The 57,671-nt window shown below is 39.1% G+C and carries 49 protein-coding genes, 1 tRNA gene and 5 pseudogenes (2 of these 55 cut by a window edge); 23 read left to right on the top strand and 32 right to left on the bottom strand.

Features of this window, described 5'->3' with window-relative positions; genetic code table 11:
• The 4 genes and pseudogenes from pdsR to pyrC form a co-directional block, all read left to right on the top strand.
• Positions 1–595 carry the 3' portion of a proteobacterial dedicated sortase system response regulator gene (gene pdsR, locus ACLKL2_RS01370; RefSeq protein ID WP_413693083.1) on the top strand. 113 nt of this gene lie to the left of the window's left edge, so the window shows 595 of its 708 coding nt (coding positions 114–708); its start codon lies off the left edge, out of view; its stop codon occupies positions 593–595.
• Positions 595–2,757 (top strand): proteobacterial dedicated sortase system histidine kinase, encoded by a 2,163-nt coding sequence (gene pdsS, locus ACLKL2_RS01365; protein ID WP_413693082.1) that lies wholly within the window; start codon positions 595–597, stop codon positions 2,755–2,757. The genes pdsR and pdsS overlap by 1 nt, the downstream gene beginning before the upstream one ends.
• A gap of 35 nt (positions 2,758–2,792) precedes the next feature.
• Positions 2,793–3,758: a coproporphyrinogen III oxidase gene (locus tag ACLKL2_RS01360; protein ID WP_413693081.1), complete on the top strand. Its 966-nt coding sequence runs from the start codon at positions 2,793–2,795 to the stop codon at positions 3,756–3,758.
• Between the two features lie 173 nt (positions 3,759–3,931).
• Positions 3,932–4,962 (top strand): annotated as a pseudogene (gene pyrC / locus ACLKL2_RS01355) (dihydroorotase).
• A 113-nt stretch (positions 4,963–5,075) separates the two neighbouring features.
• Here pyrC and ACLKL2_RS01350 read toward each other — a convergent pair.
• Together ACLKL2_RS01350 and ACLKL2_RS01345 are read right to left on the bottom strand one after the other, a co-directional pair.
• Complete coding sequence (locus ACLKL2_RS01350; RefSeq protein ID WP_413693080.1) at positions 5,076–5,675, bottom strand: PhnA domain-containing protein; 600 nt, start codon at positions 5,673–5,675, stop codon at positions 5,076–5,078.
• A 160-nt stretch (positions 5,676–5,835) separates the two neighbouring features.
• A complete protein-coding gene (locus tag ACLKL2_RS01345) occupies positions 5,836–6,837 on the bottom strand; it encodes a glycoside hydrolase family 18 protein (RefSeq protein ID WP_413693079.1) in 1,002 nt (333 codons plus the stop codon).
• Between the two features lie 115 nt (positions 6,838–6,952).
• Here ACLKL2_RS01345 and ACLKL2_RS01340 point away from each other — a divergent pair, with 115 nt between their 5' ends.
• On the top strand, positions 6,953–8,101 hold the full coding sequence (locus tag ACLKL2_RS01340) for a methyltransferase (RefSeq protein WP_413693078.1): 1,149 nt from the start codon (positions 6,953–6,955) through the stop codon (positions 8,099–8,101).
• Between the two features lie 50 nt (positions 8,102–8,151).
• Here ACLKL2_RS01340 and ACLKL2_RS01335 read toward each other — a convergent pair whose 3' ends face one another.
• The 8 genes and pseudogenes from ACLKL2_RS01335 to ACLKL2_RS01300 form a co-directional block, all read right to left on the bottom strand.
• Entirely contained in the window at positions 8,152–8,640 is a 489-nt protein-coding gene (locus ACLKL2_RS01335; protein ID WP_113818347.1) for a hypothetical protein, read from the bottom strand.
• A 189-nt stretch (positions 8,641–8,829) separates the two neighbouring features.
• Positions 8,830–9,330 carry a PEP-CTERM sorting domain-containing protein gene (locus tag ACLKL2_RS01330; RefSeq protein WP_413693077.1) on the bottom strand — a complete coding sequence of 167 codons (501 nt, stop codon included), beginning with the start codon at positions 9,328–9,330 and terminating at the stop codon, positions 8,830–8,832.
• Between the two features lie 757 nt (positions 9,331–10,087).
• A pseudogene (locus ACLKL2_RS01325) lies at positions 10,088–10,197 on the bottom strand (hypothetical protein); the annotation flags it as partial.
• Complete coding sequence (locus tag ACLKL2_RS01320) at positions 10,186–10,407, bottom strand: hypothetical protein (protein WP_413693076.1); 222 nt, start codon at positions 10,405–10,407, stop codon at positions 10,186–10,188. The gene ACLKL2_RS01320 and the pseudogene ACLKL2_RS01325, both read right to left, overlap by 12 nt.
• Before the next feature lie 49 nt (positions 10,408–10,456).
• A pseudogene (locus ACLKL2_RS01315) lies at positions 10,457–11,073 on the bottom strand (hypothetical protein).
• 362 nt (positions 11,074–11,435) lie between these two features.
• Positions 11,436–12,218, bottom strand: coding sequence for a TSUP family transporter (locus ACLKL2_RS01310; RefSeq protein WP_113818019.1), 783 nt, complete (start codon positions 12,216–12,218; stop codon positions 11,436–11,438).
• 20 nt (positions 12,219–12,238) lie between these two features.
• Complete coding sequence (locus tag ACLKL2_RS01305) at positions 12,239–13,111, bottom strand: NAD(P)-dependent oxidoreductase (protein WP_413693075.1); 873 nt, start codon at positions 13,109–13,111, stop codon at positions 12,239–12,241.
• 10 nt (positions 13,112–13,121) lie between these two features.
• The gene (locus tag ACLKL2_RS01300) at positions 13,122–13,988 is read right to left on the bottom strand and encodes a TauD/TfdA family dioxygenase (RefSeq protein WP_413693074.1); all 867 of its coding nucleotides are present in this window, start codon (positions 13,986–13,988) and stop codon (positions 13,122–13,124) included.
• A gap of 183 nt (positions 13,989–14,171) precedes the next feature.
• Here ACLKL2_RS01300 and ACLKL2_RS01295 point away from each other — a divergent pair, with 183 nt between their 5' ends.
• Positions 14,172–15,512 carry a PLP-dependent aminotransferase family protein gene (locus ACLKL2_RS01295; protein ID WP_413693073.1) on the top strand — a complete coding sequence of 447 codons (1,341 nt, stop codon included), beginning with the start codon at positions 14,172–14,174 and terminating at the stop codon, positions 15,510–15,512.
• A gap of 4 nt (positions 15,513–15,516) precedes the next feature.
• On the opposite strand, the gene ACLKL2_RS01290 is transcribed toward ACLKL2_RS01295, so the two are convergent.
• The 9 genes and pseudogenes from ACLKL2_RS01290 to sdhC all read right to left on the bottom strand — a co-directional run bounded on the left by ACLKL2_RS01290 (position 15,517) and on the right by sdhC (position 25,537).
• Positions 15,517–15,759, bottom strand: coding sequence for a hypothetical protein (locus ACLKL2_RS01290; protein WP_413693072.1), 243 nt, complete (start codon positions 15,757–15,759; stop codon positions 15,517–15,519).
• Positions 15,760–16,086: 327 nt separating this feature from the next.
• Positions 16,087–16,959 (bottom strand): succinate--CoA ligase subunit alpha, encoded by an 873-nt coding sequence (gene sucD, locus ACLKL2_RS01285; protein WP_113818015.1) that lies wholly within the window; start codon positions 16,957–16,959, stop codon positions 16,087–16,089.
• A pseudogene (gene sucC, locus ACLKL2_RS01280) lies at positions 16,959–18,127 on the bottom strand (ADP-forming succinate--CoA ligase subunit beta). Before sucC ends, sucD begins: the two are co-directional and overlap by 1 nt.
• A gap of 118 nt (positions 18,128–18,245) precedes the next feature.
• Positions 18,246–19,412: a 2-oxoglutarate dehydrogenase complex dihydrolipoyllysine-residue succinyltransferase gene (gene odhB, locus ACLKL2_RS01275; protein WP_413693071.1), complete on the bottom strand. Its 1,167-nt coding sequence runs from the start codon at positions 19,410–19,412 to the stop codon at positions 18,246–18,248.
• Positions 19,413–19,460: 48 nt separating this feature from the next.
• Positions 19,461–22,274, bottom strand: coding sequence for a 2-oxoglutarate dehydrogenase E1 component (gene sucA, locus ACLKL2_RS01270; RefSeq protein ID WP_413693070.1), 2,814 nt, complete (start codon positions 22,272–22,274; stop codon positions 19,461–19,463).
• Positions 22,275–22,327: 53 nt separating this feature from the next.
• Positions 22,328–23,044 (bottom strand): succinate dehydrogenase iron-sulfur subunit, encoded by a 717-nt coding sequence (locus ACLKL2_RS01265; protein ID WP_113818011.1) that lies wholly within the window; start codon positions 23,042–23,044, stop codon positions 22,328–22,330.
• Positions 23,045–23,057: 13 nt separating this feature from the next.
• The gene (gene sdhA / locus ACLKL2_RS01260; protein ID WP_413693069.1) at positions 23,058–24,824 is read right to left on the bottom strand and encodes a succinate dehydrogenase flavoprotein subunit; all 1,767 of its coding nucleotides are present in this window, start codon (positions 24,822–24,824) and stop codon (positions 23,058–23,060) included.
• Positions 24,825–25,169 (bottom strand): succinate dehydrogenase, hydrophobic membrane anchor protein, encoded by a 345-nt coding sequence (gene sdhD / locus ACLKL2_RS01255; protein WP_113818009.1) that lies wholly within the window; start codon positions 25,167–25,169, stop codon positions 24,825–24,827.
• Positions 25,163–25,537 carry a succinate dehydrogenase, cytochrome b556 subunit gene (sdhC, locus tag ACLKL2_RS01250; RefSeq protein ID WP_113818008.1) on the bottom strand — a complete coding sequence of 125 codons (375 nt, stop codon included), beginning with the start codon at positions 25,535–25,537 and terminating at the stop codon, positions 25,163–25,165. Before sdhC ends, sdhD begins: the two co-directional genes overlap by 7 nt.
• Positions 25,538–25,917: 380 nt before the next feature.
• Between sdhC and gltA the strand changes: the two genes are divergently transcribed.
• Together gltA and aat are read left to right on the top strand one after the other, a co-directional pair.
• On the top strand, positions 25,918–27,195 hold the full coding sequence (gltA, locus tag ACLKL2_RS01245) for a citrate synthase (protein ID WP_113818007.1): 1,278 nt from the start codon (positions 25,918–25,920) through the stop codon (positions 27,193–27,195).
• An 84-nt stretch (positions 27,196–27,279) separates the two neighbouring features.
• Positions 27,280–27,987 carry a leucyl/phenylalanyl-tRNA--protein transferase gene (gene aat / locus ACLKL2_RS01240; RefSeq protein ID WP_413693068.1) on the top strand — a complete coding sequence of 236 codons (708 nt, stop codon included), beginning with the start codon at positions 27,280–27,282 and terminating at the stop codon, positions 27,985–27,987.
• Positions 27,988–28,037: 50 nt separating this feature from the next.
• On the opposite strand, the gene ACLKL2_RS01235 is transcribed toward aat, so the two are convergent.
• Positions 28,038–28,313, bottom strand: a complete 276-nt coding sequence (locus ACLKL2_RS01235; RefSeq protein ID WP_413693067.1) for a CBS domain-containing protein — start codon at positions 28,311–28,313, stop codon at positions 28,038–28,040.
• Positions 28,314–28,557: 244 nt separating this feature from the next.
• Here ACLKL2_RS01235 and ACLKL2_RS01230 point away from each other — a divergent pair, with 244 nt between their 5' ends.
• A complete protein-coding gene (locus ACLKL2_RS01230) occupies positions 28,558–29,103 on the top strand; it encodes a DUF2058 domain-containing protein (protein WP_413693066.1) in 546 nt (181 codons plus the stop codon).
• Positions 29,104–29,207: 104 nt separating this feature from the next.
• Positions 29,208–31,529: a PilZ domain-containing protein gene (locus ACLKL2_RS01225; protein ID WP_413693065.1), complete on the top strand. Its 2,322-nt coding sequence runs from the start codon at positions 29,208–29,210 to the stop codon at positions 31,527–31,529.
• A 77-nt stretch (positions 31,530–31,606) separates the two neighbouring features.
• Here ACLKL2_RS01225 and serB read toward each other — a convergent pair whose 3' ends face one another.
• Positions 31,607–32,626, bottom strand: a complete 1,020-nt coding sequence (gene serB / locus ACLKL2_RS01220) for a phosphoserine phosphatase SerB (protein WP_413693064.1) — start codon at positions 32,624–32,626, stop codon at positions 31,607–31,609.
• Positions 32,627–32,753: 127 nt separating this feature from the next.
• Between serB and ACLKL2_RS01215 the strand changes: the two genes are divergently transcribed.
• From ACLKL2_RS01215 to ACLKL2_RS01190, 6 genes and pseudogenes are all read left to right on the top strand, one after another.
• On the top strand, positions 32,754–33,401 hold the full coding sequence (locus ACLKL2_RS01215; protein ID WP_413693063.1) for an AhpA/YtjB family protein: 648 nt from the start codon (positions 32,754–32,756) through the stop codon (positions 33,399–33,401).
• 122 nt (positions 33,402–33,523) lie between these two features.
• Positions 33,524–33,599 (top strand) — tRNA-Val (locus tag ACLKL2_RS01210).
• A 478-nt stretch (positions 33,600–34,077) separates the two neighbouring features.
• Positions 34,078–35,656: pseudogene (locus ACLKL2_RS01205) on the top strand (glucan biosynthesis protein).
• Positions 35,644–37,062, top strand: a complete 1,419-nt coding sequence (mdoH, locus tag ACLKL2_RS01200) for a glucans biosynthesis glucosyltransferase MdoH (RefSeq protein WP_413693062.1) — start codon at positions 35,644–35,646, stop codon at positions 37,060–37,062. The pseudogene ACLKL2_RS01205 and the gene mdoH overlap by 13 nt, the downstream one beginning before the upstream one ends.
• A 67-nt stretch (positions 37,063–37,129) precedes the next feature.
• Complete coding sequence (locus tag ACLKL2_RS01195; protein ID WP_413693061.1) at positions 37,130–37,795, top strand: hypothetical protein; 666 nt, start codon at positions 37,130–37,132, stop codon at positions 37,793–37,795.
• A gap of 127 nt (positions 37,796–37,922) precedes the next feature.
• The gene (locus ACLKL2_RS01190) at positions 37,923–39,461 is read left to right on the top strand and encodes a glucan biosynthesis protein (protein WP_413693060.1); all 1,539 of its coding nucleotides are present in this window, start codon (positions 37,923–37,925) and stop codon (positions 39,459–39,461) included.
• An 87-nt stretch (positions 39,462–39,548) separates the two neighbouring features.
• Here the strand turns inward: ACLKL2_RS01190 and ACLKL2_RS01185 are convergent, their stop codons facing one another.
• From ACLKL2_RS01185 to ACLKL2_RS01155, 7 genes are all read right to left on the bottom strand, one after another.
• The gene (locus ACLKL2_RS01185) at positions 39,549–40,091 is read right to left on the bottom strand and encodes a GNAT family N-acetyltransferase (RefSeq protein ID WP_413693059.1); all 543 of its coding nucleotides are present in this window, start codon (positions 40,089–40,091) and stop codon (positions 39,549–39,551) included.
• A 123-nt stretch (positions 40,092–40,214) separates the two neighbouring features.
• Positions 40,215–41,261, bottom strand: coding sequence for an ArgE/DapE family deacylase (locus ACLKL2_RS01180; protein ID WP_413693058.1), 1,047 nt, complete (start codon positions 41,259–41,261; stop codon positions 40,215–40,217).
• A complete protein-coding gene (locus ACLKL2_RS01175; protein WP_413693057.1) occupies positions 41,251–41,529 on the bottom strand; it encodes a hypothetical protein in 279 nt (92 codons plus the stop codon). The genes ACLKL2_RS01180 and ACLKL2_RS01175 overlap by 11 nt, the downstream gene beginning before the upstream one ends.
• Positions 41,530–41,598: 69 nt before the next feature.
• On the bottom strand, positions 41,599–42,657 hold the full coding sequence (locus ACLKL2_RS01170; protein ID WP_113818605.1) for an extracellular solute-binding protein: 1,059 nt from the start codon (positions 42,655–42,657) through the stop codon (positions 41,599–41,601).
• A gap of 22 nt (positions 42,658–42,679) precedes the next feature.
• On the bottom strand, positions 42,680–43,474 hold the full coding sequence (locus ACLKL2_RS01165; protein WP_413693056.1) for an ABC transporter permease: 795 nt from the start codon (positions 43,472–43,474) through the stop codon (positions 42,680–42,682).
• Complete coding sequence (locus ACLKL2_RS01160; RefSeq protein WP_413693055.1) at positions 43,471–44,367, bottom strand: ABC transporter permease; 897 nt, start codon at positions 44,365–44,367, stop codon at positions 43,471–43,473. The genes ACLKL2_RS01165 and ACLKL2_RS01160 overlap by 4 nt, the downstream gene beginning before the upstream one ends.
• 2 nt (positions 44,368–44,369) lie before the next feature.
• Entirely contained in the window at positions 44,370–45,464 is a 1,095-nt protein-coding gene (locus ACLKL2_RS01155; RefSeq protein WP_413693054.1) for an ABC transporter ATP-binding protein, read from the bottom strand.
• 156 nt (positions 45,465–45,620) lie between these two features.
• On the opposite strand from ACLKL2_RS01155, the gene ACLKL2_RS01150 reads away from it, so the two are divergent.
• A complete protein-coding gene (locus ACLKL2_RS01150; protein ID WP_220149655.1) occupies positions 45,621–46,430 on the top strand; it encodes a helix-turn-helix transcriptional regulator in 810 nt (269 codons plus the stop codon).
• Between the two features lies 1 nt (position 46,431).
• Here ACLKL2_RS01150 and ACLKL2_RS01145 read toward each other — a convergent pair whose 3' ends face one another.
• Positions 46,432–47,358: a LysR family transcriptional regulator gene (locus ACLKL2_RS01145; RefSeq protein WP_413693053.1), complete on the bottom strand. Its 927-nt coding sequence runs from the start codon at positions 47,356–47,358 to the stop codon at positions 46,432–46,434.
• Between the two features lie 155 nt (positions 47,359–47,513).
• Here ACLKL2_RS01145 and ACLKL2_RS01140 point away from each other — a divergent pair, with 155 nt between their 5' ends.
• Positions 47,514–48,971, top strand: coding sequence for an NAD-dependent succinate-semialdehyde dehydrogenase (locus ACLKL2_RS01140; RefSeq protein WP_413693052.1), 1,458 nt, complete (start codon positions 47,514–47,516; stop codon positions 48,969–48,971).
• A 69-nt stretch (positions 48,972–49,040) separates the two neighbouring features.
• A complete protein-coding gene (gene gabT, locus ACLKL2_RS01135; RefSeq protein WP_413693051.1) occupies positions 49,041–50,330 on the top strand; it encodes a 4-aminobutyrate--2-oxoglutarate transaminase in 1,290 nt (429 codons plus the stop codon).
• A 137-nt stretch (positions 50,331–50,467) separates the two neighbouring features.
• Here the strand turns inward: gabT and ACLKL2_RS01130 are convergent, their stop codons facing one another.
• The 3 genes from ACLKL2_RS01130 to ACLKL2_RS01120 all read right to left on the bottom strand — a co-directional run bounded on the left by ACLKL2_RS01130 (position 50,468) and on the right by ACLKL2_RS01120 (position 54,333).
• Positions 50,468–51,958, bottom strand: a complete 1,491-nt coding sequence (locus ACLKL2_RS01130) for an aldehyde dehydrogenase (RefSeq protein WP_413693050.1) — start codon at positions 51,956–51,958, stop codon at positions 50,468–50,470.
• Between the two features lie 267 nt (positions 51,959–52,225).
• Positions 52,226–53,458, bottom strand: a complete 1,233-nt coding sequence (locus ACLKL2_RS01125; RefSeq protein ID WP_413693049.1) for a Zn-dependent hydrolase — start codon at positions 53,456–53,458, stop codon at positions 52,226–52,228.
• Positions 53,459–53,472: 14 nt separating this feature from the next.
• The gene (locus ACLKL2_RS01120) at positions 53,473–54,333 is read right to left on the bottom strand and encodes a helix-turn-helix transcriptional regulator (protein ID WP_413693048.1); all 861 of its coding nucleotides are present in this window, start codon (positions 54,331–54,333) and stop codon (positions 53,473–53,475) included.
• A gap of 143 nt (positions 54,334–54,476) precedes the next feature.
• Between ACLKL2_RS01120 and ACLKL2_RS01115 the strand changes: the two genes are divergently transcribed.
• The 4 genes from ACLKL2_RS01115 to ACLKL2_RS01100 form a co-directional block, all read left to right on the top strand.
• A complete protein-coding gene (locus ACLKL2_RS01115; protein ID WP_413693047.1) occupies positions 54,477–55,862 on the top strand; it encodes an aminotransferase in 1,386 nt (461 codons plus the stop codon).
• A 9-nt stretch (positions 55,863–55,871) separates the two neighbouring features.
• On the top strand, positions 55,872–56,717 hold the full coding sequence (aguA, locus tag ACLKL2_RS01110) for an agmatine deiminase (RefSeq protein WP_413693046.1): 846 nt from the start codon (positions 55,872–55,874) through the stop codon (positions 56,715–56,717).
• Positions 56,690–56,974: an agmatine deiminase family protein gene (locus ACLKL2_RS01105; RefSeq protein ID WP_413694220.1), complete on the top strand. Its 285-nt coding sequence runs from the start codon at positions 56,690–56,692 to the stop codon at positions 56,972–56,974. The genes aguA and ACLKL2_RS01105 overlap by 28 nt, the downstream gene beginning before the upstream one ends.
• Before the next feature lie 125 nt (positions 56,975–57,099).
• Positions 57,100–57,671, top strand: the 5' portion of a protein-coding gene (locus ACLKL2_RS01100; RefSeq protein WP_413693045.1) for a hypothetical protein. It continues 136 nt past the right edge of the window; only the first 572 of its 708 coding nucleotides appear in the window; it begins with the start codon at positions 57,100–57,102; its stop codon lies off the right edge, out of view.

Here is a 57,671-nt window from a genome sequence, read left to right as displayed (position 1 = left end):
ACAAGCTTTACAGCAAAAACTACCAGACTTGGCCATTATTGATGTAGGTTTAGGTCATGAATACGACGGTGGATTTTTGCTATGCCAGCAATTACGCCAACTATCGGCAACTTTACCTATTATTTTTTTAACCGCCAGAGACAATGACTTTGATACTATTTCAGGTTTACGTCTAGGCGCCGATGACTATCTTAGTAAAGAGATTGGTTTAGAGCATTTAATGGTCAGGATCAGTGCTCTGTTTAGGCGCATCGACTTAAGCCAATCCGAATCAAGTACCCCACAACCAGTATTAAACCGCGGTGCATTAATGATTGATAACGACAAAATGCAAGTCAGTTGGAAGAATACTCAATTAGAAGTGACCATCACTGAGTTTTGGATCATTCATGCATTAGCCAATAAACCCAGTATGGTCAAAAGTCGACAACAATTAATGAACGACGCAAACATGTTAGTAGATGACAATACCATCACTTCACACATTAAAAGGATCAGAAAAAAATTCTTACACATAGATCCTAACTTTGATGAAATTAAAGCGATTTATGGCATGGGTTACCGCTGGGATATCAGTACCGAGAGTGGAAAGTAATGCCTATTAAATTGGGGTTACGTGGCAAGCTATTAATATTAAGCAGTCTATTTTTATTACTTCCTTGGTTTGCTTATCAATTTGTTAATGAAATGGAGCGGTTTTTACAAGCGGGGCAACAGCAAACTTTACTCGGCACCACCAGCGGTATTGCGGTTGCATTGCATGAAAGAGCTGCGCTTTTTAACAGCGAGATTGATGACAACACCGATATTGAAAATGGACACGACCTATATGTTTATAACCTAGATAAACCTATCATTTTAGATGGGCGCCAGGATGATTGGCAACAAATTGCTAGCTTTCAAAATACCTATCCAACCACACCATCATTAGATATAAATAACCCTGTAAAATTTGAACAGCTGTTAGGCAAACAAAATGGATATTTATATGCATTTTTTAAGGTGACTAATGCCAATCCATTTATTCGCTCAACTCAAAATCAGGCATTAGCCCAAGGTGATCACTTAACCATCGCACTCACTTCACCACAGGGAGAATTACTTCGTTATATTATTTCCGTTACTGGTGATGGCTGGTTTAATGCTTATCGTTACCCTCAACATAGTCTCTATGTCAATAAAGCCAATAGAGAAAAGTCCATTCAAGGCATTTGGAAAACAACGAATGATGGTTACCAAATAGAGTTGCGCTTGCCATTAACACTACTAGGTAACAAATTAGGTTTTCAACTCAATACTCGCTCCAGTAATAGCAGTAATCAAATTAACCAACATATAGCCACTTCAAACTTATTAGATGTTGAGCGTTTAGGTAGTGTTTTAGTCCCCTCTCCCGCTATTAAAAACATTTTAACGGCGATGAGCCATACCACCTCTCGATTATGGGTGGTCGATAGGTTTCAGCGAGTGATTGCCAATACCGGCGATATTCACCAAGCTAACGGTACATGGCCAACGACATTAAGTAACAGTCAATCTAATCAAAGCGAGTCCTACAACAGCTTGGTTAGCTTTATTCAAGAGCACTTAATATCGCCCATATATACGCTGTTTTTAGACCAACCATACCCTGATTTTATTGATAAGAAAAATAACCCTACCCGTTTAAATGATGCATTGATAGTCAAAGCATTATCAGGCACACCTAGCACTCAATGGCGATCATCTGCAGATAATAAAGCCAGTATATTGAGCGCTGCACAGCCTATATTTGTTGATGGAAAAGTTGTGGGTGCGGTATTAGCTGAAGAAACTAACCACGGCTTGTTAAGTTTACGCAATCAAACCTTACAACGATTATTTAATGTGTTGTTTGCGATATTAATCATTGCCGGTATTGTACTGTTTTGGTTTATTTCTAAGGTGGTTAAACGCATTACTGCTTTACGTAATCAAAGTGAATCCATGCTTGACACTAACGGTCGATTAACCGGCCACTTCGTTGCTAGTTCAGAGCAAGATGAAATCGGCGATCTATCAAGAAGTATGCAAGAGATGGTGCAACGTTTAGCGCAATATCATCATTATGTGGAACAACTAGCATCGCGCTTGTCCCATGAGTTACGCACACCGGTTGCCGTGGTACGTTCATCACTAGAAAATCTATCGTCATTAACCACTAATGACAAACAGCAACAAAAGTACATTGAACGATCTCAACAAGGTATTCACCGTTTGCATAAAATATTAACTAATATGAGTGAAGCAAGCCGCATTGAGCAAAGTTTATCTGATCTTGATAAACAACCAATAGACTTAACTAAACTGGTCAATGGATGTATCCAAGGTTATCAAATGATCTACCCAAGTTCGACACTCATCAGCCCCGAAGCGTCGCCATATATCCAAATAGATGCGGATCCTGACTTTATCGTACAACTATTAGATAAGTTGGTGCATAACGCCGTGGAATTTTCCAACTCAACAGACCCTATTATTTTCACCCTGACAAAACACCAACAAGACGCAACCCTGAGTATTGATAATAAGGGGCCATTATTAGTAGAGGGAACACAGCAAGATCTGTTTCAATCTATGGTTTCCATTAGACCCACAGCTCAACAGCATGATACTCACCTAGGTTTAGGGCTATATATTGCAAAAATGATTGCCGATTACCATAACGCGGATTTAAAGATTGCCAATAATAGTGACTTGACTGGGGTTACAGTAACTATTACCTTTCCTATCATCTAACTTTAACCTCGATGACTGTATTCAATAGGAAGCCCATGCGCGTACTCGCCACATCTGACCAAGCACAATTTGCCTTATCTGAACTTAGCCAAGTACAAAGCTACTTTGTTAATCAATTATCAACCCTTTCTACGGGCACAGATTTTACCCCTGTTGAATGGCTAAGAGATCAAGGTTCTCATGGCGGTGGTCAACGTTTTGAAGCCACCACCAACAGTGTATTCAATCGCGCCTCTGTAAATGTGTCACAAGTACAATATGAAGATAAACCAGAGAAAGCGTTTTTATCTGCTACCGCCCTATCAACCATTATTCACCCTCAACACCCTTTAGCACCCTCGATTCATATTCACGTTAGCTGGACTGAATTAAAAAATGGTCAACGTTATTGGCGACTAATGGCGGATTTAAACCCTGCTATTGAAGATCCGGCGGAAACCTCTTTGTTCAACAAAATGCTACAGCAGGCCAGTGGTGACTATTATGAAAGTGGCATTGAGCAAGGCGAACAATACTTCTATATCCCCTCTTTGAATAAGCACCGAGGCGTTTCGCATTTTTATTTGGAAGGGTTTACAGGTGATGTAAACACGCCGAAACTCTTTGCTATCAACTTTGCAAGGCAAGTGGTCGATTGTTATATTGCGATTTTAACTGATAAGTTTAGCCGTTTACCGCCACCGTCCGATGAAGAATTAAATCAACAATTGGATTATCATACTTTATACTTTTATCAGGTATTAACCTTAGATAAAGGCACCACTGCGGGTTTATTAATTCACAGTCAAAACGATGTCGGCACCTTAGGCTCTTTGCCTGCTTATATTAATCGAGACTTACTCGCAAGTTGGGTAGAAAAATCTGACCAAGCGCAACAACCTCTAGTCCAGGCATTGGTTGATCTATTTCCAGCACAACGCTCTGTTCATGTTACGCCTACCATCAAAGCACAAATCGCAGAAACGATTCGAGTGCACTATAAGCAATTAAGAGTGTCATAACTGGCTTTGTAGCGTCAACTAAGCTGCTTTAATCCTGCTCATGTGAATATATATGAGCAGTTATTCTGTTTAATCACTAAACCACCCGATATTAGCCAGTTTGCCCTTTACTTAACCTATTGTAACTTCTAGAATCATTGCCAATCAATTCCCCCTATCTCACGGAGTATTATATGAGCAGCAAACTAACGATCACTCGACCTGACGATTGGCATGTACATTTACGCGATGGCGATGTGTTAACCGATACTGTTCGCGATACCAGTCGGTATATGGGGAGAGCGATTGTCATGCCTAACTTAGTACCGCCGGTGATGACGACTGACAGTGCATTAGCTTACCGTGATCGTATTTTAGCTGCACAACCAAAAACGACTTTTACACCACTTATGGTGCTCTACCTGACTGACAACACAACACCAGAAGAGATCAAAAAAGCCAAAGCATCTGGCCATGTTTATGCCGCAAAATTATACCCTGCCGGTGCGACGACTAACTCTGATTCAGGCGTTACTGACGCCACTAAATTAAAAGCAACTTTCAAAGCGATGCAAGAAGTCAACATGCCTTTGCTAGTGCATGGTGAAGTGACTTCACATCACGTGGATATTTTCGACCGTGAAGAGGTATTTTTAAAGGAAGTGCTATCACCAATCGTTGAACAAAACCCAGAGCTTAAGATTGTGTTAGAGCATATCACTACAGCTAATGCCGTTGAGTTTGTAAATAACGCGGGTGATAACGTCGGTGCAACTATTACTGCGCATCATTTAATGTTCAACCGTAACCATATGTTAGTGGGTGGCATTAAACCTCACTTCTATTGTTTACCCATTTTAAAAAGAAATACACATCAGGCAGCTTTAGTTAAAGCAGCAACCAGTGGTAGCAAAAGTTCTTTTTAGGTACAGACTCAGCACCACATGCGATTGGCGCAAAAGAGTCTGCTTGTGGCTGTGCTGGTTCATATACCGCGTTTGCTTCATTAGAGCTTTATGCTGAAGTATTTGAAGCTGAAAATGCGTTAGATAAACTAGAAGGATTTGCTAGTTTCAATGGTCCTGACTTCTATGGGGTTCCACGCAATCAAGATACAGTAACATTAGAAAAAACAGAATGGCCGGTGCCAGAGTCATTAGCATTTGGGAATGATATCGTCGTGCCTATTAAAGCAGGTGAAAACATGACTTGGAAAGTGCTTTAATCGTCATTAACTAAAACAGTTATTATTGCTAAAAGGCCCTATCACTATTAAGTGCTAGGGCCTTTATTATTTTTGAATATAGTGCGTTGAATGGTTATTTGATGTCTCTAATATTACTTATCTTCAAACAAAGGCATCTTTTTAAGGTAAGTGGTTAACAATACAATACGCACACCATTAACACGCCCTTCGATATGTTCTGGATTATCAGTCAAAGAGATATTACGAACAGGTGTACCACGTTTTGCTGTAAAGTTTGCCCCTTTTACTTCTAAGTCTTTAATCAGGGTAACATTATCACCAGCCACTAATACTGTACCGTTTGAGTCACGTGTTGGGGCAACTTCTTCAATCTCATCGGCAGCAACACCATAGTCAGCCCATGCTTTCTGCTCATCTTCCATGTACATCATGTCCAATAGATCTTGTGCCCAGCCTTCACCCGCTTTACTCAAACGTGTTAACAGTCGAAAAGCCGTCACTTGTACCGCAGGTACTTGGCTCCACATACTATCGTTTAAACAACGCCAATGGTTATGATCCATTTCTGTGTTTTTTTCAATTTGAGCTAAACAAGTTGAACACACTAAAATAGATTTATCCGAATTAGGCTCTTTAACAGGCGGGACTTCAAAAATAGACAGTTCATCGGTAGATGAACACAATTCACAACATCCGTTGCTACGTTCAGTTAAAGCGGCTTTAATCGGCATAATACGACCTTAATGTGGTTAGAAAAAATAAGGGCGCTATTATGCGCCCTTTTAACCACAAAAAAACCATGGAATTATATTTTATAATTAATCGCAAATATCGTTTGCACTGCCTGCGACTTGCCAATCTACTGCCGCTAAAATAGAGAAGTAATCGCTATCAAAATAATCTTGCTCTAATGACGTGATAATTACTCCCCGCATAAGATTGTGCGTATTCTGTTTTATCGTTGACTGTCGGAATACCATTGTAGTTAATGTCATCGTATTTATTACCATCTTCATCTTCTACATTAGAAGCTTCATCAACACAGGCATTATCATCATCGTCATCAACAATCTCTCTAAAATCCAACACACCATCACCTTTAGAATAAGCTGGAATTGCTAGTACTAGGCGATTTTTAACGACACAACGGTCAGTCCAATATTCAATGGCGTCTTCAGCATCTTCTAATGAAGAGTGTAAATCGTCGTCATCGGTGGTATTTAATGCCATGACATTCATAAAGTCAGCGTAATCTAATACATCGTCTTGAACACCATCATCTGTGTCATCATCATCTTGTCCGGTATCAACGACAAAACTAAATATTTTTCCTTCATCATCTAGTGATTCACTGACCTCTTTGACTAGGTCCTCAAAAAGATCACCTTCATCATCTCCTTCAGGGAATTGCCAATTGATATCAATACCATCGAGATCGTAATCATCAATGAGATCTTCCATATTATCGATGAAGTTATCCATTGCAGTATCGCTTGCCGCAATAGTATTGAATGCCGAATCACTTGAGTTACCAATCGATGCCATCGCATAAATACCTGCGTCATGCGCCTCATCAATCATATCTTCAAAATCATCTGTGTCATCAGGTAATACCAGCTCGCCGCTAGAGGTTACGCCGATTTTGTTATAGATAACATGTGTCAACATAGTAAAGTCGATATCATCTAGAGTATCTTCGTCGTTCTCCCCCCAATAGGCTATCTGTTTGAAGTTAACGGTAGTCGTATCAGTACTACAAACGACTTCATCTTCTCCATCGGCAATATCAGATAAAATATCATCAATTTCGTTATCACAAGCTGTTAAAGTGAATAATGAAGCACTGACTAATAATGCTTTCATTAATGTTTTTTTAGTTATTATTATATTCACAAAGCGTCTCATCCTTATTCATTTTGAGTACAAGCATAATATCACTTACCTTAATCAAGCAAGCAAGTTAAAATGCCTTATTAACTTACACTATTTACATAACTAGGCTAATCCTATGAATGAAGCATTAATCATTGCAGATCAAACATTGATTTTACATCGTCACCCACGCAGAAAAAATGAAACCTTACAAGCATGGGATTCAGCAGATGAATACCTGATCAACTATTTTAACGAAAACGAATTGGGTAAATACATTACCGAAGATGCGCAATTGTTAATTATCAATGATGGCTTCGGTGCACTAAGTTGTTATTTCAAAAACATTGAAAGAACCGTTGTCTCCGATTCATTTCTGTCTGTTGGCTCTATCAAACTCAATATGCAGCGTAATCAATGCCCTACTGAGACACTATTAATTCAAGATAGTTTGCAGCCATTACCAACAAATGCGAAAGTAGTACTGATTAAAGTACCTAAAACCTTATCGTTTTTAGAATATCAATTACAACAATTAAGCGCCGTTATCGATAAAGATACGATCGTTGTTGCTTCAGGCAAAGCCGATGCGATCCACAAATCAACCTTAGCGTTATTTGAAAAATATATTGGTACGACTAAAACGTCTTTAGCGAAAAAGAAATCTCGCTTGATATTTAGCTTGCCAGATCAAGTAAACATTCCAGAAAAAGAAGTGGCAATCACTTGGGATATTGAACGTTTAGGTTGGAAAATTCATAACCATGCCAATGTATTTTCACGTAACCATTTAGATATTGGTGGCCGTTACTTAATGGATAACCTACCTGAAGGTGATTTCACTAAGGTCGTTGACCTGGGTTGCGGTAATGGTGTGGTTGGTATGGCAGCAGCAGAAGCATACCCAGATGCGCAAATTACCTTTATTGATGAGTCATACATGGCCGTTGATTCTGCACGTATCAACATGTTGAAGAACTTTGAAGAAGAACGTTCTGATAACACTCGTTTTGTAGTTAATAATGGCTTGGTAGGCTTTAAATCTCGAAGCTATGATTTAATTTTATGTAACCCACCCTTCCACCAACAACATGCAATTACTGATCATATTGCTTGGAGTATGTTTAACGATGCACATTTCTGTTTAGCAGTGAATGGTGAACTAGTGATTGTTGGTAACCGCCACTTAGATTATCAAGATAAATTAACCCGTATCTTTGGAGATTGTGAATTAATCGCCGAAAACAAAAAATTCGTTATTTTACGTGCCATTAAAAGAGATTAATTAATCTTCAAATAAACTTAATATAATGGTTAGGTCATAACCTAACCATTTTAAGCTTTAACACATTGAATCAATTCGCTATACGCATCCGACTTCACGGTTAATTCATTATTAGTTAACGACAAGATCTTGCCAGACTCATTGATAGTAACTGGTAATATTTTCTTCAAGCTTAAGATCGATTCCAACTCAGGATGACTCACATTATTAAACTCGATGTTTTGAGAGTGCATAGTTAAGTTGTCACCTTGCAATTGCCAAGTTGAACTGTCCTTAATACTATATTTAAGCTTTGGCATGCCCGATAAGGTAAATAACAAAATACCATAACCTTGCGAGGTATTATCTTGTTTATATTGAAGACGATAATTCACATCAATGAGCATTTTAGAATTAGGCTCTTCAATTTTATGCTGACAGAACCAACTACCATAAAGATTACTTTGCTTGATTGGAGTTGCATTTACATTACTTTCTTCTGCCAAATTAGGCAGTGAATAGAACAATAACAGTGCAGGCAATATTTTAACTAAATTCATGGGTAACCTTGTTACAGACTAAATAAAAAATGAACAATACTGGTTCAGCTTAAATGCTATTAAGCATGTCACAGTACTTAGTCAGCAACTTGGACAAATAAATCCCACTATTTAAATAAATAATGATATAAATATTTCTTATAAAAAAGCCCCGTAAAATACGAGGCTTATTAGACAATAACTAGTTTGTTAAGATTGGCGCTTTTTACGTCCTACTGCAATGCCTAATGCAGCAAAACCAAATAATAAAAACATCCCAGGAGCTGGCACTTCAACAGTTAACACAGAATCCCCTACGTAAAAATCACCAAATACTGATGAGACGATAATATCTAAATAACCATCACTATTTAAAGCACCTAGAGCATTTACTTCAAGGTCACCAGAAAAACCATTTCCAAATGTTACTCCCCCGGTATCAAAGTCAAAATCTTCAACGGTAAATAAAATGGTCTCCCATAAATCAAAATAGCCACCATCATCTGCAACACTGACCTCCAAGGTACCACTCAACGCACTCCCAAGCACAAATCCATCATCATTTAGATCATGGGTATAACTATAAGAGTCCCACCAGCCTACATACTCATTTTGATTAACTGTATCCACAATAGTAGTTGCAAATAATTGACTACTAAATAGGAAACCCAATACAAACATCATTTTTTTAAGCTTTAAGATATTTAACATATGACACTCCTTTTATACAACAAAAAACAGCTGCTATATAAACAAAGCATAAAAAATGCCAATTAAATAATCAATAAAATACAGAGACTTACAAATAAATTTCAATATATATGTAAAGTATACCGACTCCTTTTTTATTATAAATTTTAAATAATTTAAAAATAATGCTTAAGTAAGGGAATAATAGTGATAAATATTAACAATAGGCATAAAAAAACCGCCTAGTGGAGTAGACAGTTAAAAACATGTCTATCTGCGAGTGAGTGACAAGGCTTTGCTGGCAATGCTTTTGATGTCGTTTGAAAGCGTACACACTATGTATAATAGTGTGTACGCTTTTTTGTCCCTGAATGCTTGGCAAGGCGATGGCCTCACTGCGTGAAACCATCACCCTGCCAAAAGGGTATTTAAGGGAAATGATGGTAAAGTAAAATAATAAAGCCACTCCTGACGCTCGCACAGCTCACTACTCGCTAGGCATTTATGATTTTTCTTGACCATCGCTCGCAGCAAGTTTGGACAATTTTGAGTTACGAATTTAATTGGCCTATTTAATCCGTGATCTTGCTCTAGCATCCAAGATGGCCCACTTTTACCATGTTGGCTGTTCACTTTAATAATACCAATCATAGTAAGTAACTGATCTATTTTACTTGTTAAAACAACTTATTTTTTCGTTGTAAGTTTCGTAAAGGGAACAACCATTTACATCAACTTACGCCTCAAACTAAGCCATTTTTCCGGCGCAAAATTTAGATCAGTTATTTAATACAATTGGTATAACTTCTGTGTATGAGCAACCAACGTCTTTCGGAGCTAAAGGTAAATATGGAATGTTCCAGGTTTCTGAAGGTTTTAATGTGTTAGCTTCAACCCCTTTTTAATCGCATCTTGATGAGCCCCAGAAAATGCCGTAAATACGAGTTCACCTGCATAAGGATGCCTTAGATGAACTGGAATATTACTACACACCTCAATTATTTTTGCCGTGTTTCTGATGTCGGAAAAATCCAATTTAGGATCGATCCCTTGGTTATATAGGTTCAAGGCTAGTATCGCTAGATGTTCGTTCTCCATTACCGAACATCCCCCTTCGACTCGTGTCGCACCGGCAAGCTGAGCAAGTTCAGCTGCCGCGCGCCCCCGTCCCACGGTCGTTATGAGGATGCATACTAATCGTGATATTTTCCATATCACTGAATAATGAACGAAATTTCTCAATTTGGTCAGCATAAACATTAGGGGTATTTACCTCTACAGTTGCAGGTAAATTTAATATTAAAGGCCGCTCATTACTTGGTTGCCACGCTTTTTTAACCGCCTCACAAATCTCTAGAGAAAATTCAAGCTCCGTAAAACAGAACGTTTCAGCAGAGTATTGTAAAATCCATTGTGTTTGACGTTGTTCATCACATAATCGTTTAATATGTTTAGTACTTAACACAGCCATTTCTATAATTTCAGACTTACTTTTTTAAATACTAAACCTCTAAACAGTGGTGCCGTGGCGTTATACAAATGGACAATAGCTCGTGAAGCGCCTTGTAGCGATACCAGTGTTTTTTCAATCAACTCTGGTCTCGCTTGGGTTATTACTTGTATCCAAACATCATTGGGAATTTTATTCTTTTCAATTAAATATCGAACAAATTTGAAGTCTGTTTGTGAAGCAGATGGAAAAGCCAGTTCTATTTCATTGAATCCACAACTAATCAAGTGGTCGAATAGTAATGCTTTTTTCATGATTCATCGGGGTGCTTAAGGCTTGATTTCCATCTCGTAAATCAGTTGAGCACCAACGAGGTGCTTTTAACAGTTGTTTTGACGGCCAAGTACGTTGCGGATTTTCTATCACTGTAGCTGGATGGTATTCTTTTATTGAGTTATTCCTACTTTACTCCTTTTAGTTTCTTATAGAGTAAAGATATGCGAGAAGCGGAGCAAATCTGTTAGAGTTTCTACTTAATTTAGGAAAATACGGATTAAGTCAGGTATGGATAACCATAGTTCGGCTGACAGTGTGGTTGTTCAGATAACTTAGTTTAATACTAGAACTCTCATCCGTATTGAATGAGAGTTCTATCCTATAAATTTTGTGGCTAGTTTTAGAGCAGGAATTTATAACCCAGCGAAATCATCAGTAGACTGAGTGATACTGAAATGGTTCGTTGAATCAATTTGGCGCCATATTTCATTGCTGATGAGCTACCAACATGGTTCCCAAGTAAGTTCATTGCTACTAAAGGCATTGCCAGCATATATAAGACGTTACCTGCAATCATGAAAGCGAATAACGCGCCGATGTTAGAGGAAAAGTTAAACACCTTTGACGTCGCTGATGCTGAAACTAAATCGAACCGAAGTAAGTAATGTAAAGCCAGAATTAGAAAACTACCGGTACCAGGACCAAAGAATCCGTCATAAAAACCAATTACAAATACAGCAGTTGGAACGCCAAGTAAAATGACTGTTTTATTAATTGGGGCAGAGTTATCTTCATTGCGATTCTTCTTCGGAATAAACGATAAAATTATTCCGAAAGGGAGCATAAAGAGAATGATTTTACCGATAGTATCGGGAGCAAAGTAGAGAATAGCCTGTGCACCCGCGTACGCACCGATTAGGCCTGCTGGGATACCTGTTGCCGCAGCAGTCCAAATTACTTTTTTATTTCGTATAAAATTACGTATTGCTGCGATAGTACCTAAAGTGCTGACAATTTTTTCTTGTCCAAGAGCTAATTGAGGTGGCAATCCAGCAAGGATAAAAGACGGTACTAAGATTAATCCTCCACCGCCTGCTACTGAGTCAATGAAACCGGCCGCAAAGGCCGATACCATTAATGCTATTAGTATTAAAAGTGTAATGTCGTTACCGAAGAGTTCCATACTGAAAATTCCTACCTAAGTTATCGATCGTAGATTTTGAAAAGCACAGAAGTATCCATGCGACCAAAACCTTGTTGCTGTAGGGACTGATATTCACTGTCTACTTTTTCTGTTAACGAAAGCTCGACACCCATCTTATTTGCTTCATTTAGGCAAATGCTGAGATCTTTGTGCATCCAGTCAATTGCAAAACCAAAATCGAACTTATCTTGCGACATAGTTACGGTTCTGTTCTCCATTTGCCATGACCCCGCCGCACCATGCTTTAACACGTCAACTAACTGGTTTATATTTAGACCTGCTTTTTTTGCCAGAAGGAGGCCTTCGCTTAACCCTTTCAATACACCTGCAATACAGATTTGATTGACCATCTTACAACGCTGCCCCTGGCCATTTTTGCCCATTAAAGTCGATTGCTTAGCAAAGCTTTTCATCACGGGCTCTACGCGATCAAAAACCGTTTGTTCACCACCACACATAATTGTGAGAGCTGCATTTTCCGCTCCCGCTTGACCACCTGATACTGGAGCATCAATAAAAGAAATGCCCTTTTCTATACATACTTTGGCTAACTCCTCTGCAAGCTCTGCAGATGTTGTTGTGTGGTCAACCAAAACAGAACCAGGGACCATGCTCGCGAGTACTCCGTCTTCGCCATATACAACACTTCTTACATCGTCATCATTCCCCACGCATAAAAACACAATGTCACAGTTTATCGCAGCCAACCGAGGGGTTGGCTGGCATTCACCGTAAAACTCTTGAGACCATAGTTTTGCTTTGTTTTCTGTACGATTAAACACTTTTGTCTTGTACCCTGCTTTTGCAAGATGACCCGCCATTGGAAAACCCATTACACCTAAACCAATAAAAGCGACGTTGTTTGATTTCATTTTATTTTCCTTAATTTTTTCCAATATGTTGAAATTCTGGGGTGGCTGGAACGATACGCTCTAACGTACTCACCCCAAACATGCGAGCTAACCAGCGGCCTGCGCCATCTGATCTAGATTTAAAACCTTCGCGACTATGTAGAAGCCGTTGATTTTTAATTATCAATAAATTACCTGGTTGATATACCACGTGTTGTTTTAACGATTCGTTTTGTAGATGAGCTTCCAGCATAACTAATGCTGCTGTACTCTCGGTAAGAGGAATGGTGTTTTCCTTGTCATAACGACATAGCATCACACCGTCTTCGCCTATGACTAAAATGGGTAGACGGCTTGAAGGAGATTGACCGAATGAATCTGGCCGGGTAATTCGAAAATTAGGTTGGCATAATTCGTTGACTACGCCGCGGCTCAGTTGAGCAATCAAATTATCCAATAGAATAAAATTCGATCGAACCTTGAGTGCAGGTACCACATGCCTAAATAATAATCCTTTATTTTCATTTTGGCATGATACAGCTTGAACTTGGGTGCATTGACATACGCCAATACAGATAGCGCTAGCTAAAGGAACTTTTGATGGTGGAACATAACCGTTGTAAGGTGTCGCACACAAATTGCTATCAATAGATAAACCGCGGATAAACAGGGCGCATTGATCATCATCTGACTTAAAATCCTGAATAGTGTTGATTACCTCATCATTAAGGCTGTATTTGACTACGTTACCAAGCAACTCTCTTATGTTAAGGCACTCATTGTCCTTTCTAAACCGTAAGTTGCTGAAGGCATTTTTTAGCTTGTTTGCAGCTTCATATGATACATGTACTTCTTGAACACTTTGCTTTTTAAGTGTCTCTACCATTTCTTTTAGCATTTCTTAAGCCTGATTTAATGTTCTCACAGATCACATTGAGTTAGCTCAATGTCATTTCAATGTAGGTTACAATTACAATTGAACTATGTCAATAATGGTTCATGTATTTATTTGAAAGAGTCAAAACCCAAAAGACATATGTTATAATCTATTAAAAATTAGGATTGTCCCAGGAGGTTCCTTGTGAGTAATAGTAAGTTCATTCGTATAGCAGAAGTTATAGAGCAGAAAATTGAAACAGGTGAGTTCCCACCAGGTTCAAAGCTACCCACCCATCGTTTACTCGCTGAGGAGCTTGGAACGACACCTGCAACCGTTGCAAAAGCTTATAAGTTGCTTAATGACAGAGGATGTTTGGAGTCATTTATTGGTCGTGGTACGTTTGTTAGAGCAAACTCGGAACTTGACAAAGCCATCCAAGCTCCCGATGAAGAAACAAACTTTAACTTCTCTATCCTTCAACCTTGTCTGGAGAGAAATGTACCTGCATTGAAGAATGCCTACCGACAATCTGCGGAGTTACTGACCCCTTCTGTCATTGGATATGTTGAGCATTCTGGGCATGAAGTCCATAGGGCTGCTGGTGTTAAATGGGCTAAAAAGTACGGCTTAGAGGGGGCAAACAGCGATAATATGTTACTGACAAATGGGGCTCAGCACGCTTTGTCTTTACTCGTTGATATTTTGACTAAGCCAGGTGACAGTATTCTAGTCGAACGACTCACCTACCCAGGTATTTTAGCGATTGTAAATATGCCTGACCGTCATGTAATTGGTGTAGATCTTGATGAATATGGTTTATGTCCAGAAGCGTTGGCAAGTGCAATTGATGCACATCAAGCCGCAATGGTGATAACGATTCCTAGTCATCAGAACCCAACAGGAATCTCAATGCCGGAATCCCGAAAAAAGGAAATAGCACGAGTTATCAACGATAAGAGAGTCTGGTTGGTTGAAGATGATATTTATTGCTTTTTAGATGATGAACCAGTGCCTCCAATCGCTAACTTTGCTCCAGATTATACGTTCCACATTTCTGCGTTATCTAAGGCAATTAGCCCTGCGATGCGTTGTGGTTACTTAAAAGCCCCTGAAAGTCAGATAACGGCTCTCAATGCAAATATTCGAACTAATATTTGGCTCGCATCTCCCATTAATTTTATTGCAGCGACATTGTTAATTGAATCCGGTGATGCTTTTCGGTTAGCGGACCAACAAAGAGAAGTTGCGAATGAAAGACAGAAAATGGTCAGAGAGATTTTTACTTCCATAGAGTTCACGGCTTCTGGATACCATATTTGGCTACCATTACCTGCCCATTGGCAACCAGATCGATTTGCAATGGAAGCAAAAAATCGTGGATTAATCGTTACCAGTGGCAGCTACTTTTGTGCCAATAATAAAAGTACACCACATGTCAGGTTGTCTTTGATGTCAATCGGGAATGAGACTCGATTGAGAGATGGTTTGGATCAGCTCCAACGATTATTGGATTCTGACATTAATAGTTTTTTTCCATACTAAAGGTTCAAGCGAATGATTTTGAAGTAACTAAGGTGTGGATGATCTTATTCACGTTACTGGCTGAATTTGGAACCCAATACAAACCAGAGGGGTCAAGTCCATCCTCACCAATGGCTCCTGTATAGAACCGCTTAGCAAAGGTCTGAAAAAGCAATTTCGGATCGTCAAACAATCCTCTATTGGCTTCCATGTAATCCAGCAACAAGGACACGGCTTGAATAAATCCATTCATAACGGAGTTACTCACACCGTTCGCCTCTAGCTTGAGTAGGTAGTCCGTGACCGTACTTAACTCGCCCTGCTCAGTTAGCAAGATCGGCAGTTGGCTTTGATGCCCGTATTGTCCTCTACAATCATTGCTCTAACTTTTACTGATGACAAACTATGGCTCTAACTTTTACTGATGACAAACTATGCTTTCCCCATACACAATGTACATACTATTTACCTAAAGCGTTAGTTGTGCAATAAAAAGGCAGATTTCTCTGCCTTAATACACAATATACACCCTTTAAGTTACTATATATAACTAATGCGAGGTTTTTATCTCTCAGTAGGTATTAAATTTAATTAATTACCAACCTGTAATTTCACGTAACGCTTTGCCAATATCCGCTAGTGATTTAGTGGTTTTAACACCAGCATCTTCTAAGGCTTTAAATTTATCTTCAGCAGTACCTTTACCGCCTGCGATAATCGCCCCCGCATGGCCCATGCGCTTACCAGCAGGTGCCGTGACACCAGCGATGTACGAGACAACAGGTTTAGTTACATTCGCTTTAATGAAAGCCGCAGCTTCTTCTTCAGCTGTACCACCGATTTCACCAATCATTACAATTGCTTCAGTCTCAGGATCTTCTTGGAACAGTGTTAAGATATCAATAAAGCTAGAGCCAGGAATGGGGTCACCACCAATACCAACACAAGTTGATTGACCAAAGCCTTCATCAGTTGTTTGTTTAACAGCTTCATAAGTCAACGTACCAGAGCGTGATACGATCCCAACTTTACCTTTCTTATGAATATGACCCGGCATAATTCCGATCTTACATTCATCAGGAGTAATAACGCCTGGACAGTTAGGACCAACCATCACCACACCCGCTTGATCAAGTTTGATTTTAACCTCAACTAAATCCAAGGTAGGAATACCTTCTGTGATAGTCACAATCAACTTAATGCCTGCGTCAATGGCTTCTAAAATCGCATCTTTACAAAATGGTGCAGGTACATAAATAACAGAAGCCGTAGCGCCTGTTGATTGAACCGCTTCACTTACCGTATTAAATACAGGTAAGCCTAAATGCGTTTGACCACCTTTACCAGGTGATACGCCGCCAACCATTTTTGTGCCATATTCAAGTGCTTGCTCAGAATGGAATGTACCTTGCCCACCAGTGAACCCCTGACAAATTACTTTAGTATCTTTATTAATTAAAATGCTCATTATTTGCCACCTACCGCTTTCACAGATTGCACAGCTGCATCTGTTAATGATGTTGCTGCAATAATATTTAAACCAGACTCCGCTAAAATTTTACGACCTAATTCAGCGTTATTACCTTCTAAACGAACAATAACCGGTACTGATACACCCACTTCTTCAACTGCTCCGATAACACCGTCAGCAATTAAATCACAACGTACAATACCACCAAAAATGTTCACTAATACCGCTTCTACTTTATCGTCAGATAAAATAATTTTAAACGCTTCAGTTACACGCTCTTTTGTTGCACCGCCGCCTACGTCTAAGAAGTTTGCAGGGTTACCGCCGTGCAAATGAACGATATCCATTGTGCCCATTGCTAAACCGGCACCGTTAACCATACAACCGATGTTACCATCCAGGGCAACATAGTTTAGCTCCCACTGCGCAGCATGCATTTCACGTGCATCATCTTGCGTTGTATCATTAATTTCATTTAATGCTTTTTGACGGTACATCGCATTAGAGTCGATAGAAATTTTGCCATCTAAACGAGATCAGATCATCTTCACCTGTCACTACAAGCGGGTTAATTTCTAACAAAGATAAATCTTTTTGTTGGAAGATAGTGGCTAGGCCCAAAAATATTTTTAGTAAATTGACCAATCTGTTTACCAGAAAGACCTAATTTAAACGCTAATTCACGACCTTGGTATGCCTGTGCACCCACTAGTGGGTCAACAGTCACTGTATGAATAAGTTCAGGTGTTTCTTCAGCCACCTTTTCAATTTCAACACCACCTTCAGTAGATGCCATGAACGTAACTCGTTGTGAAGCACGGTCAATAACAGCACCTAAATATAATTCATTAGCAATGTCGCTACAGCTTTCTAATAGCAGTTTGTTTACTGGCTGCCCATTAGCATCTGTTTGATAAGTTACTAAGTTTTTACCTAACCATTTATTAGCAAATTCACGAATAGACTCTTTAGAATCAACTAACTGTACACCGCCCGCTTTACCGCGACCACCAGCATGTACTTGACATTTGATTACCCATTTGTCGCCGCCTAATTTAGACGCGGCATTAACGGCATCTTCTCCACTATCACAGGCAACACCCTGTGGAACTGGTAGACCGTACTCTTTAAATAGCTGTTTTGCCTGATATTCATGCAAATTCATGTTTGATTTCCATTTGTTGAGTTAAACTTAATAGCTCGTAAGCCGTGAGTGTAAAAACAATTTATGAAATTAGCTGCCTACATTTAGGCAGCTAAGGAAGGGATACTGAAGCGTGGAATTAAATGTCTAATAATAGACGAGTTGGATCTTCTAGTAGCTCTTTAATTGTTACCAAGAATCCTACTGATTCTTTGCCATCAATTAAACGATGATCATACGAAAGTGCTAAGTACATCATAGGTAATATCTCAACTTTGCCATCAACAGCCATTGGACGCTCTTGAATTTTGTGCATACCTAAGATTGCAGCTTGTGGTGGGTTGATAATTGGTGTTGAAAGTAACGAACCAAATACACCACCGTTAGTCACAGTGAAGTTTCCGCCCATCATTTCGTCAACCGTTAATTTACCGTCACGGCCTTTGATTGCAAGGTCACGAATACCCTGTTCAATCTCAGCAACACTCAGTGTATCTGTGTCACGTAATACTGGTGTTACCAAACCACGTGGCGTAGATACTGCGATGCTGATATCGAAGAAGTTATGATAAACAATATCATCACCATCAATCGCTGCATTTACTTCTGGGTAACGTTTTAATGCTTCTGTTACCGCCTTAATGTAGAAAGACATGAAGCCTAAACGGATACCATGTTTTTTCTCAAACACTTCTTGATATTGTTTACGAAGATCCATGATAGGTTTCATGTTCACTTCATTGAAAGTGGTTAACATTGCCGTCGAGTTTTTCGCTTCTAACAGACGCTCAGCAACACGTTTACGAAGGCGAGTCATTGGAACACGTTTATCACTACGCGCTGCAACAGCTGCTACGATATCAACCTTAGGTGCAGTTTCGCTTTTGTTCTTATCTGTGCGGAATTTTTCAACGTCTTCACGAGTGATAACACCACCTTTACCAGAACCTTTAATGTCACGCGCATCAATATCTTGCTCTAACATTAAACGACGAACAGATGGGCTTGCATCTGCAGCTTTAGCAGGTGCTTTTTCTTCAACAACTTCATCCTCTTTAGCAGCTGGAGCATCACCTTCTTCAAGTTTTGCTAACAGTTGCTTAGATAAAACCGTTGCGCCTTCATCTTCAATAATTTCTTTTAAAATACCCGTTGCAGTAGCCGGTACTTCAAGCACTACTTTGTCAGTTTCGATTTCAACTAACACTTCATCGCGCTCTACAAAATCGCCAGGATGTTTATGCCAAGTTGCCACTGTTGCATCTGCAACTGATTCGGGCAATTCTGGAACTAATACTTCAATCATAATTAATACTTCCTACTATAAATTTTATATAATTAAATTTAATTTTGATTACTCTTCATCAAAACCAAGTGCTTCATTGACTAATGCTTTTTGCTGCTTAACATGCAGTGACATATAACCTACAGCAGTTGATGCCGATGCTGCACGACCTGCGTATTGCAAGTTAGCACCTTCAGGCAGAACACTTCTAAAGTTATGTTGACTACAGTACCAAGCACCTTGATTTTGTGGTTCTTCTTGACACCAAACAAATTCTTTAACATGCGCGTATTGTTCAATTATGTCGTTTAACTCGTCCATTGGGAAAGGATAAAGCTGCTCAATACGAACGATTGCAACGTTATTCAATTTTTCACTGCGACGTTTTTCTAATAATTCGTAGTAAACTTTACCACTACAAAGTATCACGCGATCTACCGCTTTAGGATCTAATTCATCCACTTCACCAATCGCATTTTGGAATGTACCAGACGATAGTTCATCTAAAGTAGATACCGCCATTGGATGGCGTAATAATGATTTAGGTGACATCACGATTAGTGGACGACGCATAGATCGAATCACTTGGCGACGTAACATGTGATAAACCTGTGCTGGTGTAGAAGGTACACAAACTTGCATATTATGCTCAGCACATAATTGTAAGTAACGCTCCAAACGTGCAGATGAATGCTCAGGACCTTGACCTTCATAACCATGTGGCAGCAACACAGTCAGACCACACATACGGCCCCATTTTTGCTCACCTGATGATAAGAATTGGTCAAATACAACCTGTGCGCCATTTGCAAAATCACCAAACTGTGCTTCCCAGATACATAGACCTTTAGGAGCTGCTGTTGAGTAACCGTATTCAAATGCTAATACCGCTTCTTCTGATAATACTGAATCATGTACATCAAAATGGCCTTGCTCATCTGAGATATTTTGAAGTGGGATATAACGTCCGGCTTCAGATTGCTCATGTAAAACAGCATGGCGATGGAAGAAAGTACCACGACCTGAATCTTGACCGACTAAGCGAATGTTGTAACGTGAATCTAGTAACGTTGCGTATGCTAAGTTTTCAGCAAAACCCCAGTCACATAATTTTTCACCACGAGCCATCATCAAACGATCTTTATAGATTTTTGCAACACGCGAGTGCTGTACTTGATCTTCAGGGTATTGGCTAATAGATTCTGCAAGCTCTCTTAAACGATCTTTTTGGAAAGATGCTTCATAAGGAGACTGCCAAGTATGTTTAAGGTAAGGTGTCCAATCAATAGAGTTTTTACCTTGCATCTCTTGCCATTCTTTAACTACACATTCGCCGTTATCTAACGCATCACGATAAGTAGTGATTAAGCTTTTCGCATCTGCACCGCTAATGACGCCTTCGCTTTCTAACTGTTTAGAGTATATTTCACGTGGTGTAGGATGCTTTTTAATCTTTTTGTACATCAAAGGCTGTGTTGCACTAGGCTCATCAGCTTCATTGTGACCGTGACGGCGGTAACAAACTAAATCAATGACAACATCACGTTTAAACTTGTTGCGGAAATCAATCGCAATTTGTGTTGCATGCATAACCGCTTCAGGATCATCACCATTAACATGAAAAATAGGTGCTTGGACCATTTTTGCAATATCAGTACAGTAACGTGTAGAACGTGTATCTTCACGGTCAGAGGTAGTAAAACCAACTTGGTTATTAATCACGATACGAATAGTACCGCTTACTTTGAAGGCTCTTGCTTGTGACATATTAAATGTCTCTTGCACAACACCTTGACCAGCAATTGCCGAATCACCATGAATAGTAATAGGCAGTACACTTTCACCAATACCATTTAGACGCTCTTGACGCGCACGTACCGACCCAAGTACTACAGGGTTAACGATTTCTAAATGCGATGGGTTAAAGGCTAGCGATAAGTGAACGTTACCTTTAGGCGTTTTAAAGTCACTACTGAAACCTTGGTGATATTTCACATCACTTGAGCCATCAATATTCGCATGTTTACCAGCAAACTCATTGAAAAGATCAGTCGGTTTTTTACCTAAGACATTAACCAGTACATTTAGACGACCACGGTGAGCCATACCAATAACTACCGCTTCAGCACCCTGCTCTCCAGAGCGACGAATCAACTCCTTAAGCATTGGAACAAATGAATCACCACCTTCTAATGAGAATCGTTTTGCACCAGGAAATTTAGAACCAATGTAACGCTCTAAGCCTTCAGCAGCTGTTAACTCTTCAAGGAAACGTTGTTTTGCTTCATTGCTAAAAGAGGGACGACTTTCACTTGATTCGATGCGATTTTGAATCCAACGCTTTTCATCTGTATCCGTGATGTGCATGTATTCCACACCTAACGAACCACAATATGTACGTTTCAAAGAAGCCACTAAATCTTTTAAGATCATCGTTTCATTGCCAGCAGCAAATGAACCTACGTTAAAGTTGGCATCAAAATCAGATCCAGTTAAATCATGGTAAAACGGGTCTAATTCTTTAATCGTTTCGCTTTTAGTTAAACCAAGTGGATCTAGGTTAGCTGCTTCATGGCCACGGTGACGGTATGCACCGATCAATTGCAACACTTTTACTTGTTTAGCATCATTATGAACAGCACCTTGAGGAGGAGTGAAACATTTTGGCGCTTTAGCCGCATGTTTCATCTGTTCGCGGATAATGGAGTGTCGCTCTTCTGGCGTGTCACTCACACTTGGTAATTCATCAAAGACTTCACGCCAATTAGCATCCACTGAACATGGATCATCTAAATAAGACTCATAAAGGTCTTCAATATAAGTGGAATTTGCCCTGGAAAGATGCGATGAGGCTAACCAAGTTTCCATAACATTAGTTGGCATTAACGTTCCTTATATTATTATGATTATTTCACTAATCATGTGTAAATTAGTAATTAAACAGCGCGCTGTAATAACATCGATTTGATTTTACCAATTGCTTTAGTTGGGTTTAATCCTTTAGGACAAACACTAACGCAATTCATGATACTGTGACAACGAAAAACACTAAATGCATCATCTAAATTCGATAAGCGTTCTTCAGTTGCACTATCTCGGCTGTCAATGAGAAAACGATAAGCAGCTAATAAACCAGCTGGACCGATAAACTTATCAGGATTCCACCAGAATGAAGGACAAGATGTTGAACAACATGCACATAAAATACATTCGTACAAACCATCGAGTTTTTCACGTTCTTCTGGAGACTGTTTAAACTCTCCAGCAGGTGGTGTTCGGTCATCGTTAATTAAAAATGGTTTCACTTTTTCATACTGAGTATAAAACTGTGACATATCGATAACTAAATCGCGTATCACAGGTAAACCTGGTAGTGGACGGATAATTACTTTTTTGCCTGTTGATAACACATCAGACAATGGCGTAATACATGCAAGTCCATTTTTACCATTCATATTGACACCATCAGATCCACAAACACCTTCACGGCATGAACGACGGAATGAAAGAGATGCATCTTTTTCTTTTAATAAAATAAGTGCATCTAATACCATCATGTCAGAACCTTCAGGTACATCTAACGATGCATCTTGCATATAAGGTTTAGCATCAACATCAGGGTTGTAACGGTAAATTGAAAAATTAATATTCATATCTATAAACCTTCTAGTAAACACGCGCTTTAGGTGGGAAAGCTTCACGTAGTACTGGCGCCATATTCACGTCACGTTTACACATACTTTCTGTTTCTGCGATATACATACTATGATGTAACCAGTTTGCATCATCACGCTCGGGGAAATCGAAGCGGCTATGTGCACCACGACTTTCTGTACGGTAGTTAGCTGATTTAGCAGTCGCTAAAGCAGTTTCCATTAAATTATCTAACTCTAAACATTCGATACGATCAGTATTAAATTCACTGCTCTTATCACTTAACTTAGCATTTTTAAGACGCTTACGAATATTTTCAAGTTCAGCCAGACCTTCAGCCATCGCCGGACCATCGCGGAATACACCGAAGTTATTCTGCATACACTCTTTTAAGTCTTTGCGTATTTCGTTAGGGCATTCAGTACCGTCACCTTTCTCCCAACGATTGTAGCGTTCTAATGCAGCTTCGATATTCGCTTCAGTTGGTGCTTTAGAAGTGTTTTCAACACTTAATACTTTACCGAGGTGCTTACCTGCAGCACGACCAAATACGACTAAATCTAATAAAGAGTTACCGCCTAAACGGTTAGCACCATGAACAGATACACAGGCAATTTCACCTACTGCAAACAATCCTTTTACTTCAACATCTTTACCGTCTTGATCAAGTTTCAATACTTGCCCATTAACCGTTGTAGGTACACCGCCCATCATATAATGACAAGTAGGAATAATTGGAATTGGCTCATGCACTGGATCTACATGTGCAAAAGTACGTGATAAGTCACATACACCTGGTAGACGACTTTCTAGAACCTCTTTACCCAGATGATCTAATTTCAACTTAATGTGCGTCCCCCAAGGTCCTTCACATCCACGCCCTTCACGGATTTCAATCATAATTGAACGAGCAACCACATCACGACCCGCTAAATCTTTAGCGTTTGGTGCGTAACGCTCCATGAAACGTTCACCATCTTTATTTAAAAGATAACCGCCCTCTCCTCGACAACCTTCTGTTACCAAAGTTCCAGCACCAGCGATCCCTGTTGGGTGAAATTGCCACATTTCCATATCTTGTACGGGTACACCTGCACGCAGAGCCATACCAATACCATCACCTGTATTGATGTGTGCATTGGTTGTTGAAGCGTAAATACGACCAGCACCACCTGTTGCCAGCACAGTAGCTTGTGCTTTAAACATACATACTTCACCGGTTTCTATTTCAATGGCAGTACAACCAACCACATCACCATCATCATTTTTAACTAAATCAAGTGCGTACCATTCAGAAAACACGGTCGTTTTATTTTTAATATTTTGTTGGTATAAGGTATGTAACAAAGCATGGCCAGTTCGGTCAGCAGCAGCAGCAGTACGTGCGGCTTGTTCGCCACCAAACTCTTTAGATTGACCACCGAAAGGACGTTGGTACACAGAGCCATTTTCAAAACGAGAAAATGGTAATCCCATATTTTCAAGTTCACGTACTGCTTCAGGCCCTTCGTTACACATATATTCAATAGCGTCTTGATCACCAATGAAGTCAGAACCTTTAACCGTATCGTACATATGCCACTGCCAATTATCTTCATGTGCATTACCTAACGCAACAGTAATACCACCCTGAGCAGATACAGTGTGAGAGCGCGTTGGGAATACTTTACTGATCAACGCACAGCTTTTTCCTTCTTGCGATATTGATAATGCCGCGCGCATACCTGCACCACCAGCACCAATTACAATCGCATCAAATTCTCTAATTGGTAAACTCACTTAAACACCCCACAAAATTACAAAGCCAAAAATAACATACGCAAATGCCACTGTTGTTAACACAAACTGTAATGTGCCACGAAGTAACGTACATTTAACGTAATCCGTTAGTACTTGCCATAGTCCGATCCATGCATGTACTAACATCGCGACTAAAGCTAATAGGGTCATTACTTTAGTGAATGTTAATGAGAAAAAGCCTGTCCAAACTTGGTAAGTTAGGTCGGCAGTTGCTACAAAGCCCACAAGATATAAAATGTAGGCTAATAGAATAACTGCACTGGCACGTATCAAGATGTAATCATGTACACCACTTCGTCCAAAAGTACCTGCGATTTTTACCATACTAAAATCCCCGCTAAGATTGATAATACAACAGTGATACCGAAGCCCACTTTTGCACTTAATGAAGCACTGTCTAACTCTTCCCAATGACCCAAATCTTGAATCATGTGACGAATACCAAAGACTGCATGGTATGCCAAGCCAGTTAATGCTCCCCAAAAGATAAATTCAACGATAAACATATCAAGGTAACCTTGAACACGTTGGAAATCTTCAGCGGATGATAATGAACAGTTTAGAAGGATGAGGAATATTGCTAAAGCAATAAAAACGATGATCCCAGATACACGATGCAAAATAGAAGCAATGGCGGTAATGGGAAATTTAACCGTGGATAGGTCTAAGTTTTTGGGTCTCTCTTTGCGCACAATTTATCTCTTTATTAATGGCCAAAAGTTAGGGGTTGGTTTACAGACGCTATTGTTATCACAATGTTAACAACTTGTGATGGTCAATTCTATCTTTTGTGAGCTAAGCACGAAAAAAAACAAACTTTGTGACAGATAAAACACAAAAAATAATTAACTCAAACATCAGGATATCAGAGACTTGAACGAACTTGTAGTCCTAATTTTGTTAATGGATTTTAAGGTGTAAAAGTTGCTTAGTATCTCGCAAAGGTTAAATGTTAAATTTGACAATCTGAAATTTAGACTGTAAAAATATGCCATCAAAATACGGACTAATAATAAAGATAATAAGATATAGAAGATAAGAATCATTATAATTTACAGACAAGGGGAAAATAATGTCGGATAAAATCGCAATACTTCAGTTACCAGGGCAAGAGCCTGTTGAACTTCCTATTCATCAAGGATCTGCTGGTAACGATGTAATTGATATCCGTAGCTTAGGTCAGTCAGGCTACTTCACTTACGATCCTGGTTTTCTAGCAACAGCTTCTTGTGAATCTGCAATTACTTACATCGATGGTGAAAAAGGTGTTCTATTACACCGCGGTTACGCAATCGATGAATTAGCTGAAAAATCAGATTACCTAGAAGTATGTTACCTACTCTTAAACGGTAAATTACCGACAGAAGATGAGTTCGCGAAATTCAAACACACTGTATTACATCATACTATGTTGCATGAGCAACTTGTCGCATTCTACCGTGGCTTCCGCCGTGATTCACATCCAATGGCGATCATGGTTGGTGTAGTTGGCGCACTTTCAGCTTTCTACCATGACTCTTTAGATGTTGCTAATGAATCATGTCGTGAAATTGCTGCTTTCCGTCTAATCTCTAAAGTACCAACGCTTGCAGCGATGAGTTACAAATATTCAGTTGGCCAACCATTCATGTACCCTGATAACACATTATCTTATGCGGGTAACTTCTTAAAAATGATGTTTGGTATTCCATGTGAAGAGTATGTTGTTAATCCAGTATTAGAAAGCGCAATGGATAAAATTTTAATCCTTCATGCTGACCATGAGCAAAATGCTTCTACCTCTACAGTACGTTTAGCAGGTTCTTCAGGTGCTAACCCATTTGCTTGTATTGCTGCTGGTATTGCATCTTTATGGGGCCCTGCTCACGGTGGTGCAAACGAAGCTTGTTTAGCAATGTTAGAAGAGATTGGTAGCGTTGACCGCATTCCAGAGTTTGTTGCTAAAGCAAAAGACAAGAATGACCCGTTCCGCCTAATGGGCTTCGGTCATCGCGTATACAAAAACCATGATCCACGTGCTACTGTAATGCGTAAAACTTGCCATGAAGTATTAGAAGAATTAAACATCGATGATCCACTTTTAGATGTAGCAATGGAATTAGAGCGCATTGCGTTAGAAGACCCATACTTCATCGAGAAAAAACTATACCCTAATGTAGATTTCTACTCAGGTATCGTTTTACGTGCAATGGGTATCCCACGTACTATGTTTACAGTTATCTTTGCTGTATCTCGTACTATTGGCTGGATTTCTCATTGGAAAGAGATGCTTGATCAACCAGGTCAAAAAATTGGTCGTCCTCGTCAGTTATACACTGGTGAAACTGACTTAAAATACCCAGAAAAGTAATTAATAGTCACACCACTTAGTGGTAAACTATAATCTTAAGCCAGTCTCTTGACTGGCTTTTTTTATGGAGTTCACTGACCAGCAATGACAAAACGTTTAATTGTACTATCTGAAGATAACTTATCTTTTCCTGACCCAGAAAATGCGTTAGATGATCCCGATGGTTTATTAGCGATTGGGGGAGACTTATCCGTATCCCGCCTTCACAATGCTTATCAACAAGCTGTATTCCCCTGGTTTTCTGAAGGAGAGCCTATTTTATGGTGGAGCCCTAAACAGCGTGCGGTGATCAAGCCTAAAGAGGTTCATATTAGTAAAAGCATGGCTAAATTTATTCGTCAAACTACACTAACGGTCACCATTAATCACGCTTTTGCTGAGGTTATTAAGGCATGTTCTCAGCCACGTAAAACGCAAGCAGAAACCTGGATCAGCTCTGATATCATCCATGCTTACACTGAGTTGCATCAACAAGGCAAAGCACACTCGATTGAAGTCTGGTTGGACAAACAACTTGTTGGTGGTTTATACGGTGTTAATGTCGGTGCTATTTTTTGTGGGGAGTCGATGTTTCATCGCCATACTAATGCCTCAAAATTAGCTTTCATTGCATTATGCCAACATTTTCAACAACATGGCGGACACTTGATCGATTGCCAAATGAGCACGCCGCACCTAGCCAGTTTAGGCGTCAAAGAAGCTTCACGTAGCGAGTTTTTGAATGCGTTATCACAGTTTAAATCGCAGGCTATTACAGAGAGTTGCTGGGATAAACAGTCTCTAACTGTTTAATAATGAATATAAAACAACGCACTACTTCAGTACGCTGTTATATCTCATTCTTAGAGTTGTGATTTAATGGCTTTTAACACCATTTTTCGAGTAATTAACCCTACATAGACATTATCCTCATCCAATACAGGGTACATTTTAGGTTTTTCTTTGATCATCTTTTGCGCTAAATCAACGATACTCAACGTTGAATGAATGCTCAATGGCGCGCTAGACATCACATCTTCAACCAAAGCTGAATGGTCACTGTAATAACTTGCCTCAATTAATTTTGCCATACAATCTTGTTCTGATAGCCAACCAACAACATGTCCCTGTTCATTCACTACTGGCCCCCAATTAGATTTGAATTTAACAACTTGTCCACTGCTGTTTGTAAGTTCATCTCTTTTGTGAAGGCAATGCTTTTACCAGACATGAATTGTTTCACCTGTAAATTATCTAACATATTAAGATCCCTCATTTTTTATGTTGTTTTTTAAATCTAGACCATTTTAATAACAAAGTCGACATTGCAAATTATATAGTGTGATAAACTAACCTTTTCAAATTTCAGCAAAGGGTTTCAATATGGCTTCATTACAGGATCAATTAATGAATTCAGGCTTAGTCAATAAGCAAAAGGCAAAACAAGCACAAACGGAAAAACGCCGTCAAGCAAAGCAAAAGAAGAAAAAAGGCACAGTCGCAGTTTCTGATGTACAAAAAGCTATTCAAGAAAAAGCAGAACTACAAAAGCAGAAAGATTTAGAGAATAATCAGCAAACCCAACAGGAGCTTGCTGTTAGAGCCGCACACGGCAAACTGATTCAAATGATCGCGCAGCATTGTGAAAAAGATTATCAAGGAGAGCTGGATTACCATTTCACCTATGACAATAAAGTGAAACGTATTGCTGTAACACCTAAAATCCAACAAGGTTTGATCAAAGGCAGTTTTGCGATTTGTGTATTAAATGAAGAGTTTTACTTAATTAACAAAGAAGCAGCAGAAAAACTACGCGCTATTGATGAATCAGTCTTAGTGGCTTTGCACGATCAAAGTCAAGTTGAAGAAACCAGCGATGAAGACGATCCGTATGCTGAATTTGCTATTCCAGATGACTTGATGTGGTAAAAATATAAGAGAAATAAACGACTTATTGCTAGTAGTAGATAAATTAACTATTATTTACTACTAGATTACCCATGCACGGCCCACCAAGCGAGATAGCAATATTTATGAACTTCAAGGATTACCAACCTCAAATCAATGCATTAATACCCTATAGAAATAAACCAGATTTCAATAGCATGCTTGATAAAATATTTTTTGGGGAGAGTCAAAGTGATAAATTCCTAGTAAAAATGGAAGTGAATCGCTTAGTAAAACCTTGTACACGTATTATCGACTTACGTGAAAAAGTAATTGATAAAACAGAGCAATACGAACACCTTGATATTACCCATTATTTAACTGTCTCTGCGAATAAAGCCCTAAAAGCAGCGTTAACACTTTATGGTGGTTACACAATCGGCGTTTATGAGCATGTGTTAAATCATGTGCAAAAAGTGAAGCAGATTCAAAATGAAAAAGCATTACAAGCTAATGTGCTAGAAGTTAATGAAAACATTACCGAAAATATCGAGCTCAATAATCATCGCAGGCAAGCCGCTGCGCGGATGTTTTTTGTTTCTGAAGTAAATATCGCGTTAGCCAATGGTGATGTACTTGCTGCCGCTACTTCCAATATTTCCGTGACGGGAATAAAAGTTAAATTACCAGAGCAAGAACAACATTTAGCCGATCAACTCGTTCAGGTCATCTTCACTGGGTTAAGCAATGACTATAAAGACAAAGCGATCAGCAATAAAAAAATCAATTATCGATTAGTAAAACAACAGCAAGAACGTACCGGTTTTTACCTGTATTTGAATATAGAAGATGATAAACCAGATTTTGTAAAATTTATTCAAGGTTTTATTCGTGCAAACCAACACAAGTATAAGTTGGATGTACTCTATTACTTTAGAGTTGCGCGTGAAAAGGCATTAAAAAACAGCACACTGAATGCTTTGAACACCCTACCTGTTTTTTTAAACGCAGAAGCAAACAAACCTATTTTGTTCATGCTACGAAATGCCGTTAATAAAGAGGTTTTAAATCAATGGCGTTGTAATAATTCGAATCAATTGCCCTTTCTATTTAGTACTGCACGTTTAGCTGCATTACTAAACACAACGGACACACTAATAACGACTACGGTTTATAGCTTCACTTACATTAAAGACGGTGAAGAGTACCTGCTCTCGGCCACCGAACAAGAATTACAAGCGCAAGGTTTAAAGCACCTATTTATTGAATATGGTAGAAACCAAACTAACTGGCATTGTTACCATCTCACTTTACAACCTTATACCTATCAAGCCGTTAAAAATTATCAGTTAACTGACGTTCGCCCTAAAATTTTCAGCGGTATTTCACATGTGGCAACATTGACCGAAATAGCAACCGATGAAATCATCTCTGTTAACCCTAAAGCTGATAAAGGTAACCCTAATTTACTTAACCGATTTGTGCATAAAGAGACAGAGCAAGGATTTACGCCTACATATGATCTATTTCCGGATGAGTTGAGAAAAGAGGAACGTTACAGTTATACAAGTAACATAGCGCTTAATATTGCTGGGCAAACGCTTACTGCCAAAATTATTGATTTTTCAGGTTCTGGGCTAAAAATTGCGTTAGCCGCCCCTAAAGCAATAGCAAAACGTAGCCTGATCAAAATTGATTTCACTGATTTACAAAAAGTAACTAAACAACATACGCTCACTAATATCGAATATCGTGTGGTGTCCAGTAGTGCAAAGCATCTCTATCACTTACAAATAGCATCAAGTGAAAGCTATAAAACCATGAAACAGTTCTTTACGCTTTTAGTGAAGAGTAATCCAGCACACTTTAAAGAGATCCCACTTAAGTCACACAAGCAGCCCGTGACTCCGCGTTTACATGAGGCAGCAGAAGCGGCACTTCACCCTGCATTCTTTTATGTAGCAATCACTAATGGTAAGCCGACTATCAGCTTTTCTTCCATTACAGAGTCATCTCGCTCATTAAAGCAACTCTTTAACTTCGACTGTAAGAGCGCGAACCAAAATAACCATATAGCACTTTCTAATAACAAACTATTAGACCGTATTCTCTTTACTCCATTACGTGAAAGCACCATAGGTAATACTCCGTTCACTATCGAACGCAGTATTTACGTTAAAAAAGTCAAAGATGATAATAATAAATGGAAAATTGAAAGTTACTTAGATGAAGATTTTGAATCAGAATTTGCGAAAAGAGAGTTTATTGTAGAACACAAAAAACTTAAACAACTGCAAATACTACATTACCGACTCAGTACCATCGATATGCCTAATTTAACGTTAATTAAGTCAGAAATGGATATTATCTCCTGTCACGCAATACATTTAACTAAACGTTTAGAAGAAGAGTTATTGAATATCAAAGTAATGCTACAAGTCATAGATAGAACAGAACAAGTTTTATAAATGTTTATCAGTCAACTGACTTAATAGCGTAGTCATGAGTAGCCTATTGTAACAATACGCTACTCATTATTAAGCGATTACGCTAAAGGTAAAGAAGCATGTAATAAACCTAACGCCCCTTCTAAATCCAAGTTATTTAAAGCAACAGACGCTTTCTCTTGTACAATTGGCTTAGCATGGATTGCAATGCCTAAAGATGAAGCAGCCATCATCACTAAATCATTAGCACCATCGCCAATTGCAACGGTTTGTGACATAGGAATATCAAACTTCTCCGCTAACTCTTGTAAAGTGCGCGCTTTCACATCCGCATTAACGATTTCACCTGTTACTTGCCCTGTTAAGGTATTATCGACAATCTCTAACGTATTTGCATAAGCCGCATCAAAGCCGTGATCGTCTTTTAATCTGTTAGCAAAATAAGTGAATCCACCCGAGGCAATAGCCACTTTCCAATTTGCTGCTTTTAGGCCGGCAATTAAAGCGACAAGACCAGGCATCAATGGCATATTGTCAGCGACTTCTTTAATTACACTTTCAGGTGCATTTGCTAATTTTCCAACACGGGTACGTAAACTTTCATTAAAGTCTAGTTCTCCACGCATCGCAGCGGCGGTAACAGCAGAAACTTGTTCCCCTACTCCATATAAACGCGCAATTTCATCAATACACTCAATTTGGATTGTAGTTGAATCCATATCCATTAATACCAAACCAGGCTTAGCAAAATCGGGTAAGCTTGCTACTAAGGCATAATCAACAGCCGCTTCCTGAGCAAACTGTTTAATTGCAGTATTTAAGTCCTCTTTACTTTTATCAAGAGATAATCTAACTAAATTAACGCCCTCAACTTGGCTAATATGACTCACTTTAGCCTGACTAATTGCATGCTCAACTAACAAATTAGTTAACGTATTCAACGTATTTGTGTTTAAATCAGTTCCCATTAAGACTAACTCAGATTGAGTAGCTATATCATTTGAGTCATTAATCAAGAATAATGCATGGTGATTTTCAATCATTGATTGTAAATCAGATTTCCATTGCATAATTGAAATAGGGTTTGAAGGGAGTTGAAGTGTTATAGTCGTTTCCACTGTAAGATGCCTATGGGTTAATTAATGTAAGATTCTGTTATAAAAACAGAATAAAAAGATGAGTCACAAGATAACGATTGCTAATTTATAATGCAAGTCTAGATAGTGTAACGAAAGGGTTAAAGATATGGGTAAGAAATTTTTTTGGATAGTACGACTGTCACAAATAGCAGCAATATTATGCCTATTTGCAATCATTGCTTACCAATTTAATAGCCTACAGAATGAATCTAACGGCGTTCGTTACCAACAAACCGAAAAATTTTCGTACTCACTTACCAATTTAGCCGCAGCAGAGGCTTCACGCTATTTAGCGCAAAAAAACCAAGACGACTTAAAATTATTGATTGATGACCTAAGTGATGACCCAATTGTCAGAGACGCCACCATCTACGATGAATTTGGTAAAATTATTTATCAGTCAGAAAAAGTATTACCCTTACCTGAGTTATTACAATTAGATGAAGAAAATACAACAAAAGTTGAAGGGGTTATTCCACATATTGCCGAGCTGTACTCTGACAATACTAAAATTGGTTATATTCGTGTGACACTCGAGCAAGGGAAAATACTAAGCTTAATTGAAAGCTATCAAGAACGTGGTCTATCAATTTTGAGTCTATTAACCCTACTCGCCTTTATTGCAGGTATGTTATTAACCATCGTTTTTTATAAAAGAGTTAATATTATCTACAAACAATCACTAGCAGAAATTCCAAAATTGATTGAACGTACAAAAACCGAAGCGGCTAAATGGCGAGAAAACGGAGCATAAATAAGCACTTAAGCTTGCCAGCGCACAAAAAATACATCAAACAAACTAAACTTCGCAAAGTTTTATTGACAGTCCCCCAGAGATAAAGCAAAATCACTTTGCTTTCAACAGCTTCTTAATAAGCTCGCTTAACTCAGTTGGTAGAGTGCCGCCATGACATGGCGTAGGTCACTGGTTCAAGTCCAGTAGCGAGCACCATTCTTTAGTTTCATCTCATACAAAAATAAATCTCATTCCTTACCCCCTTAAATTTTAGGACCGATCTCATCACAGCTAAATCTTATAGATTTGACTAAACTTATTTAAAGTTAAACTTTCCCCTTCTTTATTAAACAACAGCATTCATCTCCCTTAAAACCTATACAACCTTCTGACAAACAATAATTATCAATTTAATGTGTAATTAAAATGAAACTATTAAAATTAAAGGTTGTCTTTAATCAGAGTCTGTATTTATCACTACTGTAATTGATTGTATTCAATACAAACGATATTTAATTATCACTCAGTCATTATATGGATAGTTTTCTTAATCTTTATCTAACTTATTTCAGGTCAAATAAAACAAGTCCATTGATGAGTGTGATTATTCTTACTAAGTAAAATCTTATTTCAACTGTTAGCCATTTGGGTCATAACTGGAGAGTTAAATTATATGCCATTGTTATCTACAAGCATGCGTCATTTTACTTTAAAAAAATTGATAGTAGTAAGCAGTTTGTTGCCCAGTTTGGCAATCTCTGATACCACTTTTATTAATGAGACTTTACCAAGTGCACAAACGGCAGATACGCCGAATATTATCTATGCAGTAAATGGTGAATTTAATCGTAATACGGTGATTAATTTAGCGCGTGATTTGGCTAAAGAGTCATATCAAGAACCTGACTCTACACTACCTGCTGAATTACAAGACCTGAACTATGACCAGTACCGCGATATCCGCTTTAACCCAAATGCGTCTATTTGGAAAAATCAATCATTACCTTTTCAAATGCAGCTTTTTCATCGTGGTTTTTACTTTAAAGAAACGGTAGAGGTCGCTATCGTTGAAAATGGCCAATCACAGCATTTACGTTATAACCCTGAAATGTTTACCACAGGAGAAGTAATGCAACGTGCCCTGCCTAATGCCGATGTTGGTTTTGCAGGTATTCGCTTACATAACCCGTTAAATTCACCAGATTACTATGATGAAGTCGCAGTATTTCAAGGTGGTAGTTATTTCCGCTCTCTGGGTAAGCACCAAGGTTATGGCTTATCAGCACGTGGTTTGGCACTGAAAACGGCCGATCCTGAAGGGGAAGAGTTTCCCGCTTTTCGCGCATTTTGGATTGAGAAACCGGCCAATGATAGTAGCTCGATCGTTGTTTACGCCTTGTTAGATAGTCCAAGTACCACTGGTGCTTACCGCTTTACGATTCGCCCTGGCGATAACACTGTAATGGATGTTGAAGCGACCCTATTTCCTCGTGAAGATTTAGATAAAGTAGGCCTCGCGCCCGCAACCAGTATGTTTATGTTCTCTTCTTACGACCGAGACCAAGTAGATGACTTTCGTCCGCGGGTTCACGACTCAGACGGATTATTAATGATTAACGGACGTGGAGATAGATTATGGCGCCCTTTACGTAACCCTAATAACTTAGAGATCAGTGCGTTTAGTGATAATGGTCCCCTTGGTTTTGGTTTAATTCAACGAAACCGTAATTTTAATAATTTTCAAGATTTAGAAGCCAAATATGAGCAACGTCCTAGTTTATGGGTTGAACCTTTAGGTGACTGGGCAAGAGGCTCTGTTGTATTAGTTGAAATCCCAACAGACTCTGAAGTTAACGATAATATAGTTGCTTATTGGGCACCTAACGAGGTGATACCTGCAGGCTCGGAATACCATTTTGCTTATCGTTTATTGTGGGGACAAGCACCCTCACCGAATAAAGGTGAAGCAATCGTTGAAGCAACTCGAAATGGTCGAGCAAGTATCAATGGACCAACTGAAAAACGTTTATTTGTTATTGACTACCGTTTTCCAAATCCAACTGACAACACCAACAATCAAAACCCTACTGCGCACATCGAGAATACAGCGGGTGAAATCCATAACGTGGTTGTCGCTAAAAACCACAATAATGGATACCGCGTTACTTTTGAAGCTTGATCCACTTGATGCAGAATTAATTGAATTGAGATTAGACTTACAGTTTACCGATGGCAGAAAAGCGGAAAATTGGATGTATCAATGGACAAAATAATAGATAGAAAAGCAACTCAATCTGTGTGGAAATCCGTTGAACCAGGCATGCCAGATGAACATTTCAAAGAGATGCCCATTCAAACATTAAGTCACTTTGATGCCAGCAGTCAACGCGCTAGCGTTAATCCTAATGGGGTTCGTTCTCAAGCGTTAAGAAGATGGGTCGTGCTAGGGTCATCATTGTTATTGTCTGTTTGGGGCATTAATGAAATGCATGCGGTGTTAGGTGCGAATAACATGACCTTTATTCAATATGTATTTCTGGTTTTATTTGCCCTAACTTTCAGCTGGATAACTATCTCTTTCAGTGCGTCGATTGTTGGCTTCTTTTTAGTATGCAAACAACGCCGAAGAAAACCACAACGCATGGATAATAAATTAGTCGGCCGAACCGCTGTATTAATGCCCACCTACAATGAAGATCCAGATCGTATTTATGCCTCTATTGAAGTGATGGCAACAGCCATCGAACAAGCAGGAGAAAATGCTGCATTTGATTGGTTTGTGATGAGTGACACGACAGATCCCGATGTGGCATTAAAGGAGGAAGCTTGTTTTCATCAATTACGTAAACGTGTAAACAATACTATCAAGGTATATTATCGACGACGTCAAAAAAATACAGCGAGAAAAGTGGGTAATATTACTGACTTTTGTACGCGTTGGGGGTCAAGTTACGACCATTTATTAGTACTAGATGCCGATAGCTTGATGGAAGCAGATACCATGCTTGAGTTAGCTCGGCGTATGGAGGCGGATCCAGATTCAGGCTTAATTCAAACTATTCCTCAATTAATTAATGGCACAACATTAATGGCGAGGTTACAACAATTTGCAGCTTGTGTTTATGGTCCTGTTGTTGGTGGCGGCTTGGCGTGGTGGACTCATAAAGAAGGTAACTTTTGGGGGCACAATGCAATTATCCGCACAGAGGCGCTTATGTCTGCGGCGGGTTTACCCGATATTAAAGGAGCCCCACCATTCGGTGGTCATATTTTAAGCCATGACTTTGTTGAGGCATCATTAATTAGACGAGCAGGCTGGAGTGTCACCATTGCAGCCGACCTCTATGGTTCCTACGAAGAGTGCCCTCCTTCTATCACAGATTTAGCCATTCGAGACCGTCGCTGGTGCCAAGGTAACTTACAACATACCCGTATTATAACGGCAAAGGGTCTGCATTGGGTGAGTCGTTCACATTTGTTAACGGGGATAATGTCTTATATCTCTTCTCCGTTATGGCTGATGTTAATTCTAGTAGGGTTAGCGCTCTCTTTACAGGCTGAATATATTCGTCCTGAATACTTTGGCGATGAGTTTTCGTTATTCCCTACGGCCGCAAATGGATGCTGCTCGTGCCTTGAGCCTCTTCGCCTTTACCATGGTGATACTTTTTGTCCCTAAAACCTTAGGGTTAATTTCATACTTAATTCATAGCCCCTTAAGAAAAAGTTGTGGAGGTGGATTCATATTGATAATTAGCTTTGTTGTCGAGGTTATTTTGTCAGCCATGATCGCCCCTATTATGATGTTGATTCATAGCGGTGCAGTTTTATCTATTTTGATGGGCCAAGACTCAGGTTGGAATCCACAACGACGCGACGACGGCAGTTTACCGATTAAACATCTTATTTATAGACACCGTTGGCACATGATAGCCGGTATATTATTAACGGTTGCTGGTTACCTTAACTCTTTAGCTTTGTTAGCGTGGTTGTCGCCTGCCATTATCGGCATGTTGTTATCCGTTCCTTTATCAATGTTAACAAGCTCTTGGGCACTTGGTAATTTCATTAAAAAATGCAGAATATTGTCCACACAATATGAAAAAGAACAACCATCTATCCTAATTGCAATGAATGAGGCTAAAAGCATTTATGAGCAATCAGTGATCGATGCACCTGATTTAGCGCGAATGGCTTCAGATCCTAAATGGTATGCACGTCACCTCGCTGTCATCGACGCGATCCCAACTAGAAAGGCTGGACAAGTAGATATCATTGAAGCCACAGCCACAATGAAAATATCCGATGCAAAAAATGTAGCTGAGGCAGTTAGTTACCTTAATAAACAGGAACAAGCTTATGTACTTGCAACACCTGATTTATTTAAAGCATTGTCGGCTTTAGCGAGATAAACCTATCAAACATTATCATTATTTAAAAACACATATTTAGTTAAAGCTATTTCTAAAATAGTTCAGAGAGTTAATAAATGAAGTGTGGAAAACACGCACGTTTTAGAGTCAACTTATTGGAGTTTTTATGAAATTAAAATTACTTGCCGCCATCGTTTTTTCTACCTCGCTTTCATCTTACGCTTCAGAAGCAATAGATAGAACGAAGTTTACATTCGAAGATTTAAAAGCACTCGCTAAATCCTCAGCAGCTCAGCCTTATTCCCCACCGGTTAATCCAGCTCCTGAGTTAATCGATAAAATGACTTATGACCAACATTGGAAAATACGTTTCAAAGATGAAAAAACTTTCTACCCAAGTGGGAAGAATGCACCTGTACAATTATTTTATCCTGGCCGATATTTTCCTGACCCAGTAAGCATTTACACTAGAGACAAAAAAAATAGGGTCACAACGGTGCCTTTTGACAATAACATTTTTGATATGCCAGCTGATAGCCCTGCTCATGACCTTCCCAAGGGCTTTGGATTTGCAGGCTTTAGAGTAATGCGACCGGACCTTAAACCAGATTGGATATCTTTTTTAGGCGCATCCTATTTTCGAACCGATGGTCCTGAAGGGCAATATGGGTTATCTGCTAGAGGTGTTGCGATTAATACAGGCATGAACCAACCTGAGGAATTCCCACGTTTTAAAGCCTTTTGGTTAGGCCCAGCAGAAAAAGAAGGTGAAAGCTTGTCGGTTTGGGCATTGCTTGATGGTCCTTCTATAACCGGAGCCTATCGTTTTGGATTGAGCAAAGATAACAAAGAAGCCAAAGGCCATATTACCTCGGTTACCGCTAATTTATATATGCGATCCGATGTTGAACGATTAGGAATCGCGCCCTTAACCAGTATGTTTTGGTACTCAGAAACAGATAAAACCATTGCTAAAGATTGGCGCCCTGAAATCCACGACAGTGACGGTTTAGCGATTCACACCGGATCTGGACTGCAAATTTGGCGTCCACTCAATAATCCCCTGTCGGTATCGACCACTAGTTTTATTGACAACAACCCGAAAGGTTTTGGCCTCATTCAAAGAGATCGTGACTTCCAGCACTACCAAGATGATGGTGTATTCTACAACAAACGTTCATCAGCTTGGATTAAACCACAAGGTGACTGGGGGACAGGCGCTGTTCAGTTAATTGAAATTCCGACAAAGGATGAAACCTTCGATAACATAGTCGCTTATTGGGTACCTGAAAAAGCGGCCCGTAAAGGAGATGAATTTACATTCTCTTATGATATCGAATGGCGACCACTGGATCCAAAATCTAAAGAGTTAGCAAGTGTTGTTAATACACGACAAGGTTTAGGAGGTATCCCTGGGCAACCGATTCCTGAAGATATCAACAAAATGGTGATTGATTTTGAAGGCCCATTATTAACAGGGCTAGACCGTGACAGCGGTATCAAAGCTATTGTTGAAGCCAGTAATGGTGAAATCCTAGAGCCTATTCGAGCCTATCCGATTGTTGGCACAGATCAGTGGCGATTAACCTTTGACTTCAAACAGGCTAATACCAACCCTGTGAATATACGCGCTTATTTAGTCAATAAACAAGGTGAATCTATCACTGAAACTTGGGTCAGTGATGTGAGAGTCAACATTCAATAACGTTAATGTTTAGTTTACGTGGCAGGTTCAACCTTGAACTGCCACGTAAATTTAATTAAAAACGCTGAGAAATAAATCGTTATCTGTTTAACAATCTATTTCAGAATATTGCATGATTTGATTGGTTAAATTATCTTGGAAACTATGATAAATCTTATCTGTTAATTCAGGATAAGACATAATAACTAGCGGATGAGCCTCTGTTTCATTACGATAAGAAGGATGTATATGCTCTTTATCACTGACCACAAAACCCAGGCGCTGATAAAAGGCTTTACGCTTTTTAGAAATGGTATCCACGGGCGGATCTATTTCTAATAAAATGGTCTTATCTGCAACTTTCTTAAGATGTTTTAAAGTGCGTGTGCCTAGGCTTTTGCCTCTTGCTAAAGGTGTGATGGCAAAATGTTCAATATAAATAAAATCATCTTTATTCCACGTTAATAAAATGCCTAACAAATCCCCTTCTAGCTTTTTAATAATAATAAAATGGTAATCGCTGTCAGTTAAAGCAGCAATCTGATCAAACTTAGCCCTTCTTTCAAAAATCGGAAAACTCTTTTCATAAATGGCAAAAGCTTTTTCAAAATCAGGATGATGTTTATCCTCTACTCTTTCGAACACTAACATAATTTCTTACCTTGTTATTGCCAACACCCTAGCTTAAATGTTGACTTTGAATTAATCAGTAATCACAGATTAATTACTTTTATTGCTTGATAGCTTCACATGAATGTTTGCTCGTACCATCATTTATATTTTTTCTAAACCACACCAGTTAGCAATAAAGACAGCTAACACCTGAGCAACTTGTATTGTGCTATTAATGGAAACCCGCTCATTAAAACCATGTATATTTTCAGCGATAGGACCATAACAAGTAGCTGGAGTGTTTCCGTATAATTGGAAGAAACGTGCATCCGTTGTACAAGTTACCGCCAATGTTTCACAATCTTTATTCGCCACAATATGGTGTGCCTCTTTAATTGATTGAATTAACGGTGCTTCCTCTTCAATTTCACAGCCTTCAGCTTGAAAGCCTGTATAACAAAGCTCAACGTCAATATCATTTGCGATGTCCGCTTCATCAATTGTTTGTTGTAATTTTTCTTTCACATATTCCAGCGTCATCCCCGGATAAAACCCTACACGAAAATCAGCTTCACAATAACAGGCAACCGTTGAAGCCCAATCGCCGCCATGTACTTTACCAAGATTAAAATTGATAGGGTGATCATGGCCACTATAGCAATGATGACGATGCTCTTGTTTATTCCACTCTGTTTCTAACTCTTTTAATTTATTGATTACAACGTACAAAGAATCAAATACATTACTACCATTAGAAGTATCGAGTACGTGCGCTGGTTTACCTGTTAATTTTAACTGGAACCACATCACCCCTAATTGGGCAACAAGACAAGACTGTCCAAAAGGCTCTGGAATGACAGCAGCATCAGCTGTATAACCAGCATCTAGACAAGCTAGTGCGCCATTACCTGTGCACTCTTCTTCAACAACACTTTGTAGTATAACGTCAGCCGCGGGTTGATAACCTAAGTCTTTTAAAGCAGCGAAGGCATTACAGTAAGCAACAATACCAGCCTTCATGTCGCCACTACCACGCCCATAGAACCAATCACCCTCTACATGTGGTGAAAAAGGGTCTACTTCCCAAAGATGTCTAGGCCCAGTAGGAACAACATCCATATGACCGTTTAAAATAAGTGATTTACCCACGGTTTTTTTAGGTTTATGAATACCCACTATGTTCACTCGGCCATCAGTATCATAAGTCACAGGAGGTGAAAACCCAGTGTAAACTAGCTAACTTATCAAGGTCGATAGACACCTCTTCGACATTTGTACCTAAACCAATAAACGTTTCTTTAATGATAGATTGAGCATGCTGTTCATTACCTAAGGTACTATCAGAAGCCACTAAATCAGTTAACTCATTAATAATATTATCGCGGCGACCTTCTACTGCGTTAAGAATGTCTTTTAATAATGTTTTATCCATTTTATTTTCTCGATTGGCGGGTAGGTGTTCTTGTAAAAAAATCAATGAAGAACCATTTTCATGAAGTGAGCTAAAGGTGGATTAACTTTCGGTTATTCCACCTTACCAATCAAACTATCTTAATAAGTTAGTCCATAAACGGTCATATAATTTAACTACTTCAGGACTACACGGCGGTACAAATTGCGGTGTTGCAGTACCTTCTGGAAGGTTTAATTCATGTGCGCCTTTAAACTCTTTGACAAGGTAAGCATCTGCACCATTCACGCCTGGTGTATAACCAGTCACATTAGAAATAGCTGCGGCATTTTCAGGCTCTAACATGAAGTTTAAGAACAGTTTTGCATTCTCAATATTTTTAGACCCTTTTAAGACAACTAAGTTATCAGCCCAAGCTGTCATCCCTTCTTTAGGGTAAGCGTACTCTAAGGTTGGTCTCTCTAGGCGAGCTTGTAACGCCATGCCATTCCATGACATAGACGCTGCTGCATCTCCTGAAATCAACATCTCTTTAGCACCATCAGACGCAATACTTAACCAATTTTCTTTAGCTTTGGTTAATAGGTCGTTTACTTCGCTTAACTGTTGACGATTGCTGTTACAAATTTCATAACCTTTATAACGAAGCGCTGCATTAACTACGTTATTTACATCGCGGAAAATGTTAATTTTTCCTTTAAGTTCTTCAGGCGGATTAAATAAAATATCTAAGGTATTAATATCACCATCGTAAACGGCTTTATCAACCACAAATGAAGTCGTGCCAGCTTGGTAAGGTACTGAATACTGGTGGCCAGGATCGTAATACACATCTATTAACTCATCTTTCACATTAGCAAAATTGCTCAGTTTATTTGCTTCAATGTTTTCCAGTAAACCTTCCTCAATCATAATCTTAACCATGTAATCGCCAGGCACAGCTACATCGTAACCAGTCACACCCGATTTAAGTTTAGACAACAATGTTTCATTACTATCGTATGTATCGTAAGTGATCTTGATATCGTATTTCTTAGAGAACTTATCAAGTACCGCCTGATCCATATAATCAGACCAATTATAAATATTTAACTGGCCCGCTGCATTTGCTGTTGTCGCACCTAATAAACTTGCAGTAACAGCAATTGCTAATACCTTTGCTTTAGCGGGGAACATACCTTTTACTTTTAACATAATAGAACTCCTTTCATTTAGTTTATGTAGAACTTTTACTTGAACGATTGCACCACCAAGAGGCAGTCACAAATAAAATTGAAACCAATAATAAAATGGTTGATATCGCGTTAATTTCTGGTGTTAAACCAACACGTAACATGCTGTAAATGGTCATTGGTAAAGTACTTGAACCAGGCCCTGCAACCATATTAGCGATGATAAAATCATCCAGTGATACAACAAAGGCAAGCATCAATCCAGATACAATACCAGGCATGGCCATAGGCAAAGTGACATGTCGGAATGACTGCCAGCGTGACGCGTATAGGTCATAGGCGGCTTCATCAAAACTTTGTTTAATGTCCTTTAACCGTGTAGAAATCGGCAAGTACGCAAAAGGAATACAAAAAACAATATGTGCTAATAAAATGGTGCCTAACCCTAAGGTCATATCGATAGCAATGAAAAAGATTAAACTGGCAACTGCTACTACAATCTCTGGTAATAACAATGGTAAATTGATCACACCCACCACTATTTTTTGCCTTTTTAATGGGGTACCTCTTAACATCCCCATCGCCGCTGCCAAGGCGATTAAAGTGGCAATAGAAGAGGCTAAAACAGCAATTAATAAGGAGTTCATGGTTGCATTTTGAATAGCAGGATTACTAAATGCTTTTATATACCAATCGAATGTAAACTCTCCCCACGTAGTAATAGAACGTAATGAGTTAAAAGAATACAAACTAATCACGATCAGTGGTGTATATAAAATAAATAAACATAATACGGTAATTGGTTTGGTACCTGGGTAATAACTTATGCTGTGTTTCATTGCTGCTCTCCTTTTTTACGTAGAGAGAAAATCAATAAAGTGATGAGTATGATGGTCAGTAAAATAATCGCGATGGCCGCACCAAATGGCCAGTTACGAGAACCTTGGAATTGCAATGCAATCAAGTTACCTATCATTAATTGTTTACCGCCTCCTAATAAATCTGGCGCAATGAATGAACCAATTGAAGGGATAAAGACCAATAAACAACCTGCATAAATACCATTTGAAACACTTGGTATGAGGACATTCTTAAGTGCAGCCCAACGGCTTGCATAGAGATCATGTGCCGCCGTTAGCAATGACATATCAAAGCGAGATAAGGCAGTATAAATAGGTAATACCATAAAAGGTAAGAAGGAATAAAATAGGCCTAGCGATACAGCAAATGGCGTGTAAGCTAATTTTATAGGCGTATCGATCCAATCTAAATACATCAAGAACTCATTAAGCGGACCTTGATCCCTAATAATGAATAACATGGCGATAGTACGCACTAATAAGTTAACCCAATAAGGGATAGTAATAGCGAATAGCCATAAGCTTTGGGTATTTGCCGGTCTTGTAGCAATAAAATAGGCGGTAGGAAAACCAATCATAAAGCACAATAAAGTTGCGATGGCAGCTTGAGAAAATGAACGACCAAAAATCTCTAGGTATGCAGAGGTAAATTGCAACTCTTCAGTTAAAAAGTCTTCTTGAAATAAAAACTGTTTATAAGCATCTAATGAAAATACCCATTCTACACCACCGTATGTACCAGGTTGCAAAAAGGAATAAACAAATACAATGGAGATAGGGATCAGTAGAAAAAATCCAATCATAAACATTGAAGGAGAGATCAGGCCATAACGGACCTTTTCTTCTTTTGATAGGTTAAGTATATTCAACATCCCTACCCCCTGATTAAACGAGCGGTAGATAAATCGAAGCTAATATTTACTTTGTCGCCCTGTTCAAACGTCTTTTTAGAGCTAGTGATATTTTGACTGCGGATTAGCAATTCACACCTGGTATTTAGTATCACAATATATTGTGTATCCGTCCCCATATAAATGCTTTGTTCGACAGTAGCTGTGAGTGGTGTTTCTCCAGTAAAAGGACTAATCGTAATACGTTCAGGTCTAATTGATAATTTTGCTGTTGGACCTAAAAATAGTCGATTAAAATAAGGAACTTCAATGACATCACTGTTCTGATGCTCTGTATCGCTAGCTTGAATAGTGACCTCAGCAGACTGTTCACCTTTACTTAATACATTTACGTTTAATAAATTTGTTTCACCAATAAAATCAGCCACAAACTCATTAACCGGCTCTTCATAAATCTCCGACGGCGTACCTAACTGCTGTAGGTGGCCTGCTGACATGACGGCAATGCGATCCGACATGGTTAATGCTTCTTCTTGGTCATGGGTTACAAAGACAAAGGTGATCCCTGTTTGTTGCTGAATTTTCTTTAATTCAAGTCGCATACTTTGACGTAACTTAAGATCCAATGCTGATAATGGTTCATCTAAAAGCAATAATTTTGGTCTAGGTGCTAAGGCTCTTGCCAAAGCAACGCGCTGCTGTTGACCGCCCGATAACTGATTCGGTTTACGGTCTGCAAACTTTTCAAGTTGCACTAGTGCTAACATTTCATCAGCACGTTTTACTCTTTCAGCCTTGTCAACGCCTTGCATTTTTAAGCCAAACTGCACATTTTCATGCACGGTTAAATGTGGGAAAAGTGAGTAATGCTGAAACACAGTATTAATAGGACGTTTATTAGCTGGTAGGTTCTCTATTTTTTCATCAAACAGTTCAATGACACCTGTACTTGTTTGCTCAAATCCACCTAATAAGCGTAATAAAGTCGTTTTCCCACATCCTGAAGGGCCAAGCAGTGTAAAGAATTCACCCTCTTGAATATCAAAAGATATTTCATTGAGTGCCTGAAAGTCTTTAAACTGTTTGGTCACTGACTTAAGCGATATTGCAGTCGTCATAATAAGTTCCTTTTCAACTTTATTTAGTCATCAAACAAAAACATAACCCGAATATTATGGAATTAATCATAAAACTTGTTACAGGAGGGGTATATAACCCTAGTGTGGTATGGTTTAATAAACGTACTAAATTTAATTATTCGATTAGGTAACTAAATGCAACTAACCAACAACCTTCAAAGCAAGCAAGATAAAGCCTTAGGTGAACTTGTTCGTCATTTAGATACAGCAAACTTTCCTGAAGCTTTAAGTCATTTTGTTAGTAAAATTGTCACTTTCGATAACATGATCATTATCGCTTACCATAAAGATCACAATCCGGAAGAGTTATATCGAGAGAGCAACGATGATAGTGTTTATAATCAAGTAGATAGTTATTATGTCAAAGCAGCGTATTTACTAGATCCTTTCTATGAGGGGGTATTAGGCGGGATACAATCAGGTATTCATAGCATTTTTGATCTTGCACCTGACCAATTCAAACAAACAACTTACTTTAAACAATATTACAGTAACACCACTTTAGTAGATGAATTTGCATTGTTTTATGGCGTTGCTCATGAAACAACCTTAACTGTCTGTTTTGGTAGAGATGAGACAAGTGGCGTTCAATTTAGTAAAGGTGAGTTGAAGAGAATTAAATCCTATGAAACCATTTTATCTAGACTATGTGCTTTCCACTGGCGACAATATCAACCCAAAGAAGGAATAAATATTGTCCTGCAACCGGTCACTCAACGTCTAAGAGCCACCTTAAAAGAACAACACGGTATTGGATTAAGCCCAAGACAAGCGGAGGTGGCACTGTATATATTACAAGGGCATTCGTCTCTGTCGATATCCTTGAACCTAAATATTAGTAAAGAAACTGTTAAAGTATTTCGTAAACAACTTTACGCAAAGTGTAATATAAGTTCACAGGCTGAATTATTTGCGCTATTAATGCCCATTTTATCTTTGTTATAACTTAAAGCTGATTAAAAACTCGGTTAAATACGTCAGTGAGTAATTCGACTTTATTGGCTTCACGGGGTGTTTTTTTGGTCACCAAAGATAAATTAAATTGGTAGGTGATCTCACTGGGACGAATGATACGCATCTCACCTTTATTTAATTCTTCTTGTATATAACTTTGTGGCATAAACCCAATATAACTTCCGGACATGATCATCGCTTTGCGTGTATCAAATTGATATGACTTGGCCATTAGGTTTAACTTTTTCAATTGCTCACTACCAGAAGGCTCAATATCTACCCCAGGATGAATGGCAGCTACCTCAGCCAAATCAGTTTCACTAATCACGGTATCGACTTTATTAAAAAAAGGGTGATGTTTACTGCAACATAAATAAACAGCTTCATTAGTAATATGTTGGTAGGACAAGCCTTCTATTTGTTGATAACCAGGAAATAAACCAATATGCGCTTTATCTTTTAATAATGCCTTTTCGATATTAGCGATGGGTTCACTGTCTAATACTAGGTGTAAGCTAGGTGAATCTTGGTGAATTATTTTAATCACTTCGGATAATTTGTTTTGCGTTGCTTGGTTCAACTGGTCGGCACACAAGATAATTAGCTCACCACTTAATTCCTTGCTCAAGGACCCTACTAACAATGAAAAATCGTTCAACGAATCAAACAGGTTAATCACTGCCCGATAAACCGTATGGCCATCCTCAGTCAAAGCAAACCCGCCACGACCACGTAAACATAGCTTTAGTTTCATGCGCTCTTCAAGGTTAGACATGTGAATGCTAATAGTAGATCGAGTTATTCCCAGCGCAGATTCTGCAGCAGAAAATCCTCCATTCTCCACCACAGAGACAAAGATCCGTAATAAGCGTAAATCATATTCTGCGATAGGTTTAGGAATTATCGACGACTTCTTCATAGTTTTATCCAGTTCAAACTTATTGTTTAAAGTTTTGTATTTAACTCTATTTAAAGTTGTTATTCAATAAGGTCAGAAAGTTAGTCTAATAAATAAAATGAGTTACGAGTTCACACAGTTAAGCATTTTTAAACATAAATAAGCTGGAGATAACCATGAACGCACTACAAGATAAGCAATTACTCAAAACATTTTCCTACATCGATGGTAGCTGGCATAGCAGCGATTCATTCTTTAGCGTAACGAACCCTGCAACAGGTGAAGAAGTTGCCAAGGTATGTAATGCCGGTGTAGCCGATACAAAACTTGCTGTGAAAGCAGCTAAAAAAGCCTTAAAGAAATGGTCTGCAAAATCAGCCAATGAACGTTGCACTTTAATGCGTAATTGGTTCAACTTAATGATCCAACATCAAGATGACTTAGCTCGTATTCTGACCTTAGAACAAGGTAAACCCATTGCTGAGGCAAAAGGTGAAATTGGCTATGGTGCCGCCTTCGTAGAATGGTTTGCTGAAGAAGGCAAACGCGTTTATGGCGATACAATCCCAGCTCCATCAGGTGACAAGCGTATTGTTGTAGTTAAGCAACCAGTGGGAGTTGTAGCGTCTATTACGCCTTGGAACTTCCCTAATGCAATGATTGCACGTAAAGCAGCGGCAGCATTAGCGGCAGGTTGTACTTTTGTGGTGCGCCCTGCTGCATTAACACCACTTTCTGCATTAGCCATGGCTGAATTAGCAGAGCGCGCTGGTATCCCTGCAGGTGTATTCAATGTTGTAGCTGGTGATGACTCAAGAGGCATGGGCAAAGTATTAACGCAACATCCTGATATTGCGAAGTTTACTTTTACCGGTTCAACGGCTGTAGGTAAAACACTCATCGAACAATGTGCTTCGACGATAAAAAAAGTATCCATGGAATTAGGGGGTAACGCACCTTTCATCGTATTTGATGATGCTGATATTGATGCTGCTGTACAAGGTGCACTGGCGTCTAAATACCGTAATGCAGGTCAAACTTGTGTTTGTACTAACCGAATTTTTGTCCAGAGTGCTGTACTTGAAGAGTTTACTGACAAATTCAAAAAAGCCGTTGCTAGTCTAAATATTGGCGATGGTTTAACTGAAGGTGTTGAAATTGGTCCAATGATTTCTGAAGATGCCGTTAATGGCGTGGATAAATTAGTCACTGATTCGGTGGCTTTAGGCGCCAACGTTTTATTAGGTGGTCAACGAGATAACGCAGGGAATAACTTTTACCAACCTACCATTTTAACGAATGTGACCAATCAAATGCCCGTGGCTAGCGAAGAAATTTTCGGTCCTGTATCACCTATCATTACATTTGAAGATGAAGAACAAGTATTAGCCATGGCAAACGACTGTGAAGTCGGATTAGCCGCTTACTTCTATTCTCGTGATATTGGCAGAGTATGGCGCGTATCAGAAGGCTTAGAATACGGCATGGTGGGTATTAATGAAGCCATGATTTCCAATGCTGCAGCACCATTTGGTGGTATTAAACAATCAGGAAGTGGTCGTGAAGGTTCAAAATATGGTTTAGATGATTACCTAGAAATTAAATATTTATGTATGGGTGGATTAGATAAATAAATTAAGACGACTCAGTATCAATACAAGTTTATAAATAAACAAACTATTTTATCTATCAGGAAGATGAACATGACAAACAGCAGTTTACAAAACAGAAAAACAGAAGCCTTTGCGCGTGGCCAAGGTAATATTTATCCAGTATATGTTGAGCATGCAAAAAATGCAGAACTATGGGACGTGGAAGGTAATCGTTACATCGACTTTGGGACCGGCATTGCGGTGTGTAACACCGGCCATAGCCACCCTAAAATTGTGGAAGCAGCGAAACAACAAATAGATAAATTTAGCCACACCTGTGTGATGGTTAATCCATATGAAGTTGCTGTGACTTTAGCAGAAAAATTAACTGCAGCAGCACCTGGTAATTCGCCAAAGAAAGCCATCTTTGTCACCACAGGTGCAGAAGCAGTAGAAAACTGTGTAAAAATTGCACGTGCGCATACTGGTCGTCGCGGTGTGATTGCGTTTAATGGTGGTTTTCATGGCCGTACTAATTTAACCATGGCGTTAACCGGTAAAGTCACACCTTACAAAAACTTATTTGGTCCGTTTCCTTCCGATATTTTCCACGCCCCATTCCCTATGGAACGCCATGATGTATCAGTTAAAGATTCGCTTAAGGCTTTAAATAATTTATTTAAAGCAGATATCTGCCCTACTGACGTAGCAGCTATTATTGTGGAGCCTGTTCAAGGTGAAGGTGGGTTTTACGCTGCACCACCTGAATTCCTTCAAGCATTAAGAGATCTTTGTGATCAACATGGGATCATGCTGATTGCCGATGAAATTCAATCTGGCTTTGGTCGTACTGGTAAAATGTTTGCGTTCGAGTATTCAGGTGTTGAACCTGATTTAATGACCATGGCTAAAGGGATTGCAGGTGGTTTCCCAATTTCAGCGGTTGTTGGTAAAAGCGAGATAATGGATGCACCACTACCTGGTGGTTTAGGTGGCACTTATGGTGGTTCTCCAGTAGCTTGTGCAGCGGCATTAGCAGTTTTAGAAGTAATAGAAGAAGAAAACTTAGTACAACGCGCGGTTGAGATTGGTGATTTATTTAACCAACGTTTAAGCCAATTACAACAACAGTATCCTGAAGTTATCCTAGAGGTTAGAAATCAAGGCGCAATGATAGCCCTTGAGTTTGTTAAAAATGGTGATGCTGAGCAACCAAACACCGCATTAACTCAGGCTATTATTGCTAATGCTGCTGAACACGGTTTAGTACTGCTTACTTGTGGTTTTTACGGCAATGTTATCCGTTTCCTACCTGCATTAACTATTTCCGATGAGATTATTAATGAAGGTTTAGATAACTTTACAACACTATTTAATAGCGTTGTTGATAAGAATAGTTAGTTAAATCATTACCTTTCCTAAACCTATCCGTCAAAATGGCTGATAGGTTTTATAGAAAAGAGTACTTATATAAACAAAAAAATCCCCGCTAATGCAACATTAGCGGGGATTTTTATTAGTAACAGCTTAAATGACTATTAACTTAAATCAATCCAAGTTGTTTTCATTTCAGTATATTTATCAATAGAGTGCAATGATTTATCACGTGCATTACCAGACTGTTTTACGCCACCAAAAGGGGTTGTCGAATCACTGCCTGCCCAGTTGTTTATCCATACCATACCCGCTTGTAACTCACGTGCTGTTTTATGTGCTTTCTTTAAATTATCAGTCCAGATACCAGCTGCTAAACCGTATTTACTGTCATTTGCTAAGTGAATAGCTTCTTCCCATGTTGTAAACGTATTAACAGCAACCACAGGGCCAAATATTTCATTCTCAACAATATTCATATTTTGTTGGGTATCTGTAAAGATAGTCGGTTGTACAAAACAGCCTTGACCATCAACTGTGGTTTGGTTGCCGCCATATAACAAATTAGCCCCTTCACTAACACCTGATTCAATAAAGCTTATAATATTATTGAGGTGTTGTTGATCAACAATCGCGCCCATATTCGTTTCAGGATTAAGCGGGTCACCAGGAATAAAGTTTTTCGCTTGTTCCACTAATAACCCCATAAATTTATCTTTAATGGATTCTTCAATCAATAATCGAGATGTAGCAATACATACTTCGCCTTGATTGGAGAAAATACCAAAGGCCGCAGCAAATGCCGCCGCCTCTAAATCTTCACAATCAGCAAAAATGATACAAGGTGATTTACCACCTGCTTCAAGCCAAGTTCGTTTTAAGTTTGACTCACCAGCATATCCCATTAACTGACCTGCAACCTTAGTCGACCCAGTAAAAGTAATCACATCAACTTCATTATGTAATGCTAGCGCTTTCCCCACCGTATGGCCAAAACCAGGTAGCACGTTAAACACGCCATCTGGAATGCCAGCTTCCTTTGCTAAGGTTGCTAAAAACAACGCACTTAGAGGAGATTTTTCAGAAGGTTTTAGGATCACACTATTACCCGCTGCTAATGCTGGGGCAATTTTCCAACTGGCCATCATAAGAGGATAATTCCAAGGAACAATCGCAGCGACAACACCAATCGGCTCATGAGTCATTAATGCCATACTGTTAGTGTTAGTGGGTGATATTTCGCCATAGACTTTATCAATGGCTTCGGCTGTCCAACGGAATGTTTCTATTGTATTAGGTATATCAAAACCAACACAGTCTGCAATAGGCTTGCCCATATCCAAAGTATCGATTAGTGATAAGGTCTCAGCGTGTTGCTCAATTAAATCGGCAAATTTTAATAATGTCTTTTTACGCTCTAAAGCGGGCTTTCTAGACCATGAACCAGATTCAAATACCTGTTTTGCTACTGCTACCGCTATCTCTGCATCTTCACTATCACAACTTGCAACCTCTGCAAGGACTTCACCCGTTGCAGGATTAATAGAAGAGAATGTTTCCCCAGATTGTGCGGCAACAAAAGTACCATTTATAAAAGCATTAGTATTAAATTCAATTGAGTTGGCCATCTCTTGCCATTGTGAATAACTTTTCATTACATACTCCATGTTAGATGTGTATTTTATTTGGACACCAACTCAAAGCATTGAACTCTTTGCGTTGGTAATAAATAGTTGCTTATTGACTCGAATAAGACGGTGTTATACCAATTGTATTAAATAACTGATCTAAATTTTGCGCCTTAAAAATGGCTTAGTTTGAGGCGTAAGTTGATGTAAATGGTTGTTCCCTATACGAAACTTACAACGAAAAATAAGTTGTTTTAACAAGTAAAATAGATCAGTTACTTACTATGATTGGTATTATTTATTGGCTTCGTTTAAAATCACGTCAAATAAGATCTGACAGCCATCACCCACTTGGTCTGGACTAGAATATTCCGCTTCATTATGGCTAATACCACCGATAGATGGGATGAATATCATTGAAGTTGGTACTACGCTGGCAATATTAACCGCATCATGGCCAGCCCCACTGACTAAACGTTGATAAGTTAACCCTGAATTTTCTACGGCATAGTTAACTGCATTAACACAATCCGCATTGAAGGCAAGTGGTGGACTATCCCAAATATTATCCATCTGGATTTCAACACCGGTGCATTCTGCTACGTTGTTAATAACTTGTTTCGCTTGTGCTTCTAAATCAGATAAACCAGCTAATTCAGCATGGCGTAAATCTAGCGTAAAGGTAACATCACCTGGAATAACATTACGTGATCCTTTGATAATAGCTAACTCACCAACGGTACAACGTGCACCGTTCGCTTCCTCTCTTTCTGCTATTTGATAAAGTTCATTAAATACTTGCGTTGCGGCATACAGGGCATCTTTACGATAGCTCATTGGGGTTGGCCCCGCATGTGCAGCGGTACCAGTAAAAGTGACATCGTACCAACGCATGCCTAACACACCTGTGACAATCCCAACTTGTTTATGCTCTTGCTCTAGTACGGGGCCTTGTTCTATATGCAACTCAAAAAATTTATGTAGGTCGCGTTGTCCGACTTCCTCATCCCCCATGTAGCCTATTGCATGTAATGCTTCTGCAATGCTAATCCCGTCGCTATCGACCTGTTGATGCGCGTATTCTAAATCGAATTTTCCACTGTATACGCCAGAAGAAACCATGGCGGGTGCAAAACGTGAACCTTCTTCATTGGTCCAAACAGACACTTCTATGGGACGACGAGTTGTGATGTTCTGTTCATTTAAACTGCGAATCACTTCTAAACCAGCAAGACAACCATAAATACCGTCAAACTTGCCACCTGTAGGTTGTGTATCTAAATGGCTACCAGTACCAATAGCAGAAACATGTTCAAAGCCTTCACGACGAGCAAATATATTGCCCATTTTATCAATATGAATTGAACAACCAGCTTCAATGCACCACTCAATAAATAGATCACGTCCCTGTTTATCGATATCAGTAAGCGCAAGACGACAACATCCCCCTTTTTCCGTGGCACCAATTTTAGCCATCTCCGTTAGGCTATCCCATAGTCTACTTTGATTAATCGTTAGGTTGTTCATTACACCTCCTTATATCAGTTGTATTGATAATAAGGAGCCAGCAGTGGCAAACCTATACCCCTACAGGTATAAGTTATCTTCGAAAGGATGATAGAGAGGGTTATATTTAAGAGAGTATGTAAGCGATTAATAAATTGTGAAAATAATTCAGACTCTCTACAGATATCTAGCTTCATATAAATGCTTTTTCGGTGTACCTTGATTGTCCCGACACTAATGTTCAATGACTCTGAAATTGATTTTGAGGAATGCCCTTGCAAAATTAAGGCTGTGATTTGTTTTTCACGAGGTGTCAGAACATTGCTGCCAAAAGTGTTAATCGCATGTTCTAAAGAGTAGCGTGATTGCTCATCGTGAACATATTGAGAAGACTGTGCAATCCAAAATTGCTTGCTCATCGCTTGTAAAATAGGTTGAACACTCTTTAATCGATTAAGCTCAACTCGACTAATACCACCTAATTTAGAGGTTCTCCCTAACGAGATGGTAAACACAACACCATTATCCAAACGGGTGACAAAAATTATCTCATCACTTAAATCGAAATCACTGTAACAACTTTTATATTGTTCTGTATTGTTGAATTGATCTGGAGCGAGGTCTCGCAACCGATACAAACCGTCATTCAACCCATTTTCTATGGCATTAAAAAGCGGATCTAATAAATAGGCTTTATTAAGAAAACGATGAATTTTCTTTTGAGATTCAATTTGATATGAAGTGTGAACAACGATCGGTTTGAATTGTTGCTTATAGGTAGCGATTAACCAAGTATCGAAATGCGCCAACGCCTGAAGGCTTTCAATCATGACAACTGGCCAGCTTTGTAGCGACATATGATTAATCATATTTGCTATTGATTTATTCCAGTCCATGATCGTCCTTAACTCAATAAACGATGAGTAAATTCACTATTTACCCCTAGCGGTATATCAAACATCTTAGCACTGATAGTAATTTAAAAAGCATGATAGATATTCAATAACACTTACTTCATAATAAACAATGGGTTATAAATATGCAATATGATGTTAAAACACTATGGCAACAAGATAAAGACCACTTCGTACATCCTTTTACTGATTTCTCAGACTTTCATCAATCTGGGTGCGATATCATCGCTCACAGTGAAGGTGCGTATATCTATGATATCAATGACAATAAGTATTTAGATGGCATTGCTGGGTTATGGTGTGTCAACATAGGACATGGGCGATCTGAGTTAGGTCAGGTCATGGCCGAGCAAGCGACCAAAATGGCTTATTATTCACCTTTTAATAATTTATCTAACATTCCAGCCATTCAACTATCAGCCAAACTAGCCTCTCTGGCCCTGGCTAATTTAAATCATGTATTTTATAGTTGTGGCGGTTCAGTCGCTAATGACCAAGCGATCCGTATTGTTCATTATTACTTTAACCAAATTGGTAAACCAAGTAAGAAGAAGATCATATCGCGCCATAGCGGCTACCATGGCACCACTTACATGGCATCAACTCTTACCGGTACTGTAGGCAATAATGAAGGGTTTGATGTAGTTAACGACTTAGTGACACATATTAGTGAAGCGAATTGTTACCGTATGCCTGAAGGGATGAATGAAGCAGAATACTGTGACTACCTAGTCAAAGACTTTGAAACTAATCTGGAAAATATGGGTGGCGCAGACCAAGTTGCCGCGTTTATTGCAGAACCAATTATGGGTGCAGGTGGTGTTTTAGTCGCGCCAGAGGGTTACCACAAAAGAATTTTTGATTTATGTAAAGCCAATGACATCTTATTTATTTCAGATGAAGTCGTTACTGCATTTGGGCGTTTAGGACACTTTTTTGCTAGTGAATCAGTATTTGGTATTCAACCTGACATCATTATTTGTGCAAAAGGAATTACGTCTGGCTACATTCCTTTAGGCGCAACCTTATTAAGTGATGAAATTTACGACGTGATCAAAAAGCCACAAGCTAAAGGTGCTGTTTTTAGTACTGGATTTACCTACTCTGGTCACCCTGTTGCTTGTGCTGTAGCATTAAAAAATATCGAAATAATGGAACGTGAGAAAATATGTGATAACGTGCTAGCAGTAGGACCTTATTTAGAACAACAACTTAAAACGCTAAAGGACTTGCCAATTGTAGGTGATGTACGTGGTAGCCACTTTATGATGTGTATTGAAAGTGTAGCTAACAAAGAAACTAAAGCGCTAATTCCCTATGAAGCTAATGTCGGTAAACGAATTGCCCAGCATTGCCAACAGCGTGGCTTAATTGTTAGACCAATTGCGCATTTAAATGTACTTTCTCCACCACTCATTTGGACGCGCGATACGGTAGATGAAGTGGTTAATATTCTTCGTGCTGCCATCGAATCGACCGTTGAAGACTTAAAAGCTGATAAATTTATCTAGGTGATGGCCATGACAAATAACAATAATGTGGCAGAAGCAGGTTTTCGCATGCCCGGTGAGTTTGAGCCTCACGATGGATGTTGGATGCTGTGGCCTGAACGCAATGATGTATGGCGTTTAAACGCAGCACCAGCGCAAAAAGCATTTGCGGAAGTGGCTTGTGCAATTGCTAAAAGTGAAGAAGTGACTGTCGCAGTCAGTGACCAGCAATATAATAATGCCCGCGATCTATTACCTGAACATATTAAGGTAGTAGAAATGAGCAGTAATGATGCTTGGATGCGAGATATTGGCCCAAGTTTCTTAATCAATGACAGTGGTGATCTAGCTGCTGTTGATTGGGACTTTAATGCATGGGGAGGTGAACAAGGTGGACTTTACCCTGATTGGTCTAAAGATAGCCGCGTAGCAAAAAAGGTATGTGAAATCAGCGATGCGACACGATTTGATGCCCCGATCGTATTAGAAGGAGGTTCAATTCATGTTGATGGGCAAGGTACATTAATCACCACCAAAGAGTGTCTGCTTAATCCAAATCGTAATCCAGACCTCAGTAAAGAGCAGATCGAACAATTATTAAAAAATTATTTAAATGTCGAACGTATTATCTGGTTAGATCAAGGCACCATAGAAGATGAGACCGATGGTCATATCGACAACCTATGTTGCTTCATCAAACCAGGCGTTGTAGCTCTTCATTATTGTGATGACCCCAATGATCCCCAACACGCAATCTCTGAAGATGCTTATCGTATTTTAACTAATAGTACGGATGCGCAAGGACGAACCTTAAAAGTAGTAAAGTTGCCACATCCGGCCCCCTTTATATCAGTAAAGAGGAAGCTAAAGGTATAGATGATAATAATGATAGCCAGCCGCGTGAAGAAGGTCAGCGTTTAGCTGGCTCTTACGCAAATTTTTATATTGCTAACAAACATATTGTCTTCCCAAAGTTAGACCCTAAGAAAGATGAAAAGGCAGCGACTATCTTAGCTGAGCAATTCCCAGATAGAGAAATCATTGGTATCCCCGCTCGAGAAATACTGCTTGGCGGAGGCAATATCCACTGTATCACCCAGCAACAACCTAAAGTAATTAATACCGAGAAATAATCCCCCTCTTATTAAAAGTATTAGATTGCTAAACATTGCAATTTAATGCTTTTAAAACAGTACTATGAACCATCATTATTGCTTACGGATCATAGTTCTGAAAGAAAATAAAAAGGAAGTTAATCATGACAAGACCAAAGATGGGTCCCGAACTAGGCCGTACACAAGAAAATCATATCAATATTAAAGTAACCATTATCGCATTTATAGTCGCCGCCGTAGCCTTAACTTGTTACCACGTAATAGGTGCAGAGCAATCTGAATATGGCGCTTGGAGTTTATTACCCGTATTGGTTGTCGTTACTACCGCTATCTACACTAAACGTACCGTTGAGTCTTTATTTATTGGAGTTATAGTAGGCCTATTAATGACTAAATCACCGACTGATTTTATTCCATCATTAGGAAATATATTTTTAACAGTATTTCAAAATGATGTTGTTGCGTGGATATTTATTGCCTGTGGCCTGATGGGCAGCATGATTGCTTTAGTAAGTTGCGCCGGTGGTGCAGACAGCTTTGGTAACTGGTTATCCAATAAAGTAACAAGCCGTAAAGGCACATTGTTTTCTACTATGGCATTAGGATTGATCATTTTTATTGATGATTATTTAAATGCCCTAACCATTGGTTCATCAATGCGTAAAGCAACCGATAAAGTGAAAGTCTCTCGTGAATTCCTTTCTTATATCGTTGA

Source organism: Psychromonas sp. KJ10-2 (genome assembly GCF_047323255.1).
Lineage (GTDB): Bacteria > Pseudomonadota > Gammaproteobacteria > Enterobacterales > Psychromonadaceae > Psychromonas.
This window is presented reverse-complemented; position numbering and strand designations above follow the sequence as displayed.

Excerpts from the sequence above, each read along its gene's own strand:
- ACLKL2_RS01165 (WP_413693056.1), bottom strand. The coding sequence starts at position 43,474 with ATGAAACACAGCATAAGTTATTACCCAGGTACCAAACCAATTACCGTA.
- ACLKL2_RS01340 (WP_413693078.1), top strand. The coding sequence starts at position 6,953 with ATGAATGAAGCATTAATCATTGCAGATCAAACATTGATTTTACATCGT.
- ACLKL2_RS01215 (WP_413693063.1), top strand. The coding sequence starts at position 32,754 with ATGGGTAAGAAATTTTTTTGGATAGTACGACTGTCACAAATAGCAGCA.
- mdoH (WP_413693062.1), top strand. The coding sequence starts at position 35,644 with ATGGACAAAATAATAGATAGAAAAGCAACTCAATCTGTGTGGAAATCC.
- gabT (WP_413693051.1), top strand. The coding sequence starts at position 49,041 with ATGACAAACAGCAGTTTACAAAACAGAAAAACAGAAGCCTTTGCGCGT.
- aat (WP_413693068.1), top strand. The coding sequence starts at position 27,280 with ATGACAAAACGTTTAATTGTACTATCTGAAGATAACTTATCTTTTCCT.
- ACLKL2_RS01310 (WP_113818019.1), bottom strand. The coding sequence starts at position 12,218 with ATGGAACTCTTCGGTAACGACATTACACTTTTAATACTAATAGCATTA.
- ACLKL2_RS01300 (WP_413693074.1), bottom strand. The coding sequence starts at position 13,988 with ATGCTAAAAGAAATGGTAGAGACACTTAAAAAGCAAAGTGTTCAAGAA.
- ACLKL2_RS01360 (WP_413693081.1), top strand. The coding sequence starts at position 2,793 with ATGCGCGTACTCGCCACATCTGACCAAGCACAATTTGCCTTATCTGAA.
- ACLKL2_RS01160 (WP_413693055.1), bottom strand. The coding sequence starts at position 44,367 with ATGTTGAATATACTTAACCTATCAAAAGAAGAAAAGGTCCGTTATGGC.
- odhB (WP_413693071.1), bottom strand. The coding sequence starts at position 19,412 with ATGATTGAAGTATTAGTTCCAGAATTGCCCGAATCAGTTGCAGATGCA.
- ACLKL2_RS01190 (WP_413693060.1), top strand. The coding sequence starts at position 37,923 with ATGAAATTAAAATTACTTGCCGCCATCGTTTTTTCTACCTCGCTTTCA.
- ACLKL2_RS01170 (WP_113818605.1), bottom strand. The coding sequence starts at position 42,657 with ATGTTAAAAGTAAAAGGTATGTTCCCCGCTAAAGCAAAGGTATTAGCA.
- ACLKL2_RS01305 (WP_413693075.1), bottom strand. The coding sequence starts at position 13,111 with ATGAAATCAAACAACGTCGCTTTTATTGGTTTAGGTGTAATGGGTTTT.
- ACLKL2_RS01140 (WP_413693052.1), top strand. The coding sequence starts at position 47,514 with ATGAACGCACTACAAGATAAGCAATTACTCAAAACATTTTCCTACATC.
- ACLKL2_RS01185 (WP_413693059.1), bottom strand. The coding sequence starts at position 40,091 with ATGTTAGTGTTCGAAAGAGTAGAGGATAAACATCATCCTGATTTTGAA.
- ACLKL2_RS01265 (WP_113818011.1), bottom strand. The coding sequence starts at position 23,044 with ATGAATATTAATTTTTCAATTTACCGTTACAACCCTGATGTTGATGCT.
- ACLKL2_RS01115 (WP_413693047.1), top strand. The coding sequence starts at position 54,477 with ATGCAATATGATGTTAAAACACTATGGCAACAAGATAAAGACCACTTC.
- pdsS (WP_413693082.1), top strand. The coding sequence starts at position 595 with ATGCCTATTAAATTGGGGTTACGTGGCAAGCTATTAATATTAAGCAGT.
- ACLKL2_RS01150 (WP_220149655.1), top strand. The coding sequence starts at position 45,621 with ATGCAACTAACCAACAACCTTCAAAGCAAGCAAGATAAAGCCTTAGGT.
- sucA (WP_413693070.1), bottom strand. The coding sequence starts at position 22,274 with ATGCCAACTAATGTTATGGAAACTTGGTTAGCCTCATCGCATCTTTCC.
- gltA (WP_113818007.1), top strand. The coding sequence starts at position 25,918 with ATGTCGGATAAAATCGCAATACTTCAGTTACCAGGGCAAGAGCCTGTT.
- ACLKL2_RS01155 (WP_413693054.1), bottom strand. The coding sequence starts at position 45,464 with ATGACGACTGCAATATCGCTTAAGTCAGTGACCAAACAGTTTAAAGAC.
- ACLKL2_RS01225 (WP_413693065.1), top strand. The coding sequence starts at position 29,208 with ATGAACTTCAAGGATTACCAACCTCAAATCAATGCATTAATACCCTAT.
- ACLKL2_RS01120 (WP_413693048.1), bottom strand. The coding sequence starts at position 54,333 with ATGGACTGGAATAAATCAATAGCAAATATGATTAATCATATGTCGCTA.
- ACLKL2_RS01330 (WP_413693077.1), bottom strand. The coding sequence starts at position 9,330 with ATGTTAAATATCTTAAAGCTTAAAAAAATGATGTTTGTATTGGGTTTC.
- sucD (WP_113818015.1), bottom strand. The coding sequence starts at position 16,959 with ATGAGCATTTTAATTAATAAAGATACTAAAGTAATTTGTCAGGGGTTC.
- sdhD (WP_113818009.1), bottom strand. The coding sequence starts at position 25,169 with ATGGTAAAAATCGCAGGTACTTTTGGACGAAGTGGTGTACATGATTAC.
- aguA (WP_413693046.1), top strand. The coding sequence starts at position 55,872 with ATGACAAATAACAATAATGTGGCAGAAGCAGGTTTTCGCATGCCCGGT.
- ACLKL2_RS01130 (WP_413693050.1), bottom strand. The coding sequence starts at position 51,958 with ATGAAAAGTTATTCACAATGGCAAGAGATGGCCAACTCAATTGAATTT.
- ACLKL2_RS01145 (WP_413693053.1), bottom strand. The coding sequence starts at position 47,358 with ATGAAGAAGTCGTCGATAATTCCTAAACCTATCGCAGAATATGATTTA.
- ACLKL2_RS01335 (WP_113818347.1), bottom strand. The coding sequence starts at position 8,640 with ATGAATTTAGTTAAAATATTGCCTGCACTGTTATTGTTCTATTCACTG.
- ACLKL2_RS01125 (WP_413693049.1), bottom strand. The coding sequence starts at position 53,458 with ATGAACAACCTAACGATTAATCAAAGTAGACTATGGGATAGCCTAACG.
- ACLKL2_RS01350 (WP_413693080.1), bottom strand. The coding sequence starts at position 5,675 with ATGCCGATTAAAGCCGCTTTAACTGAACGTAGCAACGGATGTTGTGAA.
- ACLKL2_RS01320 (WP_413693076.1), bottom strand. The coding sequence starts at position 10,407 with ATGGAGAACGAACATCTAGCGATACTAGCCTTGAACCTATATAACCAA.
- ACLKL2_RS01230 (WP_413693066.1), top strand. The coding sequence starts at position 28,558 with ATGGCTTCATTACAGGATCAATTAATGAATTCAGGCTTAGTCAATAAG.